Source organism: Cedecea sp. NFIX57 (genome assembly GCF_900177785.1).
Classification (GTDB): Bacteria; Pseudomonadota; Gammaproteobacteria; order Enterobacterales; family Enterobacteriaceae; genus Cedecea; species Cedecea neteri_C.
In genome coordinates, this window is the sequence record NZ_FXAS01000007.1 from 57,672 (window position 1) to 112,687 (window position 55,016).

At 54.5% G+C, this 55,016-nt stretch carries 56 protein-coding genes and 4 pseudogenes (2 of these 60 cut by a window edge); 33 read left to right on the forward strand and 27 right to left on the reverse strand.

What is annotated here, in order from left to right; genetic code table 11:
- The 6 genes from urtA to B9Y90_RS27540 all read left to right on the forward strand — a co-directional run.
- Positions 1-1,078, forward strand: the 3' portion of a protein-coding gene (gene urtA / locus B9Y90_RS07570) for an urea ABC transporter substrate-binding protein (protein WP_085540822.1). Its footprint begins 194 nt before the window's first position; only the last 1,078 of its 1,272 coding nucleotides appear in the window; its start codon lies off the left edge, out of view; it ends in the stop codon at positions 1,076-1,078.
- A 153-nt stretch (positions 1,079-1,231) separates the two neighbouring features.
- Positions 1,232-2,803 (forward strand): urea ABC transporter permease subunit UrtB, encoded by a 1,572-nt coding sequence (urtB, locus tag B9Y90_RS07575; protein WP_085540823.1) that lies wholly within the window; start codon positions 1,232-1,234, stop codon positions 2,801-2,803.
- The gene (gene urtC, locus B9Y90_RS07580) at positions 2,803-3,876 is read left to right on the forward strand and encodes an urea ABC transporter permease subunit UrtC (RefSeq protein WP_085540824.1); all 1,074 of its coding nucleotides are present in this window, start codon (positions 2,803-2,805) and stop codon (positions 3,874-3,876) included. The genes urtB and urtC overlap by 1 nt, the downstream gene beginning before the upstream one ends.
- Positions 3,876-4,673 carry an urea ABC transporter ATP-binding protein UrtD gene (urtD, locus tag B9Y90_RS07585; protein ID WP_085540825.1) on the forward strand — a complete coding sequence of 266 codons (798 nt, stop codon included), beginning with the start codon at positions 3,876-3,878 and terminating at the stop codon, positions 4,671-4,673. The genes urtC and urtD overlap by 1 nt, the downstream gene beginning before the upstream one ends.
- A 9-nt stretch (positions 4,674-4,682) precedes the next feature.
- On the forward strand, positions 4,683-5,381 hold the full coding sequence (gene urtE, locus B9Y90_RS07590) for an urea ABC transporter ATP-binding subunit UrtE (RefSeq protein WP_085540826.1): 699 nt from the start codon (positions 4,683-4,685) through the stop codon (positions 5,379-5,381).
- A gap of 94 nt (positions 5,382-5,475) precedes the next feature.
- On the forward strand, positions 5,476-6,654 hold the full coding sequence (locus B9Y90_RS27540; protein WP_085540827.1) for a GNAT family N-acetyltransferase: 1,179 nt from the start codon (positions 5,476-5,478) through the stop codon (positions 6,652-6,654).
- A gap of 14 nt (positions 6,655-6,668) precedes the next feature.
- Here B9Y90_RS27540 and B9Y90_RS07600 read toward each other — a convergent pair whose 3' ends face one another.
- Positions 6,669-7,880: an MFS transporter gene (locus B9Y90_RS07600; protein ID WP_085540934.1), complete on the reverse strand. Its 1,212-nt coding sequence runs from the start codon at positions 7,878-7,880 to the stop codon at positions 6,669-6,671.
- Between the two features lie 199 nt (positions 7,881-8,079).
- On the opposite strand from B9Y90_RS07600, the gene eamA reads away from it, so the two are divergent.
- Positions 8,080-8,982 carry an O-acetylserine/cysteine exporter gene (gene eamA, locus B9Y90_RS07605; RefSeq protein WP_085540828.1) on the forward strand — a complete coding sequence of 301 codons (903 nt, stop codon included), beginning with the start codon at positions 8,080-8,082 and terminating at the stop codon, positions 8,980-8,982.
- A 43-nt stretch (positions 8,983-9,025) separates the two neighbouring features.
- Here eamA and B9Y90_RS07610 read toward each other — a convergent pair whose 3' ends face one another.
- Genes B9Y90_RS07610 through marR form a run of 3 tightly spaced genes read right to left on the reverse strand, consistent with a single transcriptional unit; the run spans position 9,026 to position 10,121 of the window.
- Positions 9,026-9,238, reverse strand: coding sequence for a multiple antibiotic resistance regulatory protein MarB (locus B9Y90_RS07610; RefSeq protein WP_085540829.1), 213 nt, complete (start codon positions 9,236-9,238; stop codon positions 9,026-9,028).
- Between the two features lie 38 nt (positions 9,239-9,276).
- Positions 9,277-9,666 carry an MDR efflux pump AcrAB transcriptional activator MarA gene (gene marA / locus B9Y90_RS07615; protein ID WP_039293847.1) on the reverse strand — a complete coding sequence of 130 codons (390 nt, stop codon included), beginning with the start codon at positions 9,664-9,666 and terminating at the stop codon, positions 9,277-9,279.
- 20 nt (positions 9,667-9,686) lie between these two features.
- Entirely contained in the window at positions 9,687-10,121 is a 435-nt protein-coding gene (gene marR / locus B9Y90_RS07620) for a multiple antibiotic resistance transcriptional regulator MarR (RefSeq protein ID WP_008459031.1), read from the reverse strand.
- Positions 10,122-10,308: 187 nt separating this feature from the next.
- On the opposite strand from marR, the gene B9Y90_RS07625 reads away from it, so the two are divergent.
- Positions 10,309-10,977 (forward strand): MarC family NAAT transporter, encoded by a 669-nt coding sequence (locus B9Y90_RS07625; protein WP_039293843.1) that lies wholly within the window; start codon positions 10,309-10,311, stop codon positions 10,975-10,977.
- A 159-nt stretch (positions 10,978-11,136) separates the two neighbouring features.
- Here B9Y90_RS07625 and B9Y90_RS07630 read toward each other — a convergent pair whose 3' ends face one another.
- Positions 11,137-12,336 (reverse strand): sugar transporter, encoded by a 1,200-nt coding sequence (locus tag B9Y90_RS07630; protein ID WP_085540830.1) that lies wholly within the window; start codon positions 12,334-12,336, stop codon positions 11,137-11,139.
- 197 nt (positions 12,337-12,533) lie between these two features.
- Between B9Y90_RS07630 and B9Y90_RS07635 the strand changes: the two genes are divergently transcribed.
- Both B9Y90_RS07635 and B9Y90_RS07640 read left to right on the forward strand, forming a co-directional pair.
- Positions 12,534-13,325 (forward strand): PhzF family phenazine biosynthesis protein, encoded by a 792-nt coding sequence (locus B9Y90_RS07635; protein ID WP_085540831.1) that lies wholly within the window; start codon positions 12,534-12,536, stop codon positions 13,323-13,325.
- Positions 13,326-13,448: 123 nt separating this feature from the next.
- Complete coding sequence (locus B9Y90_RS07640; protein WP_085540832.1) at positions 13,449-14,285, forward strand: SDR family oxidoreductase; 837 nt, start codon at positions 13,449-13,451, stop codon at positions 14,283-14,285.
- Here the strand turns inward: B9Y90_RS07640 and ptrR are convergent, their stop codons facing one another.
- Complete coding sequence (gene ptrR, locus B9Y90_RS07645; protein WP_085540833.1) at positions 14,286-15,155, reverse strand: putrescine utilization regulator PtrR; 870 nt, start codon at positions 15,153-15,155, stop codon at positions 14,286-14,288. It lies immediately after the preceding gene.
- A 101-nt stretch (positions 15,156-15,256) separates the two neighbouring features.
- Between ptrR and sad the strand changes: the two genes are divergently transcribed.
- From sad to glsB, 3 genes are all read left to right on the forward strand, one after another.
- The gene (sad, locus tag B9Y90_RS07650) at positions 15,257-16,648 is read left to right on the forward strand and encodes a succinate-semialdehyde dehydrogenase (protein WP_085540834.1); all 1,392 of its coding nucleotides are present in this window, start codon (positions 15,257-15,259) and stop codon (positions 16,646-16,648) included.
- A gap of 203 nt (positions 16,649-16,851) precedes the next feature.
- On the forward strand, positions 16,852-18,453 hold the full coding sequence (locus B9Y90_RS07655) for a methyl-accepting chemotaxis protein (RefSeq protein WP_085540835.1): 1,602 nt from the start codon (positions 16,852-16,854) through the stop codon (positions 18,451-18,453).
- 51 nt (positions 18,454-18,504) lie between these two features.
- Positions 18,505-19,449, forward strand: a complete 945-nt coding sequence (gene glsB, locus B9Y90_RS07660) for a glutaminase B (protein ID WP_039293821.1) — start codon at positions 18,505-18,507, stop codon at positions 19,447-19,449.
- Between the two features lie 9 nt (positions 19,450-19,458).
- On the opposite strand, the gene B9Y90_RS27245 is transcribed toward glsB, so the two are convergent.
- Complete coding sequence (locus B9Y90_RS27245; RefSeq protein WP_254902675.1) at positions 19,459-19,581, reverse strand: hypothetical protein; 123 nt, start codon at positions 19,579-19,581, stop codon at positions 19,459-19,461.
- 316 nt (positions 19,582-19,897) lie between these two features.
- Here B9Y90_RS27245 and B9Y90_RS07665 point away from each other — a divergent pair, with 316 nt between their 5' ends.
- The 5 genes from B9Y90_RS07665 (at position 19,898) to B9Y90_RS07685 (ending at position 24,855) form a co-directional block, all read left to right on the forward strand.
- Positions 19,898-21,379 (forward strand): sensor domain-containing diguanylate cyclase, encoded by a 1,482-nt coding sequence (locus B9Y90_RS07665; RefSeq protein WP_085540836.1) that lies wholly within the window; start codon positions 19,898-19,900, stop codon positions 21,377-21,379.
- A gap of 84 nt (positions 21,380-21,463) precedes the next feature.
- Positions 21,464-22,516 carry a diguanylate cyclase gene (locus B9Y90_RS07670; protein ID WP_176227852.1) on the forward strand — a complete coding sequence of 351 codons (1,053 nt, stop codon included), beginning with the start codon at positions 21,464-21,466 and terminating at the stop codon, positions 22,514-22,516.
- Positions 22,517-22,573: 57 nt separating this feature from the next.
- Positions 22,574-23,074: a GGDEF domain-containing protein gene (locus B9Y90_RS07675; protein ID WP_085540837.1), complete on the forward strand. Its 501-nt coding sequence runs from the start codon at positions 22,574-22,576 to the stop codon at positions 23,072-23,074.
- Positions 23,075-23,302: 228 nt separating this feature from the next.
- Complete coding sequence (locus B9Y90_RS07680) at positions 23,303-23,827, forward strand: GNAT family N-acetyltransferase (protein WP_085540838.1); 525 nt, start codon at positions 23,303-23,305, stop codon at positions 23,825-23,827.
- Between the two features lie 92 nt (positions 23,828-23,919).
- On the forward strand, positions 23,920-24,855 hold the full coding sequence (locus B9Y90_RS07685) for a zinc-dependent alcohol dehydrogenase family protein (RefSeq protein WP_085540839.1): 936 nt from the start codon (positions 23,920-23,922) through the stop codon (positions 24,853-24,855).
- Between the two features lie 2 nt (positions 24,856-24,857).
- On the opposite strand, the gene dsbG is transcribed toward B9Y90_RS07685, so the two are convergent.
- Positions 24,858-25,604: a thiol:disulfide interchange protein DsbG gene (dsbG, locus tag B9Y90_RS07690; RefSeq protein ID WP_441302649.1), complete on the reverse strand. Its 747-nt coding sequence runs from the start codon at positions 25,602-25,604 to the stop codon at positions 24,858-24,860.
- A 116-nt stretch (positions 25,605-25,720) separates the two neighbouring features.
- Between dsbG and B9Y90_RS07695 the strand changes: the two genes are divergently transcribed.
- The 3 genes from B9Y90_RS07695 (at position 25,721) to B9Y90_RS07705 (ending at position 27,309) form a co-directional block, all read left to right on the forward strand.
- Positions 25,721-26,203: a GNAT family N-acetyltransferase gene (locus tag B9Y90_RS07695; protein WP_085540841.1), complete on the forward strand. Its 483-nt coding sequence runs from the start codon at positions 25,721-25,723 to the stop codon at positions 26,201-26,203.
- An 11-nt stretch (positions 26,204-26,214) separates the two neighbouring features.
- A complete protein-coding gene (locus tag B9Y90_RS07700; RefSeq protein WP_085540842.1) occupies positions 26,215-26,838 on the forward strand; it encodes an ECs1377 family protein in 624 nt (207 codons plus the stop codon).
- Positions 26,839-26,916: 78 nt separating this feature from the next.
- Positions 26,917-27,309 (forward strand): VOC family protein, encoded by a 393-nt coding sequence (locus B9Y90_RS07705; RefSeq protein ID WP_085540843.1) that lies wholly within the window; start codon positions 26,917-26,919, stop codon positions 27,307-27,309.
- Positions 27,310-27,318: 9 nt separating this feature from the next.
- Here the strand turns inward: B9Y90_RS07705 and B9Y90_RS07710 are convergent, their stop codons facing one another.
- Together B9Y90_RS07710 and B9Y90_RS07715 are read right to left on the reverse strand one after the other, a co-directional pair.
- A complete protein-coding gene (locus tag B9Y90_RS07710) occupies positions 27,319-27,789 on the reverse strand; it encodes an SRPBCC family protein (protein ID WP_085540844.1) in 471 nt (156 codons plus the stop codon).
- Positions 27,790-27,845: 56 nt separating this feature from the next.
- Positions 27,846-29,249 (reverse strand): MFS transporter, encoded by a 1,404-nt coding sequence (locus B9Y90_RS07715; RefSeq protein ID WP_085540845.1) that lies wholly within the window; start codon positions 29,247-29,249, stop codon positions 27,846-27,848.
- Positions 29,250-29,389: 140 nt separating this feature from the next.
- Between B9Y90_RS07715 and B9Y90_RS07720 the strand changes: the two genes are divergently transcribed.
- The 5 genes and pseudogenes from B9Y90_RS07720 (at position 29,390) to B9Y90_RS07735 (ending at position 33,363) form a co-directional block, all read left to right on the forward strand.
- Positions 29,390-30,319 carry a LysR family transcriptional regulator gene (locus B9Y90_RS07720; protein WP_085540846.1) on the forward strand — a complete coding sequence of 310 codons (930 nt, stop codon included), beginning with the start codon at positions 29,390-29,392 and terminating at the stop codon, positions 30,317-30,319.
- Between the two features lie 215 nt (positions 30,320-30,534).
- A pseudogene (locus B9Y90_RS27250) lies at positions 30,535-31,304 on the forward strand (GAPES1 domain-containing protein); the annotation flags it as partial.
- 192 nt (positions 31,305-31,496) lie between these two features.
- Complete coding sequence (locus B9Y90_RS27255; protein ID WP_254902685.1) at positions 31,497-31,955, forward strand: GGDEF domain-containing protein; 459 nt, start codon at positions 31,497-31,499, stop codon at positions 31,953-31,955.
- Positions 31,956-32,084: 129 nt separating this feature from the next.
- Positions 32,085-32,456 carry a VOC family protein gene (locus B9Y90_RS07730; RefSeq protein ID WP_085540847.1) on the forward strand — a complete coding sequence of 124 codons (372 nt, stop codon included), beginning with the start codon at positions 32,085-32,087 and terminating at the stop codon, positions 32,454-32,456.
- A gap of 457 nt (positions 32,457-32,913) precedes the next feature.
- Entirely contained in the window at positions 32,914-33,363 is a 450-nt protein-coding gene (locus B9Y90_RS07735) for a hypothetical protein (RefSeq protein WP_085540848.1), read from the forward strand.
- Between the two features lie 40 nt (positions 33,364-33,403).
- Here the strand turns inward: B9Y90_RS07735 and B9Y90_RS07740 are convergent, their stop codons facing one another.
- The 3 genes from B9Y90_RS07740 to B9Y90_RS07750 form a co-directional block, all read right to left on the reverse strand.
- The gene (locus tag B9Y90_RS07740; protein ID WP_085540849.1) at positions 33,404-34,414 is read right to left on the reverse strand and encodes a glycosyltransferase family 9 protein; all 1,011 of its coding nucleotides are present in this window, start codon (positions 34,412-34,414) and stop codon (positions 33,404-33,406) included.
- A gap of 277 nt (positions 34,415-34,691) precedes the next feature.
- Positions 34,692-35,351 carry a DUF1345 domain-containing protein gene (locus B9Y90_RS07745; RefSeq protein WP_085540850.1) on the reverse strand — a complete coding sequence of 220 codons (660 nt, stop codon included), beginning with the start codon at positions 35,349-35,351 and terminating at the stop codon, positions 34,692-34,694.
- 124 nt (positions 35,352-35,475) lie between these two features.
- Positions 35,476-35,739: a DUF2798 domain-containing protein gene (locus tag B9Y90_RS07750; RefSeq protein WP_085540851.1), complete on the reverse strand. Its 264-nt coding sequence runs from the start codon at positions 35,737-35,739 to the stop codon at positions 35,476-35,478.
- A gap of 127 nt (positions 35,740-35,866) precedes the next feature.
- Here B9Y90_RS07750 and B9Y90_RS07755 point away from each other — a divergent pair, with 127 nt between their 5' ends.
- Positions 35,867-36,784: a LysR family transcriptional regulator gene (locus B9Y90_RS07755; RefSeq protein WP_085540852.1), complete on the forward strand. Its 918-nt coding sequence runs from the start codon at positions 35,867-35,869 to the stop codon at positions 36,782-36,784.
- A 75-nt stretch (positions 36,785-36,859) separates the two neighbouring features.
- On the opposite strand, the gene B9Y90_RS07760 is transcribed toward B9Y90_RS07755, so the two are convergent.
- From B9Y90_RS07760 to B9Y90_RS07785, 6 genes are all read right to left on the reverse strand, one after another.
- Entirely contained in the window at positions 36,860-37,972 is a 1,113-nt protein-coding gene (locus B9Y90_RS07760; RefSeq protein ID WP_085540853.1) for a M20 family metallopeptidase, read from the reverse strand.
- Entirely contained in the window at positions 37,972-38,727 is a 756-nt protein-coding gene (locus B9Y90_RS07765; protein WP_085540854.1) for a glutamine amidotransferase, read from the reverse strand. Before B9Y90_RS07765 ends, B9Y90_RS07760 begins: the two co-directional genes overlap by 1 nt.
- A gap of 13 nt (positions 38,728-38,740) precedes the next feature.
- Entirely contained in the window at positions 38,741-39,820 is a 1,080-nt protein-coding gene (locus B9Y90_RS07770; protein WP_085540855.1) for a phosphotriesterase family protein, read from the reverse strand.
- 3 nt (positions 39,821-39,823) lie between these two features.
- Positions 39,824-40,825 carry an ABC transporter permease gene (locus tag B9Y90_RS07775; protein WP_176227853.1) on the reverse strand — a complete coding sequence of 334 codons (1,002 nt, stop codon included), beginning with the start codon at positions 40,823-40,825 and terminating at the stop codon, positions 39,824-39,826.
- A gap of 18 nt (positions 40,826-40,843) precedes the next feature.
- Positions 40,844-41,590: an ATP-binding cassette domain-containing protein gene (locus B9Y90_RS07780; RefSeq protein WP_172744463.1), complete on the reverse strand. Its 747-nt coding sequence runs from the start codon at positions 41,588-41,590 to the stop codon at positions 40,844-40,846.
- A 381-nt stretch (positions 41,591-41,971) separates the two neighbouring features.
- Positions 41,972-42,994, reverse strand: a complete 1,023-nt coding sequence (locus tag B9Y90_RS07785) for a LacI family DNA-binding transcriptional regulator (protein ID WP_085540857.1) — start codon at positions 42,992-42,994, stop codon at positions 41,972-41,974.
- Positions 42,995-43,337: 343 nt separating this feature from the next.
- Between B9Y90_RS07785 and B9Y90_RS07790 the strand changes: the two genes are divergently transcribed.
- The gene (locus tag B9Y90_RS07790) at positions 43,338-44,291 is read left to right on the forward strand and encodes an ABC transporter substrate-binding protein (RefSeq protein WP_085540936.1); all 954 of its coding nucleotides are present in this window, start codon (positions 43,338-43,340) and stop codon (positions 44,289-44,291) included.
- Between the two features lies 1 nt (position 44,292).
- On the opposite strand, the gene B9Y90_RS07795 is transcribed toward B9Y90_RS07790, so the two are convergent.
- Entirely contained in the window at positions 44,293-45,165 is an 873-nt protein-coding gene (locus B9Y90_RS07795; protein ID WP_085540858.1) for a ribokinase, read from the reverse strand.
- Between the two features lie 26 nt (positions 45,166-45,191).
- Between B9Y90_RS07795 and B9Y90_RS07800 the strand changes: the two are divergent.
- Positions 45,192-45,578: pseudogene (locus B9Y90_RS07800) on the forward strand (BtpA/SgcQ family protein); the annotation flags it as partial.
- Between the two features lie 2 nt (positions 45,579-45,580).
- Positions 45,581-45,694, forward strand: a pseudogene (locus tag B9Y90_RS27260) (hypothetical protein); the annotation flags it as partial.
- A gap of 331 nt (positions 45,695-46,025) precedes the next feature.
- Here the strand turns inward: B9Y90_RS27260 and B9Y90_RS07805 are convergent.
- Positions 46,026-46,417, reverse strand: a pseudogene (locus B9Y90_RS07805) (IS3 family transposase); the annotation flags it as partial.
- A gap of 335 nt (positions 46,418-46,752) precedes the next feature.
- The gene (locus tag B9Y90_RS07815) at positions 46,753-47,475 is read right to left on the reverse strand and encodes a CDP-diacylglycerol diphosphatase (RefSeq protein ID WP_085540937.1); all 723 of its coding nucleotides are present in this window, start codon (positions 47,473-47,475) and stop codon (positions 46,753-46,755) included.
- Between the two features lie 218 nt (positions 47,476-47,693).
- On the opposite strand from B9Y90_RS07815, the gene B9Y90_RS07820 reads away from it, so the two are divergent.
- Entirely contained in the window at positions 47,694-48,422 is a 729-nt protein-coding gene (locus B9Y90_RS07820; protein WP_085540859.1) for an SDR family NAD(P)-dependent oxidoreductase, read from the forward strand.
- Positions 48,423-48,432: 10 nt separating this feature from the next.
- On the opposite strand, the gene leuC is transcribed toward B9Y90_RS07820, so the two are convergent.
- Entirely contained in the window at positions 48,433-49,857 is a 1,425-nt protein-coding gene (leuC, locus tag B9Y90_RS07825) for a 3-isopropylmalate dehydratase large subunit (RefSeq protein ID WP_085540860.1), read from the reverse strand.
- Between the two features lie 301 nt (positions 49,858-50,158).
- Between leuC and B9Y90_RS07830 the strand changes: the two genes are divergently transcribed.
- Complete coding sequence (locus B9Y90_RS07830) at positions 50,159-51,484, forward strand: glycoside hydrolase family 10-like protein (protein WP_441302650.1); 1,326 nt, start codon at positions 50,159-50,161, stop codon at positions 51,482-51,484.
- Positions 51,485-51,533: 49 nt separating this feature from the next.
- Here the strand turns inward: B9Y90_RS07830 and B9Y90_RS07835 are convergent, their stop codons facing one another.
- From B9Y90_RS07835 to B9Y90_RS07845, 3 genes are read right to left on the reverse strand one after another with little or no spacing between them, the layout of a single operon-like run.
- Positions 51,534-52,094, reverse strand: coding sequence for an RNA polymerase sigma factor (locus B9Y90_RS07835; protein ID WP_039293664.1), 561 nt, complete (start codon positions 52,092-52,094; stop codon positions 51,534-51,536).
- Positions 52,095-52,099: 5 nt separating this feature from the next.
- Complete coding sequence (locus tag B9Y90_RS07840; RefSeq protein WP_176227854.1) at positions 52,100-52,546, reverse strand: hypothetical protein; 447 nt, start codon at positions 52,544-52,546, stop codon at positions 52,100-52,102.
- Positions 52,533-53,024 (reverse strand): NAD(P)H-dependent oxidoreductase, encoded by a 492-nt coding sequence (locus B9Y90_RS07845; RefSeq protein ID WP_254902679.1) that lies wholly within the window; start codon positions 53,022-53,024, stop codon positions 52,533-52,535. The genes B9Y90_RS07840 and B9Y90_RS07845 overlap by 14 nt, the downstream gene beginning before the upstream one ends.
- 88 nt (positions 53,025-53,112) lie before the next feature.
- On the opposite strand from B9Y90_RS07845, the gene B9Y90_RS07850 reads away from it, so the two are divergent.
- Entirely contained in the window at positions 53,113-54,000 is an 888-nt protein-coding gene (locus tag B9Y90_RS07850; RefSeq protein WP_085540863.1) for a LysR family transcriptional regulator, read from the forward strand.
- A gap of 7 nt (positions 54,001-54,007) precedes the next feature.
- Here the strand turns inward: B9Y90_RS07850 and B9Y90_RS07855 are convergent, their stop codons facing one another.
- Positions 54,008-55,016, reverse strand: partial view of an NAD(P)H-dependent flavin oxidoreductase gene (locus tag B9Y90_RS07855; RefSeq protein WP_085540864.1) — the 3' portion only. 47 nt of this gene lie beyond the right edge of the window; the window shows 1,009 of its 1,056 coding nt (coding positions 48-1,056); the start codon falls outside the window, past its right edge; it ends in the stop codon at positions 54,008-54,010.

Sequence of the window (55,016 nt, forward strand, 5' to 3'; positions counted from 1 at the left end):
CGGCGTGCTGGGGAAAAAGCTGGAACCGGTGGTGGTTGATCCGGCGTCAAACTGGCCGTTGTTCGCTGAAAAAGCCCGGCAGTTGCTGAGCCAGGACAAAGTCGCCGTGGTCTTTGGCTGCTGGACGTCCGTGTCGCGTAAATCCGTGCTGCCGGTCTTTGAAGAGCTGAACGGCCTGCTGTTCTACCCGGTGCAGTACGAGGGGGAAGAGATGTCGCCGAACGTGTTTTACACCGGGGCGGCGCCTAACCAGCAGGCGATTCCGGCGGTGGAATACCTGATGAGCGAAGACGGCGGAGCGGCGAAGCGCTTCTTCCTGCTGGGGACGGACTACGTTTACCCGCGCACCACCAACAAGATCCTGCGCGCCTTCCTGCACTCTAAAGGCGTTCAGGACAAAGACATCGAAGAGGTCTATACGCCGTTTGGCCACAGCGATTACCAGACCATTGTGGCCAATATCAAAAAATTCTCCGCTGGCGGTAAAACGGCGGTGATCTCCACCATCAATGGCGACTCCAACGTGCCGTTCTACAAAGAGCTGGCGAACCAGGGCCTGAAGGCGACCGACGTCCCGGTGGTGGCTTTCTCCGTAGGTGAGGAAGAGCTCCGCGGCATCGATACCAAACCGCTGGTGGGTAACCTCGCGGCCTGGAACTACTTCGAGTCCGTCGATAACCCGACCAACAAGCAGTTTGTCAGCGAGTGGAAGGCCTATGCCAAAGCCCACAACCTGCCGAACGCCAATACCGTGGTCACCAACGACCCAATGGAGGCCACTTACGTTGGCATTCATATGTGGGCGCAGGCCGTAGAGAAAGCGGGCACGACGGACGTGGATAAAGTCCGGGCGGCGATGGCCGGGCAGACCTTTAACGCGCCTTCCGGCTTTACCCTGACCATGGACGCCACCAACCACCATCTGCACAAACCGGTGATGATCGGCGAGATCGAAAGCAACGGCCAGTTCAACGTGGTGTGGCAGACCGATAAGCCTGTGCGCGCTCAGCCGTGGAGCCCGTTTATTCCCGGAAATGATAAGAAATCGGATCTGCCGGTGAAGACCGCCAGCAACTGATGTTCGTCCCTCAGCGCATTTACCCTCACCCCGGCCCTCTCCCTGGAAGGGAGAGGGGGAAAGCGTTGATAGCCTCTGCATTTTATTCCCTCTCCCCTGTGGGGAGAGGGTTAGGGTGAGGGGCAACAGGGTAAAACCATTCAGGAGAACGCCATGACATTAGCAACACTGGCCCGGCTGCTGCTGGTTGTGGCCGCTTTATTGCCGGGGCTTGCCGCCGCCGGAGATACAGAAACGTTTGCGGCGGCAAACCGCACGGCGCAGGCTGACCTGCTGCAAAGCTGGACGCTGGCACCCGCTCCCGCTCGTTTACCGCTGCTCAATGCGCTGCAGCAGGAAACCCTGGTCACCGACGGACATTCTGCTTTCAACCAGACCGGTGCCGTGCTGACGCCGTTGGGCGACGAAGCCCAGCCGCAGGGCGAGACAAAAAAACTCCGTTTGACCAACCGGCTGCGCGTTTTGGTCGCCGGGGCGCTGGCCAGCCATCAATTAATCAGTGACAACGTCACTACTCGCTTAAATGCCGCGAAAGCCTTGCAGAAAGAGGCTCCGCCGGAACTGCTGCCCGTTTTACAAAAGCGGATTAGTGCAGAAAAAGAGCAAAGCGTGCGTGATGCGCTGACGCTGGCCGCCGCCCGTCTTGAGCTGGCCAGCCCGCAGGCCGCCGTGCGCCTGGAGGCGGTTAAGTTGCTCGGCAAGTCCGCTGACCCGGACACAGAAGCGTTGCTCAAACCTTTAACCGATGCTGGCGCTGAGCCAGATACGAATGTGCGCCAGGCCGCCGCTGACGGGCTGCGTCAAATCGAACGCCGCCAGATGCTGGGCGATATCCTTGGGCAGGCATTTATGGGGCTTTCTCTGGGCTCGATTTTGCTGCTCGCCGCGCTGGGGCTGGCGATCACCTATGGTCTGCTGGGCGTAATCAATATGGCGCATGGCGAAATGCTGATGCTGGGCGCGTACTCGGCGTGGGGCGTTCAGGCCGCGTTTCAGCAGTTTGCCCCGGCGTGGCTGGCGCTATATCCGCTGGTTGCGCTGCCGGTGGCGTTCGCAATTACCGCCGGGATTGGCATGGCGCTTGAACGCACGATTATCCGCCATTTGTATGGCCGCCCGCTGGAGACGCTGCTGGCGACCTGGGGCATCAGCCTGATGCTGATTCAGATCGTGCGTATGCTGTTTGGTGCGCAAAACGTGGAAGTGGCTAACCCGGCGTGGCTGTCCGGCGGGCTTCAGGTGTTGCCGAACCTTATCCTGCCGTGGAACCGCCTGGTGGTTCTGGGTTTTGTGCTGCTGGTACTGCTCTTTACCTGGCTGTTGCTGAATAAAACGCGGCTGGGGATGAACGTGCGAGCCGTAACGCAAAACCGCGCGATGGCGGCTTGCTGCGGCGTTTCTACCGGACGTGTGGATATGCTCGCGTTTGGGCTTGGGTCCGGCATTGCCGGGTTGGGCGGCGTGGCGCTGTCTCAACTGGGTAACGTGGGGCCGGAGCTTGGGCAGGGCTATATCATCGACTCCTTCCTGGTGGTGGTGCTGGGCGGCGTTGGACAGCTTGCCGGGAGCGTGGCCGCGGCGTTCGGGCTTGGCATTTTCAATAAAATCCTCGAGCCGCAAATCGGCGCGGTGCTGGGCAAAATTTTAATTCTGGTGCTGATTGTGCTGTTCATTCAGAAGCGGCCACAGGGGCTGTTTGCGCTAAAAGGGAGGGTCATTGACTGATGAGTATGCCGCTGACTTTAACGCTCGGGCATAAAGCGCCGCGCCTGACTTTGGTGCTGGGTACCCTGCTGGTTGTCTTGCTGCTGGCGCTGCCGTTTCTGACGCTGTTGCCCGCGAGTAATCCGCTCAGCCTGTCGACCTACACCATGACGCTGATCGGCAAGATCCTCTGTTATGCCATCGTCGCGGTGGCACTGGATCTGGTCTGGGGTTATGCCGGTTTACTTTCCCTCGGGCACGGCCTGTTTTTCGCTCTCGGCGGGTACGCTATGGGCATGTACCTGATGCGCCAGGCCGCCGGTGACGGGCTGCCCGGGTTTATGTCGTTTCTCTCCTGGAGCGAGCTGCCGTGGTATTGGTTTGGCACACAGTACTTCGCCTGGGCGCTGCTGCTGGCGATGGCGGTCCCGGGGCTGCTGGCGTTTGTTTTCGGTTATTTCGCCTTTCGCTCAAAGATTAAGGGCGTGTACTTCTCGATCATGACGCAGGCGCTGACCTATGCGGGGATGCTGCTGTTTTTCCGCAATGAAACCGGTTTTGGCGGCAATAACGGGTTTACCGGCTTTACCACGCTGTTAGGGATGCCAGTTACAGCGGTCGGGACGCGTATCGGGCTGTTTATCGCGACCGTTCTACTTTTGGTGGCGAGCATAGTTCTCGGGTTCTGGCTGGCGCGCAGCAAGTTTGGCCGAGTTCTGACGGCGGTGCGTGATGCGGAAAACCGCCTGACGTACTGCGGGTACGATCCTCGGGGTTTCAAGCTGCTGGTGTGGACGCTTTCTGCAGTGCTGTGCGGCTTAGCCGGGGCGCTGTATGTGCCGCAGGTGGGCATTATTAACCCAGGCGAAATGTCGCCGACTAACTCCATCGAGGCCGCTATTTGGGTGGCGCTGGGCGGACGCGGCACGCTGATTGGCCCGGTGCTGGGCGCAGGGCTGGTGAACGGTGCGAAAAGCTACTTCACCATGGCCGTGCCGGAGTACTGGCAGCTGTTTCTTGGCCTGATTTTTATTCTGGTGACGCTGTTTTTACCGCGCGGGGTGATTGGCCTGCTGCGCAAAGGAGATAAATGATGCAGCCTGCCGAGTCTCTGTTTACTCGCCAGTACCCCACGGATCGCTTTCGCGAACAGACCGACCCGGTGCTGGCGCTGGAAAATATCAATGTTAACTTCGATGGGTTTCAGGCGTTAACCAACCTGTCGCTGAACATTGGCGTGGGGGAACTGCGCTGCGTGATTGGGCCAAACGGGGCGGGAAAAACCACGCTGATGGACGTGATCACCGGCAAAACCAAACCTCAAAGCGGCAAGGCTTTTTACGATCAGTCCATCGATCTGATGCGGCTGGAACCCATTGAAATTGCCCGGCGGGGAATCGGCCGAAAATTTCAAAAGCCCACGGTATTCGAGGCGCTGACGGTCTTCGAGAATCTGGAGATCGCGCAGAAAAACGAGAAGTCGGTGTGGGCGAGCCTGAGGGCGAAACTCAGCGGCGAACAGCGCGACCGCATTGATGACATGCTGGTAACGCTGCGGCTGACCGGGGAGCGCCATCGCCGGGCCGGGCTGCTGTCCCACGGGCAAAAGCAGTTCCTCGAAATCGGCATGTTACTGGTGCAGGAGCCGCATTTGCTGCTGCTGGATGAGCCTGCGGCGGGCATGACCGATGCAGAAACTGAATACACAGCGGAGCTGTTCCGCAGCCTCGCGGGCAAGCATTCGCTGATGGTGGTTGAGCACGACATGGGGTTTGTGGAAACCATTGCCGATCACGTCACCGTGCTGCATCAGGGGCAGGTGCTGGCGGAAGGATCGCTGCGCGAAGTGCAGGCGAATGAGCAGGTTATTGAGGTCTACCTTGGCCGTTAAGGAGCAAATATGCTGCAGGTGAATGAGCTAAACCAGTATTACGGCGGTAGCCATATTCTGCGCGGCGTCAGTTTTGAGGTGCGCGTGGGGGAAGTGACCTGTCTGCTCGGGCGTAACGGCGTAGGGAAAACCACGCTGCTGAAAAGCTTGATGGGGCTGGTGCCGGTGAAAGGCGGCAGTATTACCTGGCAGGGGAAAACCATCACCCAGCGTAAGCCGCACCAGCGTGTTCAGGCCGGTATTGCCTACGTGCCACAGGGACGGGAAATCTTTCCTCGGTTGACGGTGGAAGAAAACCTGCTGATGGGGCTGTCGCGATTTTCCGGGCGGGAAGCAAAGGCCGTCCCGGACGAAATTTACCAACTCTTTCCGGTGCTAAAAGAGATGAAGCTCAGGCGGGGCGGCGATCTCTCCGGCGGGCAGCAGCAGCAGCTGGCGATTGGCCGCGCCCTGGCGTGTAAGCCACAGTTGCTGATTCTGGATGAGCCAACGGAAGGGATCCAGCCGTCGATCATCAAAGAGATAGGCCAGGTGATTCGTCATCTCGCCGGGCGCGGAGATATGGCGATTTTGCTGGTGGAGCAGTTTTATGATTTTGCCGCAGAGCTTGCGGACCGGTATCTGGTCATGTCCCGTGGGGAGATAGTCCAGCGTGGGGACGGCGGCGCAATGGAACAAGAGGACGTTCGGGGGCTGGTGACGATATAAGTGGTCTGCCAAAATTTACCGATTGTGGTACTTTTGGCTGAACCTCTGTGCGCCTATAGTTTTCGACATTCACCATCGAATTCCAGAGGTTAGCATGTCTTTTACCGTCAACAGTTTCCAGCAGCCGATTGGCTTATCTCTTTCTGACTGGCAGCGCCGCCCGCTGCCGGATCGCGTCACGTTAAACGGGCAGTTTTGCCACCTTGAGCCGCTGAGTGCGGCGCAGCACGGGGCGCAGCTTTGGCAGGCGTGGTGCGAGGCTGAAGATGCTCGCGGCTGGACTTATCTCAGCGTTGGGCCATTCGACACCGAAGCTGATTTTATGCAGTACATTGCCGGGGCAGCACAAAGCCCGGATGCTTTTCATTTCGCCGTGGTGGACAACGCCAATGGTAAAGCTCTCGGGTCGCTGTCGCTGATGCGCATTGATCCGGCGAACGGCAGTATCGAAGTCGGCTTTGTGGTATTTTCGCCACGGCTGCAGCGCACCGCTCTGGCCACGGAAGCCCATTTTTTGCTGATGAAGTATGCGTTTGAAGCGCTGGGCTACCGTCGTTACGAGTGGAAGTGCGACAGCCTGAACGGGCCATCCCGCCGTGCGGCGCTGCGCCTGGGCTTCCGTTTTGAAGGCGTGTTACGTCAGTTGGTTATCTACAAAGGGCGTACCCGCGATACGGCCTGGTTCTCCATTACCGATGGCGAATGGCCGCTGGTGAAAAGCGCGTTTGAACGCTGGCTTGCCGCGGACAATATGGCTGACGGCGTACAGCGTGTTGGGCTTGCAGCTACTCGCGACGCACTTAGTCGGCAGAAAGGCGAACCTGCTCGCCAGGTGAATGTCCGCCTGTTAACGGCTAGCGACCGGGCGCAGTGGCAGGCGCTTTGGCAGGGCTATCTGACCTTTTACGATGCTCAAATCAGTGACAGTGTCACCGATTTGACGTGGGAACGTATGCTGGATGCGCAGGAGCCGCTGTGGGGATTCGGGGCTTTTGACGACCAGGGCACCATGCTCGGTTTCACTCACTTCCTTTATCATCGCAGTACTTGGGCAGCAACCAACTACTGCTATCTGGAAGATTTGTTTGCGGCGCCGCAGACCAGAGGCAAAGGCGTTGGCCGGGCGTTGATTGAAGCGGTACGTCAGCACGCTGAAGCCAACAACAGTTCGCGTCTGTACTGGCATACCCATGAAACCAACGCCACCGCGCAGACGCTGTATGACAAAGTGGCGAAGAAGTCTGGCTTTATCAAATACGAAAAAGACGTGTAATCACGAGCGCCTCGTCAGGCCGTTATGGGCTGACGGGGCGGCGTATTCATGCCGATCACGATGGCGTAGTAAGCCAGTAAAATTGTCCCCATCAGCACCACGAACAGCATGTAAGGCGGCAGCCAGCTCAATAACAGCCCGGTGACCAGCGGGTTGCAGGCTCCACCAAGCCAGCCGAGCTGCTGGGCGGCAAAGTAACTTGATTTCAGCCCCGACGGCGCGATGTTGTCGACAAGCATATATTCTCCCGGCGCGTAGATTAGCTCCCCAATGGTAAACACCAGCGAAGACAAGCCCCACAGCCACAGATTAGTCCCTGAAACCATAAAGCCGCCGAGGCCGCAGACGAAAAACAGCGTGCCGTAGAACATCATCTTTTTGATGTTATCGGGGCGAATGTTTTTACCCAGGAAGTACTGGAAAGCGACAACCACAATGGCGTTGACCGACAGCACGACGCTGACCACTTTTTCCGCCAGACCGGTATCGCCGATCACAATCGCGTATTGCGACAGGCAGCCGGCGAACGCGCCGTAAACCATCGAGCCTAAAAACGCCGAGGTAGTGAACCACATCAGCTGTTTATCACGCAGCATCATGCGGGGCGACGGCAGAACCTTGTCTTCCACATCCGCGGCGCTGGTGCTTACGGGCAGGCTTTTTACGTAACGGGCAATCATCAGAATCGGCAGCAGGGCGGTCATGGCGGAGAGCCAGAACGGCAGGTTGGTGCTGTACATCACCACAAAGGTGCCGATCGGCGGACCAACCGTCCAGCCAACGTTAACGAAGGTATAGTTGAGGGAGAAGATTTTGGGCTTCAGGCTGATGTCCAGCGTTTCGGAAAACCACGCCTTCACCACCACGGAGAACACGGTGTAAGAACAGTTGATAATGGAGTAAAACAGCACCACCAGCCCGGCGTTGTGCACCAGCGGGATCACCGCAAAGCCGCCGAAGAAAATGACGATAGCCAACAGCATCGCCTTTTTCTTATCAAATTTGTCCGCAAGAATGCCAAACCACAGGCTGAATAGCACCCCGGCGACCAGCGCGACGGTAATGGCCAGGCCGATATCCTTCAGCGCCATATGGTATTCGCGTGAAAGATAAATGGTCATAAACGGCAGCGTCAGACCTCGCCCGATCGTCAGCAACAGCGAAGAAATAAGTAATACAGTTGTTGCAAGTTGTTTACCTGCAAACAGATTTCTGAGGGCGGTCATCGTGGCCTGTTTTGTCATGGTGATATAAGAGAACGAGAAAGATTTATCACGAAAAATCAGCCTGGTATAGCAACCAGATCTGGCGAAAGCACGATACAACACATCTGTACTCCTGACAAAAAGTGGGATCTGTATCTGTTTGCTTAAGGGGATAATGTTTATTTTTTTACAAATCGATAATAAATACAGGGGTGGAATAATGACGCGTAAAGATGGACTGCTGGCGTTACTGGTGGTGGTGATTTGGGGTGTGAATTTTGTGGTCATTAAGCTAGGACTGCACAATATGCCGCCGCTGATGCTGGCGGGCTTGCGCTTTTTGCTGGTGGCCTTTCCTGCGCTGCTGTTTGTGGCCCGTCCCAAGCTTCCGTTCAGGCTGCTGGCCGCCTATGCGCTGACTATCAGCTTCGGGCAGTTTGCCTTCCTGTTTACTGCGATCAAGTTCGGCATGCCCGCCGGGCTGGCTTCACTGGTGCTGCAGTCTCAGGCGTTTTTCACCATCATTCTGGGAACGTTTTTCTTTGGCGAGCGCCTGCAGGCTAAGCAACTGGCCGGGATTACCCTGGCGGTCTTCGGCGTGCTGGTGCTGATTGAGGGCAGTTTCGAAGGCCAGCATGTCGCGCTGCTCGGCTTTATGCTGACCCTGGCGGCGGGTATGAGCTGGGCGTTTGGCAATATTTTCAACAAGATGATCATGCAGCATGAGCAGCGCCCGGCGATCATGTCGCTGATTGTCTGGAGTGCGCTGATCCCGGTGCTGCCGTTTTTTGCGGCAAGCTGGCTGCTGGATGGCCCGGCAACGATGCTGCAAAGCCTGGTGAACATCGATACGACGACTATTCTGTCGCTGATCTATCTGGCGTTTATCTCCACCATTGTGGGCTACGGGATCTGGGGCACGCTGTTAGGGCGCTATGAAACCTGGCGCGTGGCGCCGCTGTCGCTGCTGGTACCGGTCGTGGGTATGGCAAGCGCGGCGTTGCTGTTGGATGAAAAACTGACGGTCATGCAATTGCTGGGGGCGGTGCTGATTATGGGCGGGCTGTATATCAACGTCTTTGGCCTTCGTCTTGGCCGGTCGGTGAAGAGGGCATCGTCCTGATCGTTGCGGCACCCGCCCAGCATCGGGCGGGTCAGCCTTTATCTTACGAACGCGAGTGACCGTGGTAGTACGGGGAGCCCAGTTCTTCTGAACGTTCCGCCGCGGTTTGCTGCTGGCCTTTAGACAACTGACCGCCGGAGCAGGTTATCATGTTGCCGTAGTTGGCCTGGGTGGCGTTGAAGCTGCCGGATTGCTCCGCAAGAGCGTTAGTTGATGCCAGCGCCAGGATGAGCGCGGCTGCGGAGATGACTTTCATATTTCCTCGGTTACGTCTGCAAAACAGACGGTGATACATTAGTTTAAACTGCAATACTGGTTATACGGGTGAAGGTACTTACCTTCGCCGGCAAGACGGGTTACGCGGTATTTGTGCGGCGGCACCGAAAAGTAGTTCTTAAAGGTGCGGGTTAACGTCTGCTGCGATTCAAAACCGTAGCGCTCGGCCAGATAAAGGATCGGTTCGTTGCTCTCTTTGAGCTTCAGCGCGATTTCGGTCAGTTTACGGTTACGGATGTACTGGCCCAGCGAGTGGCCGGTTTCTTTTTTAAACATCCGCTGCAGATGCCACTTGGAGTAGCCAGAACGCTGAGAAACCTTCTCCAGCGAGAGTGGGGTTTCCAGGTTCTCTTCTATCCACCCCAAAATGCTTTGAATCGTGACCGCATCATTGTTGCGTCTGGACATCGTTTCACCTCTTTGCAGGTTTACGGCAATACCTTTTTCAACAGGCGATAAAGCGTATCGACTTCGTCGTCCGTCAGGTTTTTAGTAAGTTCTTTATGGAGGCTAAGCCCCACCAGGTTTCGGCACTCTTCACACAGCGCCACGCCTTCTGGCGTCAGCCTGATCAGAACGCCGCGCTTATCGTTGGGGTTCGGCAAACGCTCGACCCAGCCTTTGCACAGCAGGCGGTCCAGCATTCGGGTTAACGCACCGAGGTCAACGGAAAGCACTTTTTTCAGCTCGACTGGGGTAATACACACTTCATAGTGAATGGAGCACAGCACCTTAAACTGGGTCGCGGTGATATCCAGCGGGGAGAGTGAATCGTTTAACAGGCGATCTTTATGCTGATTCACCATGTGGATCAATCGCCCGAGGGGGATCATTTCGTTAAACAGATCACAGGTGCTTTTCACTATGTTTGCCCAGGCAAGTAGATTAGTCACGGCAGATACTATTGCCGAGGCAAGTATAAGTCAACGTGATGATTCAGCCGATGCCACGAAAAGCTAAAACGCTTCAACAGCGGTCAGTAAACTGCGGGCTGCTATAGTCTAACCTGCGCTATAGCTGCTCAATAAAGGACAAAAAAAGGATAAAAATATGATGGATTTACTCAGGGCCATCGGCCTTGGCCTTGTGGTACTGCTGCCGCTGGCGAACCCGCTCACCACCGTGGCGCTGTTCCTTGGGCTTTCCGGGGACATGAACAGCCGGCAGCGCAACCGCACAGCTCTCATGGCTTCGGTGAATGTGTTTGCCATCATGATGGTGGCGTATTACGCCGGACAGGTGGTGATGAACACCTTCGGGATTTCGATTCCTGGGCTGCGTATCGCCGGGGGATTGATCGTCGCCTTTATCGGCTTCCGTATGCTGTTCCCGCAGCAGAAAGCGCATGAATCTCCGGAGGCGAGAACCAAGTCGGAAGAGTTAAGCGAAGAGCCGGAAGCCAATATTGCTTTCGTGCCGCTGGCGATGCCGAGCACGGCAGGGCCAGGCACCATCGCGATGATCATCAGCTCCGCGTCTACGGTGCGAGCCGGCTCTGACTTCCCTGGCTGGGTCATTACCGTTGCGCCGCCGCTGATTTTCCTGGCGGTGGGGGTGATTCTTTGGGCCAGCCTGCGAAGCTCCGGCGCGATTATGCGTATGGTGGGTAAAAGCGGCATTGAGGCGATTTCCCGCCTGATGGGCTTCCTGTTGGTGTGTATGGGCGTGCAGTTTATTATTAACGGCGTGCTGGAAATTATTAAAACTTATCCCGCATGATTTCAGACTGCTGACAAACTTCTGGCAATAGAGTAAATATTTAAACAAACATGAAAATCAATTCATTGATTTTCGGCTGATAACCATAAAGAGGGAAAAACCACGCTTTTTCCCTCTTTGTCAGCAACTTCAAATGCCCTCGTCATGAGGGCATTTTTGTTAATGCGTAGGCTGGGGCTGTTCTTCCAGCGCCACCGGCCAGCGGCGGAACACCAGAATGGACCAGACCAGCGCAATAACGGCTGGAACAGCGCCGATAAAGCCGATATCTGACATGGAAATATGCAGGCTGACCTGGTTCCCCACCAATGCGCCTGCGCCAATGCCGATATTAAAGATCCCGGAGAACAGCGACATCGCCACGTCGGTTGCGTCCGGTGCCAGGGCCAGGACTTTAACCTGCATTCCCAGAGCCACGATCATGATCGAAATTCCCCAAAACAGGCTGAGTCCGGCAAGGGTGAGTTCGCTATGCGCGGCAGGAAGCAGGAGAAGCAGGCAAGCGGCCATCAGCGCAATCGCGCCGGACACCAGTCCCGAAGCGTATTTATTCCCCCATTTGCCAAACAGCACGCTGCCGATGATACCCGCGCCGCCAAACAGCAGTAAAAGCAGGGTGGCAAAGTTAGCGCTCAACCCCGCAATCTGCTGGACGAAAGGTTCGATGTAGCTGTAGGCGGTGTAATGCGCGGTGACCACCACCGCAATTAAGGCATAGATATTGACCAGCGCCGGGCGGCGGAACAGTTTGGGTACGCTGGACAGGGAGCCAGAATGCTCGCTCGGCAGTTTAGGCAGCAGTTTTATCAGGCAGAACAGCGTCATGGCTGCCACTACGCCAATGACGAAGAAAGTGGTGCGCCAGCCGAAATACTGCCCGACGATACGCCCGATCGGTAAACCCAGCACCATCGCCAGCGCCGTGCCGGTGGCGAGCAAACTTAACGCCTGCGCTTTTTTACCCGCGGGTGCCATGCGAATCGCCAGGGAGGCGGTAATGGACCAGAAAATGGCGTGGGCGAATGCAATCCCAATGCGGCTGATGACCAGCACGGTAAAGTTCCAGGCGAGGAACGACAGCACATGGCTGGCAATAAACAGCAGGAAGATACTAATCAGCAGGCGACGGCGCTCAACCTGGCTGGTCATCAGCATAAAGGGCAGCGACATCAGGGCGACCACCCAGGCGTAGATAGTCAGCATGATCCCGACCTGCGCGGTTTCCATGCCAAAGCTTTGTGCGATGTCAGACAGCAGGCCGACGGGCACAAATTCGGTGGTGTTAAAAATAAAGGCGGCGACGGCGAGAGTGACGACCCGCAGCCATGCCGTTTTGCGCGAAACGGTAGCAATTGTCATAAGGGAATATGCAGGTAAATAAGGGGTAGGAATGGGGGCGATCATAAAACCATCAGATCGACGACACAACCCATTTTGTGATTTATGTCTCATTTGCAGCCTGCGCCAGGGGGCGGCTGAAAAAAAGCAGCGCCGCGTGGGCGAGTATGTCATGGTAGAGGTGAAGAAAATAACAATGAAAAGCAGGAGTAACGCCAATGCAAGCAATTGACTTTTATATGGTAGACGCCTTTGCAGACACAACGTTTGGCGGCAACGCGGCGGCGGTTTGCCCGCTCAGCGAATGGCTGCCGGACGAAACGCTGCTCAAAATGTCACAGCAGCATAACCAGTCGGAAACGGCTTTTTTTGTCACCACGGATGAGGGCTTTGAGCTGCGCTGGTTCACGACCCAGGGGGAGATAAACCTTTGCGGCCACGCCACGCTTGCGGCTTCCCACGTTATTTTCGAGCATCTGGATTACCCGGAGGCGACGATCCGTTTCAGCACGCGTTTTGTTGGCCCGCTGACCGTGACGCGTAACGGCGAGTGGCTAACGCTGGATTTCCCGGCCTGGGAAACGCAGCCGATTACGCCACTGCCCGAGCTGCTGGCCACGCTGGGCATCAGCGAGTGTAAAGAGATGCGAATCGGGCGTGATTATATGGTGGTGTTGGAAAGTCAGGCGCAGGTTGAGGCGATTCAGCCCGATATCAACGCCATGATCCCGCTTGAAAAAATGGTCTGTATCACCGGGCCGGGCGAAGGCGAGTACGATTTTGTCAGCCGCTTCTTTTGCCCTGGCGAATCGGTGCCGGAAGATCCCGTCACTGGCTCAACGCACAGCATGCTGATCCCTTATTGGGCTGATAAGCTGAATAAAACTCATCTGCAGGCGCGGCAGGTCTCTTATCGCGGCGGCGATCTGCGCTGCCAGTACAAGGGCGACCGGGTGTTGATTGGCGGCAAAGCCGTGACCTATCTGGTGGGTAAAGTGCTGCTGCGCTAACTTTCCGGGCAAAATTCGCCGGAATTAATGAATGCAGTTCATAAAGGCTAGCGCCTCGGAGGCGGTTATTAAGCAATCCGGCCGTGCTAGCCTTATTGCATTCCACTATTCAGGAGAGAAAACATGCCTTCTTCCCAGGACGTTATTGTCGTTATCGGTAGCGGGTCGATAGCTCAGGCGATTGCCCGCCGAGTGGGCACCGGCAAACATATTTTGCTGGCTGATATCACGCCGGAAAATAGCGAGGCCGCACAGCAAACATTGCAGCAGGCGGGCTTTCGGGTCAGCACCACCGTGGTTGATGTTCGCTCGCGGGAATCCATTCAAAAGCTCGTGGATCTGGCTTGTGGCCACGGAGAAGTGAAGGGCGTGATTCATACCGCCGGGCTTTCACCTTCCCAGGCGAGCGCTCAGGATATTCTCCGCGTTGATCTCTACGGTACGGCGGTGGTGTTTGAGGCGTTCGGGAAGATTATTGGCGCGGGAGGTTCCGGGGTAGTGATTGGCTCGCAGTCCAGCCACCGGCTGGATGTGGACGCGCTGACGCAGGCCGAAGCCGACGAGCTGGCAACGTTGCCGCCGGAACAGCTGCTGGCATTACCGCGAGTCAAAGCCATTGATGACAGTCTGTATGCCTATCAGCTGTCAAAGCGAGGCAATGCGCTGCGGGTCATGGCCGAGGCGGTGAAATGGGGGCGGCGAGGCGCGAGAATCAACTGCATCAGTGCCGGGATCGTGTATACCCCTTTGGCTTATGACGAGTTGAACAGCGCCGAGCGTGGAGAATTCTACCGAAACATGCTGGCAAAATCTCCGGCGGGAAGAGGCGGCACGCCGGACGAAATTGGCGCCCTGGCCGAGTTTCTCTTTAGCCCAAATGGCACCTATATCAGCGGGAGCGATATCCTCATCGACGGCGGGGTCACCGCCGCTTATAAGTATGGCGATCTTCTCGCTTAATTAAGGCACCTGCGTAGGCGTTTCCAGCAGGGAAATAAAAGCGTCCAGCTGGCGGGTTTTAGCGTCTCTGCGCCACAGCAGCCAGGTATCCAGATAGCGTTTATCGTCCGGCAGCGGCCAGGTGCTCACCTGATGGCTGCCCGGCATACTCTCCAGCATACTTCTTGGCATCAGCGCCAGGCCTGCGCCGGCAATCACGCAGGCCAGCATCCCGTGGTAAGACTCCATTTCATGAATTTTGCCCGGCATCGCCCGGCTGTCGTGAAACCAGCTCTCAAAATGGCGGCGGTAGGAACAGTTGGCGCGGAAAGCATAAATACTCTCGCCATTAACGTCCGCGCCGCTGAGAATAGGGGCATGATCCGCAGGTGCGACGATAGTCATTTCTTCACGATAGACTGCCACGCCTTCGAGGGAAGGATGCAGCACCGGGCCGTCAACAAAGGCGGCGGCGAGGCGGCCTTCGAGTACGCCGTCAATCTGGTCGCCGGAAGGTCCGGTGGTGAGGGAAAGATGGATTTTCGGGTAACGCTGATTAAAGTTTGCCAGCACGCCGGGAATGCGTACCGCCGCGGTACTTTCTAACGATCCCAGCGCCAGCGGCCCCTGTGGTTCATCACCGGATACCACCATGCGCGCTTCATCCACCAGCGCCAGGATGCGCTTGCTGTAGGCCAGGAAGCTGTGGCCGGACGGGGAGAGCTTCAGGCGCTGGTTCTCGCGGATGAACAACGCCACGCCTAAGTCGGCTTCCAGCTGTTTGATGCGGGTCGTGAGATTCGACGGGACGCGGTGTACCTGCTGCGCGGCGGCGCTGATGCTGCCTGTTTCGGCGACGGCGTTAAACATTTCCAGCTGAGTGAGATCCATAGCTTTCTCAAATCGTGAAGGGTTTGCTTAGTATTATTCATTTTTAAACTTTGCACCTCAAGGCTACTGTTAACATCTCATTCACCTGTCGAGGCACCACCATGCAATCAGTAACCGGGCAAACTCACGCCATTTCACGCAATCCCGCTACCGGTGAGCGCATTGCAGTTTATCCTTTCGAAAACGCCGCTCAGATTGATGCCGCGCTGGCCCGTAACCAGCAGGCGTTTAATGCCTGGCGCGTTACGCCGCTTAACGAACGTGCGCAGAAGCTGCGTGATTTGGGCGCGGCGGTACGTAAACACGGCGAAGCGATGGCGCAAATGATCACCGCCGAAATGGGCAAGCCTATTTTGCAGGCGCGCGCTGAAGTGGTGAAGTCCGCTAACCTTTGCGACTGGTATGCCGAGCACGGCCCGGCCATGCTGGGAGCGGAAGCGACTCAGGTTGAAAACAATAAGGCCGTGATTGAATACCGTCCGCTGGGGCCGATCCTGGCGGTAATGCCGTGGAACTTCCCGCTGTGGCAGGTGCTGCGCGGGGCGGTGCCAATTCTGCTGGCCGGGAACAGCTACATTCTGAAACATGCGCCAAACGTGATGGGCTGTGCTGAACTCATTCGCCAGATGTTTGTTGACGCGGGCTTTGTGCCGTCTTTGTTCGAACTGCTCAATGTGACGCCAGAGGGAGTCAGCCAGGCGATTAACGACCCACGCGTGGCCGCTGTCACCGTGACTGGCAGCGGCAGAGCTGGCGCAGCGATTGGCGCTCAGGCAGGCGCCGCGTTGAAAAAATGCGTGCTGGAGCTGGGCGGGTCCGATCCGTTTATCGTGCTGAATGATGCCGATCTCGATGAAGCCGTGAAGGCCGCCGTGGCCGGGCGCTTCCAGAACACCGGGCAGGTATGTGCCGCCGCGAAACGCTTTATCGTTGAAGAGGGAATTGCCGCAGCCTTTACCGACCGCTTTATTGCCGAGCTGAAAAACTACGAGGTTGGCTCGCCGGTGGAAGAAGCTAACCGCATTGGGCCGATGGCGCGCTACGATCTGCGTGATGAACTGCATGAGCAAGTGACAACGTCACTTAAGCAGGGCGCAAAACTGCTGATCGGCGGGGATAAATTGCCTGGCGAGGGCAACTACTATGCGCCGACAGTGCTTACGGATGTTACGCCAGAGATGACCGCGTTCCGCCAGGAGCTGTTTGGCCCGGTGGCGGCGATCACCGTCGCCCGCGACAGCGAGCATGCCCTTGAACTGGCAAATGACAGCGATTATGGCCTGTCCGCGACGGTTTATACGGCGAATGAACAGCTGGCCCTGGAGATGGCGGCACGCCTCGAATGCGGCGGCGTGTTTATCAACGGCTATAGCGCCAGCGATCCACGCGTGGCGTTTGGCGGGGTGAAAAAGAGCGGGTTTGGCCGTGAACTTTCGCACTTCGGGCTGCATGAGTTCTGTAATATTCAGACCGTGTGGAAAGACAGACGCTAGTTTCGCCCGCCTGACATCCGTTAGCCAGGGAGGAAAAATGCTTCTTTATCCCCGGTAAGAGCAGACGTTATGCTGGTTTATGCCCGCGCTATCAGTAAAAAGTAAGGCCGCCGTGAAGGTGGCCTTGTTTGTCATGAGAATGAAATAATTCTGTCATTTTCGCTCAGTACACTCGCGGCATCGTTGTGTTACTGAAGAAAATCATGAACATAAGTCAAATTTTTCGCCGTTTAAATCCCCTCAGACTGGTTGCGCGCCGCCCCCGCGAGTTCGGCCTGTTGAGCGGGGTGGTTGGCGTTATCGCACTCTTTTCCGTGCTGCAAATTCTCTCCACCGTGTCACTCTCCAACATCCTGCATGAAACCCGCCAGAGCGTGCTCGAAAGCAACCAGCTTCATCAGCAGCAGGTGGTGATGGAGAAGGCAAGAACCTCGCTGCTGATGACCAGTGACCTGCTGAACCGGGCGGGCGTTTACTTTATGCAGGACAAAGAAACCGGCTCGGTCGGCAGCTGGAACAGCCTGGTGGATGAAGCCGACGCCGCCCTGAAAGTCTCGCAGCAGAACTTTGCCGCCTGGCAACAGCTTCACCCGGCAGGCAGCGAGAGTCTGGCTAACAGCTATCAGCTGTTCTACGGCGGATTGAAAGAACAGCTGGAAGGGATGCAAAAAAAGGCCTCCATCGATGCTTTCTTTGAAGTGCCGATCCAGGCGTTTCAGTCTGATTTCAACGAGCAGTACGCGCGCTATCAGACCGAAGGCGAAAAGCAAACTGTTCAGGGTAGCCATACGTTGTTGCATAGCCTGAGCCAGGCGCAAACGCTGTTTATTATCGCGCTGGGTATTTTGCTGGTGGTGGCGATAGCCGTGTGGCTGGGCGTGGCCCGCTGGGTGATCCGTCCTCTGCGGAGTCTTATTGAGCATTTGCATATTCTGGCCGCCGGTGATTTGTCACGGCTTCCCGCTGAGCGAAAACTGGTTAACCGTGAGGTGAAACAGCTGCACGGCAGCGTGCTGGAAATGCAGCAAGGCATCCAGCAGCTGGTGCTGGAGGTGCGGGAATCCTCGGCCATCTTGTTAAGCAATATTGGCCAGCTTGCGGAAGGGAATAACGAGCTGTCTAACCACTCCTCTCAGCAGGAACAGGAGCTGGAGAAAGTCACGCTGCATATAACCGAGCTGGAATCCCGCGTGCAGGAAAACAGTCAGTACGCTATTCAGGCGAATCAACGCGCGGACGAAGCGCGTGAGATGGTGGCCGGGGGCGACCAAATGATGCACACGGTGAATATGTCGATGCAGGATATTGTGACCCGTTCCTCTGAGATGCGCGGCATTGTGGCGATGATTGATAACGTCGCTTTCCAGACCAATATTCTGGCGCTAAACGCCGCTATTGAAGCCGCTCATGCGGGCAACCAGGGGCGCGGGTTCGCCGTGGTGGCTCGCGAAGTTGGCCTGCTGGCGAAGCAGAGCAGCCAGTCGACCAGAAACATTCAGTCGCTGATCAATAACTCACTGCAGGGCATTGAGCAGGGCAGCGAAGCCGTCTCAGAGCTGGAGACGCAGTTGAAAAATGTGATTGCCCTGGTGACCCGTTTAAGCGGATTGCTGAATGAAATTTCCAGCGCCTCCGTTGACCAGGGGGCCAGCGTGCATCACGTTACTACGCGGATCACCACGCTCAACCAGGCGGTGAGTCAGACCGGGTTGCTGATTAAGGCCTCGGCTAACACCTCTAAACGTTTGCTGGATGAGTCCCAACGTCTTGAAAAAGCAGTGGCTCGCTTTCAAATGACCGCCTGAGTTCGTTTTATTATCAGCCCGTGGCTCTGGTATACTTTTGCCGCTTAACTTATGCCTCAGGAGCGCACGGTGCCGGTTCAATTAAACAATCAGTTACTGGAAGAGATCCTCGACCAGGTTCGCCCTTTGCTGGGCCAAGGGAAAGTCGCGAATTATATCCCGGCTCTGGAAGAGATTTCCGGCAATAAACTCGGCATCGCAATTTGTACCGTGGACGGAGAATTCTTTAGCGCCGGGGATGCGGCAGAGCGTTTTTCTATTCAGTCGATCTCTAAAGTGCTGAGCCTGACGCTGGCGATGGGTCGCTACGATGAGGATGAAATCTGGCAGCGTGTTGGCAAAGAGCCGTCCGGCCAGCCGTTTAACTCCCTTTTGCAGCTTGAGCTTGAGCAGGGCAAACCCCGCAATCCGTTTATTAATGCCGGGGCGCTGGTGGTGTGCGACATGCTGCAAACCCGCCTTAGCGCGCCAAAACAGCGCATGCTGGAAGTCGTCCGTGCGCTCTCAGGCGCCGATGATTTAGTGTACAACACGCGCGTGGCGAGGTCTGAATTTGAACATTCGGCACGTAATGCCGCGATTGCCTGGCTGATGAAGTCATTTGGTAATTTTGAAAACGATGTGATTACGGTGCTGCAAACCTATTTCCATTACTGCTCGCTGGAAATGAGTTGCCTGGAATTAGCCAAAACGTTTTTATTTCTGGCCAATCAGGGGCGGGCTCTGCACATTGATGAGCCGGTGATCTCCGCTCAGCACGCGCGGCAGATTAATGCGTTGATGATCACCAGCGGCATGTATGACGGCGCGGGGGAATTTGCCTATCGCGTGGGGTTACCGGGGAAATCGGGGGTGGGCGGCGGAATTATCGCCAACGTACCAAATGAGATGTCTATTGCCGTGTGGTGCCCGGAGCTGGATGCGTCCGGTAACTCACTGGCCGGGACGGCCGCGCTGGAAATTCTCTCTCAGCGCATCGGGCGTTCTATTTTTTAACCGACGCGGTTATTGCAGTAATAATAATCCCGGTATGCGCAACCATAGCACGCCAACAAGGCTAACGGTGGCCAGCACGGCCAGCATTATGGCGGTGATGATGAGTCGTTCCGCCCAGGGTGTTTTACGCATTTCAGCTCCGGGAAATCCTACGTCTATGGACTATAAGGCAGTCACGTTAAACATCGGTTAAACCTGAGGCTGCTAATTATTCCCCGGCAATAAGTCTGAATTTTTAGCTACAAAGCCTGCCGCTGACAAAAGACGGCGGAGAAGGTGGCAAAAATTTAACTTATGGCTAATAGTTCATGCGGAACGCTGGCGAGTTGAGTGAATTTTCTTCTTTCTCTCAATGCCCTGGGTTGTTAGCGGGGCAAACATGCTAAGCTAATGCTTATTTTCGCAATCACCTGATGGCGCTATTTATTTTCAGCGGTGATGAATAGATATGAACCAGGATAGCATGGTTAATCGACCTAAGTTTTCATTCTTCTCCCCCGATAAAATGCTGTTAAATGCGATCAGTGTTTTTGCGCTTACCACGCTGTTTTACTTCTTTGGTGCTTCGCTACGCCTGGTTAACGATCTTTCGCTATTTTGGCCGCTGAATGCGGTGCTGGCCGCTATTTTCGTGCGTAACCCGTGGCTGAATAAAGCCGTTTATTATTTTATTTGCTACGCGGCAATGTTGATTTATGACGCCTTTACCACCCAGTGGGGCTGGCAGTCGACGATTATCAACTTCTCAAACATGGTCTTTATTGTCACCGCCGCCCGTTTATTGTTGCGTTATTCGCGTAATATGGATGAGAGTAACTGGGCGCTAAATGCCTTTAATATTTTCAACTTTTCGCTGATTGCCGCCATATTATCGTCATTATTTGGCGCCGTGGGATCGCTGGGTATCAGCGGCGATTACCATGAAAAATTTATGCCGCTCTACGCTGACTGGGTGAGCGAGCAGTTTTCAACCGGTGTGCTGATGCTGCCCTGTTTACTGACCGCAAGCTGGCCCTCCTGGCGTAAATTGTCCGGTATCGTGCCGTCAGACATGTATCCGTTTTTTTCCGTGGTGATTGCCGTTTGCACGGCGATGATTATCGGCGGAGCGGGCAGCCTGGCGTTTCCGCTCCCGGCGTTGATCTGGTGCGCCATTCGTTATCCTCTGCCAGTTACCGCGCTGCTAACGCTGATTACCGGCGGGGTGGAAATTGTGCTGGTGGCCCATGCGGCAATTAATCTCCATTCCGAACAGCCGCTGCTGTTGGTCGATCAAATGTTCTCCGCGCGCCTGGGCATTGCCACCATTGCTATTTGCCCGCTGATTGTTTCCATCAGCGTGGATGCCATTAACCAGCTGATTAAGCAGACTTCGCTGCGGGCGGATTATGATTACCTGACGGGCGTTTATTCCCGTTCCGGTCTGTTTGAAGCGCTCAAGCGCAGCGGGCGATATCAGCCAGTCCCGCAAGAACCGCTGCTTTGCGTCATGCTGCTGGATATCGATTTTTTCAAACGGATCAATGACAGTTGGGGCCACGAATGCGGGGATACCGTGCTGGCCTCTTTCGCCAGCAGAGTATTGAATACCGTCGGTGATCGCGGAATGGTGGCACGTATTGGTGGCGAAGAGTTTGTAGTGGTTTGCCGGGTTCGGGATAACAAGCAGGGTGTTGAGATTGCCGAGCAGATCCGCAAAACGATTGAAGTCAGTACTTTTCATTACGAAGAACAATCGCTGTTTATCACCGTCAGTATTGGCCTGGCTGAGGCGGCGCTGGGTAACAACACGCTGGAAGCAACCTTTAATCAGCTGATTCCCGAGGCGGATAAGTATTTGTATTTATCGAAGCGACAGGGGCGCAATAAGACCAGCGCGAGTAGCGTTCAGGCTGAAATGTTTCCGGCATCGCAGATGGACGATTCTTAATAGCCATGTTCACTTTGAATCCTTTATTATCGCGTAATACGCCGGTGCAGTTTGTCGTGGCAGGTTCGCCTGTCTGAGATATTTATGAGTCCATCAGAACCGAAAAAAAATGCCAGAACGCACGGCTCTCGCTTCGTTAATCGCATGTATATCATGCGTATGTTGGGAACGTTTCTGTGCTTCTTACCGCTCTTGTCGGTGCTGAATGAGCAACAGTCCTCCGTGCCGGTTGTAGCACTGTTAATCGTTAACGCCTTTGTCTGGCCGCACGTTGCGCTGTTAAAAGCGCGCTTTTCCAAATCACCCGTCAACAGTGAAAAACAGAACCTCGTCATCGATGCGGCAGCCGGGGGCTTCTGGATTGCGATGATATCGCTCAGCGCGCTGCCGTCGGTGGTGATTATCACTATTCTGGTTTCCGATCGGCTGGCTGCTGGAGGAAAACCGCTGATGAAGCGGGCGATGCTGGCAATCGTACTTGCGTTTGGGCTGACCTGGATAAGCCACGGAATGCCTTTTAGCCCGGCAGTTTCTGCCCGGACAATGTACGCCACGCTGCCGCTGATTGCGGTTTACACCATCGCGCTAAGTATGCTGACGGCTTCGATTGCGCTGAAACTGCGGGAAAAGAGCCGGGAACTGGAAAATATTGCCATGATGGATCCTCTGCTGGGGATCGCCAATCGCCGCCTGCTGGAGCGAAAAATCAGCAATGAGCTGGCGCGGTTGTGCATTGCCTGCGGCAGTTCGGCGCTGATGTTTATCGACATAGATAATTTCAAAGAGGTGAATGACCGTTTCGGGCATAAAGTCGGGGATGCCATTTTGATGGCCGTATCCGACGTGCTGCGGGTGGTGACGCGCTCAAGCGACACGCCGGCGCGCCTTGGCGGGGATGAGTTTGTGGTCCTGATGCCAAACACCTCCCTGGAGGAAGCTGAAGCTATTGCCCAGCGGATCCTGCTGGAGTCCATTAATGTTCGTGTCCTGCCTGAAAAGAATGCTTTCTGCACCTTAAGCATTGGGATTGCCTGCGCCACAAAACAAATGCCGGATGCCGCCGAGTGGTTAAAAGCGGCAGATGATGCGCTGTACAACGCTAAACGAGCCGGGAAAAACCGTATTTACGCCGCCTGAGCAATGATCATCTAAACTGTAAGCAGACCCTATGATGAGTCTGCACCGGAGGATGAGATGCTCGATCACACCATGACCGACGAGCTGACGGGGCTACTGAACCGTCAAGGCCTTATGTTTCTGGGGCAATACGCCATAAGCGGCGCTAACCGCCGGGCTGAGCCGCTTTCAATGGTGTTTATCCACCTTGACGGGGTGGCGCAAATTAACGACAGCTTTGGGCGTGAGCAGGGCGATCGCGCATTGGTCATTTTCTCAGAAATGATGCGCACTTCATTCCGTGAAACCGATCTGGTCGCCAGGCAGGGCGAGGATGAATTTGTGCTGCTTTTTAACGGCACAAATGAAGAAGGGACATTTATTGCCATGCAGCATCTGCAGGGCAAAGTGACCGACTTTAACCAGCGAGCAGAAAATCCCTGGACGCTCTCTTTAAACTGGGGAAGCGTGGAGTACGATCCTCGACGGCATCTCAGCCTTGAAGATGTGTTAGCTGAAGCTGAACGGGCGAAATCCTCAAAACCAGAGTGGCCAGGAACAGGTTATGAGAAGCTATAGACAACCTGAGCAATCATAATTCCTTATGGCGAGGTTCTGGACTTAATACGCGCCTCTGCGTGAGTTTCCATTCGCTGCGCCAGGTTCCAGGACATAGAAAGAAACTACTGCCAGTGGACCATCCATATATTTCCTGAATAGCTGGATCCGGCGTGACCGGGTAAGCTGGTCTATTCTCATATCCGGTAATATTTCAACATAGTTTTTAACCACTATTCAGGAGTCGCTGTGCCCGAGTATCGTATTCGTTCCCTGAAGGCCTGTGAATTTGCGGACGCCACCGCATCATTAACGGACGTGCTGATTGACTGTGTGGCTGGCGGGGCTTCGGTCAGCTTTTTGCATCCCTTAGCGCCGGAAAAAGCAGAGGCTTTTTGGCATGAGGTTGGGCAAAGTGTGGCACGAGGCGAACGCACAATGATTGTGGCGGAAGATGGCCTGGGGCGTATTGTCGGCACCGTGCAGTTGATCACCAGCCAGCCAGAGAATCAGCCTCACCGGGCAGATGTGGCTAAACTTCTGGTTCATCGTGTGGCGCGGCGGAAAGGTATTGCGCAGCGCCTGATGGCCTATCTGGAAGCCGTTGCCACCACGCAGGGAAAATCAGTTCTTGTTCTGGATACGGCCACCGGCAGCGATGCGGAAATATTCTACCAGGGTATGGGCTGGCAGCGGGTGGGGGATCTCCCGCATTATGCGTTAATGCCAGATGGCAGCCCGTGTTCCACAACGTTCTACTACCGAAATTTATGACGAAACAAGTGACGCTGTCACTTTATTGACGCGTTTTATGCTGATTCAGGCGTGATATAGTGCCTGCAATATGGCAGTTGCAGGCATTGAGTATGGAAAACGCAGCCCTCTGGTTCCGGCAGTTTGGTGAACCTGAACACGTCTTAACCCTCGAACAAACACCGCTCGTGCCGTTTATTCCCGGCACGCTCCGGGTGCGAATGCACTACGCGCCTCTTAATCCTTCAGATCTTATTCCGATAACCGGGGCTTACCGCCATCGGGTCTTTCCGCCTCGCATTGCCGGGTATGAGGGTGTAGGCGTTGTTGAACAGACGGATGCTCCGGAATGGATTGGCAAACGAGTGCTGCCTTTGCGTGGCGAAGGCACCTGGCAGCGATGGGTTGATTGCCCGATTCAGTGGGCTGTGCCTGTGCCGGACAACGTACCTGATGAGCTTGCGGCTCGCGGTTATATCAATCCTTTGGCGGCCTGGTTAATGCTTAAAAGGTGGCCCGTGGCGGGCAGACGTGTGCTGGTGACAGCGGCGGGGTCAACTTGTGCTGGTTTACTGGCTCAGTGGGCAAAAAGGCAAGGCGCTACGGAGGTTTATGGCGTTTACCGCTCGGCACAGCATCTTCCGGCACTACTAAAGTCGGGCGTTATCCCATTGAGCGGGGATGACGAGCATGGCATCGCCGAGGCCACTGGAAAAGTTGATGTTGTGTATGACGCCGTGGGCGGTGAGTTAGCCACATTGATGCTCGATCATCTCAATCCGCATGGAGCGTTGATTTCTTACGGTTTGCTGAGCGGGAAAGCCTTTTCTCCACGCGGAAAAAACGTCACCGCGCAGCGATTTCATCTGCGCGATACGCTGGCGGTGACGCCGGTTGAAGAGTGGCAGGACTGGTTTAGCTCACTCTGGGAACTGCTGCTACAAGCGCAGCAGCCCGATGTGGCAGTGTTCGCTCTGGAGGAATGGCGCCAGGCGCTGGCGCTGTTCCGTGAACCGGGTCGCCAGCGCAAACCGCTGCTGAGGCTATAACGTTATTGATCGCCGAGGATGGTCTTCAGCGTTTCGGCATCCGGCATGCCCTGATGCTGCTGCAGGCGGCCTTCGGCGTTAAGATAATAAATTGACGGCGTGGCGTTGCCGCCGAGGTCGTCCATCAGCGTCAGGTTATCTTTTAGGGCTTCACCGATAACCGGATCTATTTTCTCCGGTTTTTGCAGCGCCAGCTTGCCTTTACTGTTTTCATAGTCGGCGAGGGTTTTGGCCGGATCTTTCGACATCATAATTGCGGCCGCTTTTTGCCCGCTGTCCGGGCGCAGCATCCCGACGAGCAGTACGCGGAGCTGAACTTTACCCGACTTCAGCCAGGGCTGAGCCTGTTCCCAGAACTGGGTGCAATACGGGCAGTACGGATCGGCAAATACGTAGACAATGCGCGGGGCTTTTTCGCTCCCGGCAGCAATCCAACGGTGTTTCTCAAGATTTTGCCACATGGCTTTGGCCATCGGCGCATAGACAAATTTCTCGACTTCCGCATCGCTCAGATTTTTCCCCTCGGCATCGACCAGGTTACCCATAATGGCGTGCTGTTTATCCGGCGTCAGGTAAACGGTTGTACCTTGTCCCTGATATTGCATGGCGTAACCCTGCAGATCGCCCGGGGCTTTAAATTCCCCTTTCAGTTCGAAGCCTTGTTTTTCCAGGGCTGCTATTGGGGCGGGCAGTTTAACCTCAGCGGCAAAGGCCGGGGCATTAAAAAGCAGGGCCAACGAAACGGCCAGGGCAGATGTTTTTTTCATCGAGTGCTCCTTAATTAAATGTTATTTTTGTCAAAGGGTAACATTCCTTTTTGCGTTAAGTCATCAGGCATACTTTCCTTAAAGTAACGGAGCATTTCATGATGGTCAGACGAGCAACGCTTAATGAAGCTCAGGCGCTGTGGGCAATAAGAAACGAGGCCATTCGTTTTGGCTGTCGGGACACTTATCCGGAGGATGTGCTGGCCGCATGGACGCCAGATGAGATGCCCGAGGGTTACCGAAATGAAATTATCAATAATCCCTTTTTTGTCGCGGATAATGAAAATGGCGAGCCGGTAGCCACGGGGTTTTTGGATCTGAAAAATGGTTCAGTTGAAGCCATTTTTACCCTGCCGGCATGGACTGGCCGGGGGCTGGCCAAACAGATTCTTCAGGCCATCAAGCAAGAAGCCAGATCAAGGGGAATGAGCCGACTGACGCTTTCTTCCACGCCAAACGCCCGCGACTTTTACCTGACGCAGGGATTTCGCGTGGTGAAAGAGGGGCTTTATCCCATGTCGCGAAGCGGCACACTGCTGCGCTGCTATGAGATGGTTTGCGAACTGGATCCTGAAATGTGAAAGGTGCCTGCATGAACGACCGCATCGATTACCAGATTGAAAAGTACAGTTTCACCGAAACAGAAGCGTCTCCGCGCATAAGCCGCCAGTGGGAGGAAGTCCAGGAAGAGTTTCAGCGGGAGCCTCAGGATGCGGAACAGCGCCTGCGCCTGGCATTGCTGAACGTGGACTACGTGACTAGCTTCGAACTGCCTTTTCGGCTGCTGCTTCTGCGGGCGCCTCAGCTGATTGACAAACTGCGCGCTGAGCTTCAACTCAGCCAGAAGAGCGTGACGATCAATGATAATAAACGTGGGGAAGTTTACAGCATCAAAGACGATCTCAGCGCCGTGCCTGACGCCTTCCGCTATCGTTTTTCGAACCGTATACGCAGAATTGAGCCGGGCGGTACGCCAGCGACGGCCTACCAACAGATCGCGCTGCAGGTCAGAAACCCGAGAGAGCGGCTGAAAATCGCCCTCGAAGGCGGGCTTCAGGTCAATGCCCTGGATGGCCTGTTTTGGTTTGGGCTGCAGCGCATCGCCGCTGATATCTCCGTGCTGAGGCAAGCCGGGATGGCAATTATCACGGCAGAACGCATGGTCTTCGACAGCCTGACGGGGACGCTCCGCCCAATACCTGTCTACAGTTTGTAACCTGCAACCGCACGCTGAGGAAAATGACGAGAAAAGAATACCCTTAAGGTTGAGTGAACATCAGCACAGGAAAAAATGATGAACTTCAGCCATATGCGTATTGCCCGTCCGGTGAGCAGTCTTGAAAGAAGCCGGGATCTGTACTGCGCGGGACTCGGTCTTCAGCAAATAGCGCAATTTAGCGATCATGACGGTTTCAGCGGCGTGATGCTGGGGCGTCCGTCGCTGGGCTGGCATCTGGAATTTACGGTCTGCCAGCATCATCTTATTACCCCACGACCTACCGAAGATGACTTACTGGTGCTTTATGTGCCCGAGCGTATCGAATGGGAAGCTTCCTGCGCCAGAATGGCAGCAGCCGGTTTTACCCGGCTGTCTGCATTCAACCCTTATTGGGACGTGAAGGGCGCTACTTTTATCGATCCCGATGGTTATCGGGTTGTTTTGCAAAATAGCGACTGGTCACTCTAGCCTGCAACGTTAACGCCTCAGGCCTCTTGCATACTCAACCAGCTGATCGACAACGATATTCCAGCCCGTGAAGAAACCCATATCTTCATGGGCTTGCCGGGCCTCTGGCGTGCGGTGGCGGGCGATGGCCGTGTAGCGAGTTTTCCCGTTATCTACGTCTTCAAGCAGCAGGATAGCGGTCATAAACGGATTTTCTGCGGGCTTCCAGCCCTCGCTGTAAGCGTCGGTAAAGACCAGCTTGTGCCCGTCCACGATATCCAGCCAGACGCCATTGTTGCGCATCTCGTTCCCGTCAATGTTAAATACGGTATTAAACCGCCCTCCAACCCGAAGATCTATCTCACAGGCCGAAACGCTATGGGGGCGGGGAACAAAAAACTGTTTTAGATGCTGTGGTTGGGTCCAGCACTCCCAGACAAGCTGTCGGGGCGTGTCGATCACTCTTTCCAGAGTTAAGTCAGTTTTCGCATCCAGATTCATGGTGTTTCCTCGAGGGATATTGACCTCTATAGCCTGGCTGAAGATCATTTTCTCAGCTAAATATTTTGCTGTTTGGGTTGCCTGGTACGCAGGCCACTTAAGCTTATGGCTAGCAGCGTTGCACCTGCAGCAACCCAAAGACTGAGTCGAATCGCCTGCGGCTCCTGCCATATGGCGTTGCCGTAAATGGCCAGAATAATACCTACGATCGCCGCGCCCAGGCATTGGCCGAAAGTCCGCATAATGGCCAGTATGCCTGAGGCATAACCGCTGTTTTCCCGCGTGGCGTTTGCCATCATTTCCCGGTTGTTGGGGCTCTGGAAAATACCGAAGCCAATGCCGCACACCAGACTACGTAAACCGATATCCCATGCCTGTGCGTGGGCCGGCAGCAGGGCTAAAAGCACCAGTCCAACCGTAAACACGCCTAAGCCTGTGGTGGCGATAAGCGCAGGCGAATGCTTGTCGGCAAGCCGACCGGCACGCGGTGCTGCGAGCATGATCCCCACGGGCCAGAGCGTAAAGAGCAGGGCGGAGGCGAATGCGCTGTAGCCATAAACGTTCTGGAATAAAAACGGCAGAGCGACAAACGTTATCCCTTGCCCGATGAACGAGGCCAGCGACGTTATGGCCGCCAGCGAAAACCGTGAGGAAGCGAACAAGGTCAGCGGTAGCACGGGCTGTGCGGCGCGACGTTCACGCCAGACAAAGGCAGCGCCGGAAAGCAATGAAATGACGCTGTAAATCAATGCCGACATCATGCCTTCACTTTTGGTAAAACTGTCGGCGGCCATGATCAGCGAGCCCAACAGCAAAGCAGACAGAAGCGATCCTGCATAATCAAAGGGTTTAGGGTTGGCGGCTGCAACACCTGGCAGCACGCGCAGGCTCAGTACAAGCGCCACAATGCCTAACGGTATATTAACGGCAAACAGCCATTCCCAACCCAGCGTGGAGAGCAGCGTCCCGCCAAGCAGCGGAGCAATGGCCGTGCTGGTGGCGATGAGAAAGGCATTTAGCCCCAGGATCCTGCCGAGCAGGCGGTTGGGGAATACCGAACGAAGGATTGCCGGAGAGATACTTAGCACTGCCGCGCCACCGATTCCCTGTAAGATCCGCATTATCACTAGCATATTCAGTGACGAGGATAGCGCGCAGCCCGCAGAGGCCAGGGTAAACAGGCCCAGCCCGAAAACAAATATTTGCCTGAAGCCCAGTCGGGTCGCCAGCGCGGCGAAAATCGCCAACGTCATGGCGGCGGCCAGCAGGTAGCCATTTGCCACCCAAACGGCATCGCTCGCAGGCACGCCAAGCGCTTTGGCGATAGTCGGCAGCGCGATGTTCACCATCGAACCATCGAATACGGCCATCGTCACGGTCGTCATTACGGCAAGCATTGCCATCAGGCGCTGGCGACCGGGTAAACCTTCATCGCCTGGCTGGGTTGAAAATAATTCCATCATGGTTCCTTACCGCGGCGCGGCACTCAGTATCAGGTTGTCAGTGCAGCAAATATAGTGATACTTAAAGACAGGCGGAAGACGCACGATATGCAGTGTACAGTTGCATCCGACGCCATATCTCTTTACAGGATGCCAGAATGAACGAACCCGATCTGAATCTGCTGCTTGCGCTGGATACCTTTCTTGCTGAAGGGAGCGTGGCCGGCGCCGCCCGGCGTCTGGGGCTTAGCGCGTCGGCGATGAGCCGTACGCTGAGTCGTTTGCGGGCAGCAACCGGCGATCCTCTGCTGGTCAGGGCGGGAAGACATATGGTGCTCACACCCTATGCCGAAGCGATTCGTGAACGTGCGAGAAACGCTGCGCTTGAGGCTCGAGCCTTACTGAGCCCCTCCACAGCAGAGTTATCCCTTTCCACGCTGACATGCGAATTTATTATCAGAGCCAATGACGGCTTTATTGAGGCATTTGCGCCGTCGCTTATCGCCGCCGCAGCGGCAGAAGCGCCGGGTGTTCAGTTGTGCTTTACTTCGAAACCTGAAAAAGGTCCGCGTCATCTGCGCGAAGGCCTGGTCGACCTTGAAATTGGCGTAATGGGCGAAATGGGCCCGGAAATACGGCTTCAGGCGCTGTTTCGCGATCGCTTTGTCGGTGTCGTTCGGGCCGGACATCCATTGGCCGGGTTCTCTGAGATAACCGTAGAGCAGTATCTCGCCTATGGGCACGTGGTGGCCTCTCGTCGTATCCGCTCCACGCACGGCTCCGTCGATGAGGCGCTGGAAAAAAGGGGGCTATCACGAAAAATTGCCGCAGTCGTGCCGGGATTTCCGGCGTCATTAAAGGTGGCGCAGGGGTCCGATCTGATTGCCCTGGTTCCGTCTTCTTTCCTGCTTAATCAACCGGTTCGTGAGGGGGAGGGCGATACCGCCAGGCTGGCAATGTTTGAGCTGCCGGTGAATACAAGCCCGATCGTCGTTTCTCAGATGTGGCATCCACGCTCAGAGGCTGATCTCGCGCACCGCTGGTTACGCAAGCTCGTATTGAGCGTCTGTCGTACCCTGGTCCCTTAATTGACACGCTGCAACCAGGAATTTTCTACCTGCCAGGTCATCGCCGTCTTATCGCTATGCTATACTCGGGCCTACCTTACAAGTGGGATTTCTCAAGGGATTACACCGTCTTGTCGCCGCTAAAATATATCAACACCATTATACTTATCGTTATTTTGACGACGGTTGTTTTTGCCGGGTTTGTACTGCGGGAGTACAGAAATCTGGAAAGCTATATGGGGTATATTGCGGAAAACGGGAAATCTGCACTGTTCCACGAAGAGTATATCAACCAAAATATTGCCTTCCGTCTATCTCGTGCATTTTCTTCTGCACCCTCAGGGGTTAATTCGGCAGGAGATAAAATTATTGCAGTATGTCAATATGCTGAGTCGCTCAATGGTGTATATGGTTTAAACCTTGCCAGCCAGAAACTCCCCGAGCTGAGCGGCACCTTGCAAACGCGCAATCCTTCCTGTGACAGTTGGGCCGGTGATGTGGCCTCTCTGACGATGGTGCAGAGTGGCGCATCCGGTGCCGTGTCTAAATACAGTTTTTCTAACTACAGTGGTTATGTTTTCAATAATATTCGTTATTACATTGACCTGAAAAAAACTATATCTACATTAATAAAATTGTCGACACTAATCATTATACTTTTAATAATTGGCTGGTCAGTGAAAATGGTCGCATAGATATCGATCGAAGCGCAAGGTCCATTAACATTGATGAGGCTGCGCTTGCTGACCTGCGTATGGGAGAAAATATTGTTTCTCACATCTATAAAGATGGTTATACGCGGAAGAATATTATTAGTATGATTACGCCGGTCTTTCAGCGTCAAGATATAAAAGGGCTGTTTATCACCGATATTAATATTGATGATTTGGCCACCTCATTTTATACGTCGGAAAGACCTTTGCTTTGGCGTTTTTTGTCACTGTACGTCACTGATAATGCGACAGGCGATAAGATTACTTTCCATCGTCCGGCGCTGAAGTCGTTCACGCCCATTACCTATGAAGAGAGAATCACCCGTTACTATACGCTGCATATTAAGCTGGACGGCATTTACTTCCTGCTCGCTATTTTCTGGCTTATTGCCCTCTATGTCGGCGGAACCTGGCTGCTTTGTCGCTACGCCAGAAAGCAGCTCAATCGCCACCGGTCGCTGTCTCACGACAATATGACCGACGCGATGACGGGGCTATATAATCGCAAGGTGCTGACGTCCTCTCTGGAACGGAAGATCCAGGGACTGTTAAATAACAATATCGCGGTTACGGTTATTTCTATTGATAGCGACGGTTTGAAGAGAATTAACGATACGCTTGGTCACGCGATGGGAGACCGGGCTATTCAGTATTTGGGCAGGGCGCTGGCGCAATCTATTCGTAAGAGCGATTACGGTATTCGCCTTGGTGGCGATGAGTTTAGCCTGATCCTGATTGATTACAGCCTGATCAAATCTAACGAAGTGATTGCACGTATTCAGGATTACCTGCTGACGATTGACGAACAGAAAATGGTCGCTTTTTCCTACGGGAGCTACCAGATGGCGGCCGGTGATACCTTAGCAATTGCGCTATTGAAAGCAGATGAATTGCTGTATCAGCATAAGCGTAATAAATATGGGGCAAACGGCTCCAGCCGATAAGCTTTGTGCGAGGCTGACCGCCCGGATATGATGAGTTCACTCTGGCACCGTCCGGCATCAAAATGAAATGCATCAGTTGCGGCACCGTCTGCATTGATGGCCACATTTCAGTCAATCACGAGGTTGAGAATGGATTTCACTGTGGGATTTGGCCGCATAGCGGCCGTGTTGCCGGTAAAAGATATGCAACAGGCAATCGCTTTTTACGTAGAGGGCTTAGGCTTCAGCCTGACGTTTAAAAATGGTGATCCGGTTGGCTTTGTTATCGTCAAGCAGGGGGGAAGTGAGCTCCATTTGACGTTACAGCCCCGGCACAAAGCGGCGAATTTTCCGGTGGCACATCTTTTGGTGGATGACGCCAGTGCGCTGTTTGCACTTTGCCAGCAGGCAGGCGCCAGGATCATTAAGGGGCTTCAGGATAAAGATTATGGTCTGCGGGCATTTGTGTTTGCCGACCCTCACGGGAACCGGATAGACGTTGGGCAAAGAATAGAACGTTAAGATCGGATAGCCTGAATCAACAACAAAAAGCCGCTGGTGGATTCCGTCAGCGGCTTTTTAGTGGAGGGGAATTATCGCCATATGGATTGTCAGGTGAATAAAAACGCTACCATTCATTAATGATCATCACCGTATCTGCTGAAAGTTTAATTTTAGTCACTTTCGGCGGCAGAGGCTTTGGCAGAATAGTCATTCTCACATCAAAGTTCCCGCTGACAGAAGCCATGGACATTTTGAAGGGGATGAAAAAGCAGAACGCCAGAAAAAGTTGTTTCATATTAATACTATTTGTTTACTTTTATTTAAAATCAATGGATTGGTCAAAATTATATCATATATGATGCCGCCGGGGGAATGCCTGTTGGCTTCCCGGCACATCAAAGGGTGTGTCAGACAGGGAATGTAAAACGATATAAATAAGATAATTCAATGATATTTAAGGCAAGGGGTATATTTTATGAAGTTTACATCGCGACTCGTCAGGCTGTTACTGGTGTTGACATTTTTCTTGTCCGGTTCGTCGTTTGCGGCCACCGAGCAGGAGATGGATGCGAATCTGGATCAGTTGTTCAGCTCTCATCAGAACTATCATGCATTTTTCGATAACTTCAAAACGCAGGTCGTTGCGCAGAATAAAACTGAAGTGGCAAAGCTGGTTTCATACCCGATAAAGGTCACGCTGGCGGGTAAAAAAGTGCAGATCAAAACGCCACAGCAGTTCATTAAAAATTATGATGCTATTTTTACACCCGATTTGGTGGCGGCAGTAAAATCTCAGCTATATCAGGATCTTTTTGCAAATTATCAGGGGCTGGCCATCGGCAAAGGGCAGATCTGGTTCTCCGGTATTTGCCAGGATAATCAATGTAAGAAATCAACCGTACTTGTTATCGGCATCAACAAATAATCCTGGGCTGGCCGTACTATTACGGCCAGCTTTTCTGGCGCTATACAGCGGAAAGATAGCGCCGGTAGTTATTCTCAATCTCTTTTAGCAACTCGCTATCTTCACTTTGGTGCAACAGCACAGAGCGCTCAGTGCCCAGATCAACGCTTTTACACTGCGGGTAATAAGCCGCCCGCAGCGCCGGTTTGATGGCGTTAAAATAAGCTGTTGTAGGCACCTCAAAGGCTGCGGCAATATGCAAAGCCGACGAATCACAGGTATAGACTTTACTGGCGTGGCGGATAATGGCGATAAAGTCTGCGGTATTTCTCGAGCGTGAAGAAAGATCGATAAACTGCGGGTGATCTATTTTGCCAAATCCTGCAACAGGCGCGCCGTGCTGCTGGTAAATGTGTTCTACAAATTCAACGAGCACCGCCGCCGGGATGTCGCGAAGCGGAGTGCTGGCACGGTGATTGAACAGTACGTAACGACCTTCCAGCGGAGAAACTTGCTCTGGCATGCCGTCACGAAGCCAGCGGTTTGTTTTTATCTCTTCGGAGACAGACTCAGGGGCAATGCCAAGGTGGCGCAGGAAAAAATCATGCATTTCCAGAGTGGCGAAATCCTCCCTGAAGAGCTGGTTCCCGGCGTCAATCAGCGCATCATATCCCGCCAGTGAAGTCAGTTCCTGAGGCATAAAATGCAGCTCATCGATCACGTTACCCGCGAGTTGATAAATTTCTTCTACATAAGCCTGGCAGGTATGAGGGCGCAGCACCGTCAAGTGAAGTTTAGGATTAATGGTTTTGATTGCGTGCAGCGCCGAAATACCCATCAGTGAATCGCCCAGCGTGACGCCCATCCCGTTGATAACACAGAGTCGCTGAACGCTGCGATAATCGAGTGAAAAGGGGGATAAGGCATAGTTATAAATGCCAGGCTGGCGCAAAGTCTGTAGCTGAAGAGTATTTTTCAGGTCGGGCGACAAGGACTCAAGATCGTAAGAGGCGACGAGCGTTTTATTATCCTGAAGCAAACTACCGACAAAAGTTTGAAGCGTAGGTGTCATGGGGTTCCTGAGACGCAACAGAAGTAGGACGCTGCTCCGGTAAACGCAGCGCTATGTACGTCTCTCACCTTAATGAGATTTATCCTGCTGTCAATTTCCAGACATCACACTACCAGGGAATCAATCCCATTTCATGTAATGCGCCTAAGATCAGGGCGATAGACATGCAAGCATCAAAGGGATTAGGCATCTTGTTTCACCTTTACGTGCGGCGACATTGGTTAAATTATAGACTGTTTTGTGCGGCGTTCATGAAATGTCTGCTTGCTCAAAAAAGTTAACTCAACAGCCCGGCTCCCACGTTAACGGACAGCCCCAAAATCGCCAGATTGAAGATAAACGAGATGACCGATTGCAGCAGGGTTATTTTGCGCATACCCGTTGTCCCGGTTGCCACATCCGCCGTTTGTGCGGCGACGGCTATGGTGAAAGAGTAATAAAGGAAATCCCAGTAATCTGGATCGCTTGGTTTATCCGGAAAGATCATCGGGGTGCTCTCTTTGCTGCGGTGCAAATAATGCTGATGTGCGTAGTGCATCGCGAAAGCACTGGGCAACAACGTCCAGGAGACGATCAGCGTCATTGCAGTAAGAACAATATGCAACACCAGCGGAGTTCCTGACAGAGAGCGCAACGATGGCAGTTCGCTCATGATAGCCACAAGGCTGGCCATGCAGGCAAAGATAAGCAGGCTTAACACGAGCGCGGCACTTTGGTCCTGAACTCTGGCTATTCGCGGGATGTCACAGACTGCCGTTCGCAGCATGCGAAACCAGATAAAGATCAGGTAAAGCCAGGCCAAAACGTTCCAGCCGATCAGCAGCCTTTGTAGGGTACCTAGCTGGGCGGGAAGGGCGAAATAACAAACGACGCCGGCAGCCACTGAAATCAATAACCGCAAGCGGGCAAATATATGGGTTTTTAGCGCAAAAGCCATGAGATGTTTATTCTGCGGGACTTAGGTCAGTTAACTGTAGACGAAGGAAGAGATCAGGGTGTGCGCCGTTAAATATCTCTATCTAACGGCGCAAAAAAACTGTTTGCCCGGCAACATGAATCTATCAGTGAGCGTGCACCGTCAATCCCACCAGGCGGATAACAATCGGGCGAACAACGAGGATACAGACAAAGGCCGCCGGCATCGCAACTTGATACGCATTCATCACATTTTCCATATAATGAGGCCCGATGCCGAATTCAGCCACTGTGATGACCAGGCTCATCAGAAACGCCATGATGGTCGCCATATACAGCGAAAAGACATAGGGTGACGTGCGCGGGGGAAAACGAAATCGGGTATTTTTTCTGATGACAGCCTTCGACATTGAGTTATCCTGTTTAACAAAGGTGAAAAACCAGCGGCTAACCTAACAAGCTAGTGACAAGAGCGGTAGAGCGGTTGTGATTTAATCATTATTAATTAAAATCAACGAATCAGTCGAAGGGGATCGTATGGACATGTTAGGGCTGATCGATAATTTTATCCGCGTCGTAGAGAACGGCAGTATCGCCTCAGCAGCGCGGGTTAAAGGTATGAGCCCGGCAGCGGTTAGCCAAAGTTTGTCCCGACTTGAAACACATTTGGGGGTGCGGCTGCTGTCGCGAACCACCCGGAGCATGACATTAACTGAGCAGGGTAGATGCTATTTCGAGCGGGTTCGGCATATTCCCTACGATATTGACCTTGCTTCGCAGGCAGTGTCGAATGGCAATAAACCTCAAGGCCCGCTTTGCATCGCGACAACGGCGGCGTTTGGCCGCTACGTGATAGCCCCCCTTATGCCAGCCTTTAAAAAGGCTTTCCCTGATATTGATGTCGAACTGATTAGCACTGACCGCAACGTTGACCATCGGCTGGAAGGCGTGGACTTGAGTATCCGCATCGAGGAGCAGCTCAACGATCAGCTGATCGCCAGAAAAATTGCTTCGTTACCCTTTATATTTTGTGCGTCTCCTGATTATCTGGCTAGCGCAGGCATCCCGCAGACCCCTGAAGCGCTCAGTCAGCATGCCTGCCTTGTTTTCCGCTACCCAACGGATGGCCGTTTTCTGCCCTGGACCTTTAGGCTTAATGGCCAAACAATTAACGTGAAACTCAATCCGGCTTTCGTTAGTGATGATATTGATATTATTGCAAAAATAGCAGAGAAGGGCGGCGGCATCGCCCGTCTTGCAAGCTTTATCGCTCAGCCGCTGATAGATAATGGGCAACTGCTTCCCCTGTTTTGCTCAGAACGAAGTGACGAGCGCTACGCAGAGCCTTCCCCGATGAATATTTATGCCTGCGTCAATGAACGCTCCGCACTTACTTCAAAAGTAAGAGCCTTTATTGAATTTCTGGAAGTGGCTGTGCGTGACAGGATGATTTAATAACATTGGACTCGTCGCACAGCATCGGTTTTAAGTGACGTTGTCACTTATGTTTTGCCTCTACCACTAACTGTTTTACGCCATCCAGTCGCTAATAATCTCTCCGTACAGCTGCTCCGCCTCCTCCAGCCGACTGAGCAGACAATACTCGTCGGTTTGATGAGCCATCGACGGCTCGCCGGGGCCTAGAATAATACAAGGTGGATTCCCCAACGCAGGCAGCAACAGAGAAGCGTCGGTAAAGTATGGCACTACGCGAGGCTCAAGCGGCCTGGTGTGCAGTGGCTGGCAGCGCTGATAAACCTGTTTTATCCACGCGTGTTCTTGCTCGCTGAGTACTGCGGGCAGATCGACTAACGTCGACACTGTGACGCTCTCACCAAGCAGCGTAGTCAACCGCTGGCGGATGGTGGCGTGCTGTAAATTGGGCGCGCTACGGATATCAACATCGAAATGCGTGTGGTCCGGCACGGAATTTATATTTAGCCCGCCGTGAATACATCCGACATTCACCGTGGGCTGCTTCATTAGTGGATGCGGCGCGCCCGGCGAAAAATGTTGGATTTTACCCAGCGCATCCGCCGCCAGATAGATAGCATTAATGCCCAGCTCCGGCATCGCGCCGTGGGCTGTTTTCCCCCGAGTTTCACAGCGTAGCCAGAGGGCGCCTTTATGGCCGATAACCGGATAGTTAGCGGTGGGCTCACCGACAATAAGCGCGCCCACGTCTGGCAACTGCGTGGAGTCAATCAGTGCCCGTGCACCGTCGCAGCCGGTTTCTTCTCCGCCGGTAATTAGCAATAACGCGCCGCGTCCGGCGAGGATCGTTTCCCGCAGCTTAACGCAGGCCACGGCAAACGCGGCTATTGCCGCTTTCATATCGCTGGATCCGCGGCCATAAAGACGCCCGTCTTCAATCTGCGAGCCGAAAGGATCGTACTGCCACCGGGTATTGCCCAGTGGGACGGTATCCAGATGTCCGGTGAAGGCCAGCGGTTTACCCAGATTCGCTCCGGGCAGCCGGGCGATAAGATTGCAGCGCCCCTCGCCGAATGATGACAGCGAAACGTCAAAACCGTTATCGCCAAGCCAGCTGGCAAAGAATCGCATGCAATCTGCTTCGCTGCCTGGCGGGTTAATGGTGTTGAAGCCCAGCAGTTGCCGGGCCAGGTGCAGGGTGGTGACCATCAGCGATGTTCCGTCAACCAGTCAAGGCAGTTAATCCATAGCTGGCGATAGCCGGGCCATCGAGCAAACTCTTCCGGCAGCCAGTGTGCCGACATATCGCTGGTCCACACCAGCGAGCGGCCCTGAAGATATTCGCGAATAGCCAGCAGCGGATGACCGGTACCCGCAACGGTTGCCAGCAGTTTACCTTCCGGATGCATTTCAACTTCGTTATAGCCCAGCAGCCACGGCCATTCGCCTGGAATATCGTTAAACACGCTGTGGGGTTCCGTCACTTCAGGATAGCAACCCTCCGGGGTTTCAATACGGTCGTCCCATGCCAGACAGCGGACTGGCAAAACAGTCTCTACTGCAGTATGGCGATAGCGCGCACCGCCGTTAATGCCCTGGAAGCTGTAATATCCGCCAATCATCATCAGCGAGCCGCCGCCGGCCACGTAGTCATGCAGAAGCGTCAGACGGTTGGCGGTTCGACGGCTTTTCAGCCAGGTATCCGGGTGCAGCAGCAGCGTATTGGCGCCAATGTCCGAGAGAATAATCGCATCCCACTGCTGCAGCGCTTCCAGCGTCAGCGGGAAGTCTGTCGCTGCCGCGTGGGCGGACATATAGGTCACGGCGTAGGGACTGTCCGCCAGCGCTGCCAAAAAATCCGTTGCTCCGGTGTGCCAGGTGGCGGTGGCAAACTGGTCGAAACCTTTAACGTGCGTTGACGTGCTGGTCCAGGATTCACCGACCAGTAAGATTTTTTTCTTCATTATGATTTTCCTTTTATCCGCCAAAGACGCGTTGGGGATTTCCAATCAATAAGGTTTCAAGCTGCTCGCTGCTGATGCCGTGGCGTCGCAGACGCGGAACAAAATGTTTGAGTATGTAGCCGTAACCGTGACCGCCGTAGCGGGTGAGCATGGTTTTCAGGAAGACGTCCTGCGACAGCAGAATGTGCTGGATATAGCCGTCGTCAATCAGCTCACGAATCGCGCGGGCGTTCTCCTCGTCTGAGGGGGACTGTGCCGACTCGTCAGCGTAGTAATAGCTCATGCCGATCATGTCGTATTCGAGAAACGCCCCGCGCTGGGCCAGTTCGCGCTGGTAGCGCTTATCGGCAAAGCTGGGATTCATATGGCAAAGCACGGTATGGCGTAAATCGGCGCCTTCCTGTTCGAGAATATCCAGCACCCGATGCCCCAGTCGCTCCCAGCCGGGCAGATGAACTTCGATCGGCACACCTGTTGAGGCACTGGCCCGACCCGCAGCGCGCAGGGATTTCTCCTCATCTGGCGTAAATCGGCTTGAGACACCGATTTCGCCGATGAACCCGGCGAGCACCTCCGGTTTATTTTCCGCGCCGCCAAGATCGTACATCAGCCGCTCGGTCAGCTGTTCGACGCTGCTTTTTTTTACCCACTCAGGGTGCGAAGGTTCGAGATAGAGGCCAGTCCCCATAATAATGTTCAGACCGGTCAGACGCGCGATGCGCGCCAGCGCTTTGGGATCGCGGCCAATACCGATATTAGTCGGGTCAACCACCGTTTTTCCGCCAAGGGCTCGATATTTCATCAGCTCGTCAATAGCAACATCGACATCAAACAGCTGGCAGTTATCGCGGCTCATCAGCGGATTCAGCGACAGTTCGCCGAGGTTCTCCATTTTCACAGGCATTTCGGCAAGATGACGATCGCTACAGCAGCAGGGGGGCACCCATTTGCCGGAGGCATCCAGCAGAATATGCTCATGCATCAGGGTCACGCCCATTTCGTTCACCGGCAGCGGGCCAAGCACCGTCATAACGTAACCGCTCCTGACGCCAAGCGGCAGCGGGGAAGGGTGACGAAAAATTGATCCTTTCATCAACTATCCTTTCGCCGTGGAGCGGGTCGGGTTGAGAATGCGGGTGTTCAGCCAGATAGCCAGCAGGATAATGGTGCCGGTGGCTATCTGGGTGTAAAACGGCGAAATATGCGACAGGATCAGCCCGTTCTGAATGACCGCAATCGACAGCGCACCCAGCAGCGTGCCAATAATGGTGCCGAAGCCGCCAAACAGGCTGGTACTGCCAAGCACAACGGCCGCTATGACCTGCAGCTCAAAGCCTTCGCCCTGGTTGGAAGAGCCGCTGCCGAGGCGTGCGGTAATGATCATCCCCGCCAGTGCGGCAGCAATTCCGCTGATGATATAGACCTTCATGGTGACCGCTCGGGTGTTAATGCCGCTGCGTCGTGCCCCTTCGGCATTAGCGCCGATAGCGGTCACGTAGCGGCCAAAGCGCATATGATTGAGTACGATATGTCCGCTAACCAGGCATAAAATGCCGATCAGTGCAGGCATGGGAATACCGACTACCCACGCGCGTCCTATAAAGGTAAACAGGCTGTCAGCCGGGATCGGAATCGAATAGCCCTGGGTGACCAGGAGCGCGATGCCGCGAACCACGGCGAGGGTAGCGAGCGTGACAATAAACGCCGGAATGCCTTCATAGGCAATAAAAAAGCCGTTGATTGCGCCCACGAACCCGCCAAGCAAAAGGCCACCGAGCATGACCACCGGCCACGGCAGCCCCCAGTTATTAAGGGCGATTGCCGAAAGCGCGCCGACCAGCGCAAGGGTAGAGCCCACCGACAGATCGATACCGCCTGTGGTAATGACCAGGGTCATTGCCGTTGCGACTATTAGCAGCGGGGCGCTCTGACGGATAATATTCAGCCAGTTGGTGCCAGTGAGAAAGTTGCTGGTGATCAGCGAAAACACCACGCAGCAGAAGACGAAAAAGAGCGCAATGCTGACTACGCCTGAGTGGTTATGCAGCAGGCGGCGCGGCAGCGAATGTTGGATCATGCGGGAGCTGCTTAAGTTCATGATACTCATCCTGTTACCTCAATGTGCAGCCGCAGAGTGGGCGGTGAATTTTTCGCCCACAATCAGGTTAACAATATCGCTCAGGCTGGTGTCGGCCACCCGTCTGTCGGCGACGTTGGTACCTTCATACATCACCATGATCCGGTCACAGACCAGGAACAGGTCCTGCAGGCGGTGGGTAATAAGAATCACGCTCACCCCGCGGGCGGAAACACGGCGGATGAGCTCGAGAACCGCTTCGACTTCCGCGACGGCCAGCGCGGCGGTGGGTTCATCCATGATCAGCACTTTCGGGTCAAAGGCCGCCGCGCGCGCGATGGCAATAGCCTGGCGCTGGCCGCCGGAGAGATTTCGTACCAGCAGTCGGGTGTCAGGAATGGAGATCCCAAGTCCTTTAAGCATCTCCCTGGCGTCGGCGTGCATTTTGCCTTCATCGAGGAAGGGGATACCCAGGACCGATTTCATCGGCTCGCGGCCCATAAACAGATTGCCCGCGACGTCGACCGTGTCGCACAGCGACAGATCCTGATACACCATCTCGATATGGCAGCGGCGTGAATCGGCTGGATCGGTAAACTGCTGCTGTTCACCATCGATACGGATCGTGCCGCTGGAGGGGATAACCGCGCCAGAGAGCACTTTGGTCAGGGTGGATTTTCCCGCCCCGTTATCACCGACTAAGCCCAGCACCTCGCCTGGGGCGAGCGCAAGGTTGACTCCGCGCAGTGAGCGTATCGACCCGTAGGTCTTGGTGATATTGATCATCTCCACCCTTGCCGGGGTAGTGTGTGGCTGCTGCATCTGATAACTCCCATCGCTGTGGCAGGGAAATGCTCGCCCTCCTGTGGGAGAGGCTCTATCCGACACGGTTTACATTCTAGTAAACCGGTTTACCTGTGGAAAAGAGCACTCGCCAGTACAGTCAGGACAAACGCTATGTATGATATTTGTTCGCCAGGAGGAACATTGCAGCATCCGTGCCAGGGCAGGAACAACACGGCATCAACTTCACTTAGCAATATGTATTAACTAGAATTTATTCTTCACAGTATCGGTAAACCGGTTTACCGTTCGTGGTGACAGAATCGTGAGTTGAACGTTTTTTGCGCCAAAACTGGGCGCTATTTGCGCCATTTTGGAACGTGCTTAACGCTTCTTGATCGAGTCGCGACCAATCCATTCCACCGGCAGGCGGGTTTCCGCCGGGATGTCACGATCGTTGTTCAGCAGGCGCATCATGATGTTCACCGCGGTGCGGCCCAGCTCCCGGGCGGGCTGTCGGATAGTCGAAATCCTCGGCTGGGTAAAATCGGCGTAGTTGGCGTCATCGAAGCCGACCAACGATAGCGCCTCTGGCGCCTGAAGTCCGAGAGTGCGCAGGCCGTCCAGCAGACCGAGCACCAGATAGTCGCTGGCGGCAAAGACGGCGGTCGGGGGAGCCGGCTGGCTGAACAGGTACTGCAACGCCTGTTGGCCAAACTCGCGGTGGTAATCTCCGTAAATAACCCATTCGGGCGGCCAGCTCAGGCCAGCCTGCTCCATTGCGGTGCAGAATCCCTGATAACGCTCGCGGACGCTCATCAACTGATCCGGGCCACCGACGAAAGCGATGTGGCGATGCCCGGCGGCGATCAGTTGTTCGGTGGCGATCCGCCCGCCCTGGACGTTATCGGCAAACACTTTCGGTACCTTACTGCCGGGAATATCCTCATCCAGCAAGACAATGCGTTCGTGGCGCTGGAGCTCTTTGCGCAGCAGGCCGTTGTCGGGGCGGTTGGTGGTGAACAGCAGGCCGTCGACCTGACAGGTATCCAGCCAGCGGATGAACTGGCACTCTTTTTCAGGATTGTTACGGGTGATACACAGCACCAGGCTGAAACCGCTGGCAGAAGCGGCTTCTTCGGCGGCGTCGGCCAGTTCGGCAAAGAAGGGGTTGGTAATATCGGGCAGCACCAGGCCAAGCGTTTCGCTGCCACCTTTGCTAAGGCGACGGGCCAGGCTATTGCCACGATAGTCCAGCTCGCGAATGGCGGTTTCGATACGGTCAATGGTGTCCTGCGGCAGCACAATACTGTTGTTCATATAACGCGATAGTGTCGACTTCGACAGCCCCGCCAGCTTTGCCACATCGGATAACAATACGCGTTTTATGCTCATTGCCTGCGCCATTACTCCCAGAATCGGTTATCTGTAACATAGTTAATCGGGTTGGATACAGCGATTTCTCTGCTCACCACAAGCGGAAATAAATTCTTGACAAAATTTAATCTGCGGAGAATTGTATAGGCAGTTTACCGCATTATCCGGGAAATCATTCCCAAACCCGTTTAAGTCATTCCAGTCGAGCACCGATACGGACCGGTTGCCGGAATGAAATTAAGCAGGTCTCCGCCGAACGTCGATGACTGTTCTGGCCATATCGTCGATATTTGCCCGCCAAAAAATAACCCTTCTGCGTTCACATACGGCGCGGAACACTGCTGGCTATAAACTATTCCAGAAGAGGATAATGATGATGTTATTTAACACCGGAAAACTGCGTTCTATTGCTGTAGCAACGACGATGCTGGCATCAATCGGTTTTATTTCTGCCGCCAGCGCCGCCGCTCCAACCTATGCTCTGGTACAAATTAACCAACAGGCTCTGTTCTTTAACCTGATGAATAAAGGTGCGCAGGATGCGGCCAAATCCAGTGGCAAGGATTTAGTGATTTTTAACTCTAATGATAATCCTGTGACGCAGAACTATGCGATAGAAAATTATATTCAACAAGGTGTTAAAGGCATTCTGGTAGATGCTATCGACGTTAACGGCATTATGCCTGCGATAAAAGAAGCTGCCGCCGCCAAAATTCCTGTCATTGCGATTGATGCCGTATTACCGGCCGGGCCGCAGGCGGCTCAGGTCGGCGTTGATAATATCGAGGGTGGTAAAATCATTGGTAAATACTTCGTGGACTATGTGCAGAAAGAAATGGGCGGCAAGGCACGGTTGGGTATTGTTGGTGCGCTGAATTCGGCGATTCAGAACCAGCGACAGAAAGGATTTGAAGAGACGCTGAAAAGCAATCCGAAAATCACCATCGCCGACGTTGTCGACGGCCAAAACGTGCAGGATAAAGCCATGATCGCGGCCGAAAACCTGATTACCGGTAACCCCGATCTGACGGTGATTTATGCCACTGGCGAACCCGCTTTGCTGGGCGCCATTGCCGCCGTGGAAAACCAGGGGCGCCAGAAGGATATTAAAGTCTTTGGCTGGGATCTGACCGCGAAGGCCATTTCAGGTATCGACGGTGGGTACGTCACCGCCGTTTTGCAGCAGGATCCGGAAAAGATGGGGGCTGAAGCTCTGAAGGCACTGAACACGATCACCTCGGGTAAAACCGTACCGAAAACCATTCTGGTTCCGGCCACGGTTGTCACCAAAGCGAACGTAGATACCTATCGTTCGCTGTTCAAGTAGATCAGTGTTCGTCGTTCACGGCTAACAGGGCGGTAAGTTCATGGCCGTCGGGAAACGCACTGAGCGTTCCACGGCGGCTGACGGTGATGGCAGCGGCTTTGCTGGCGTGAGTCAGCGCCAGCGCATCCGGCGTAACACCGCGCAGGATCGTCGATGCCAGCATAACCGCGAGGAAGGTGTCACCTGCACCGGTGGTATCCAGCGCCTCGGCAGGGAAGGCGGGGCAAAACTGGCGCTGGCCAGCCTGGATAAGCCAGGCGCCTGCTGCGCCCTGGGTCACCACTAAGCTTCTCACGGTATAGGGTTGCAGCTGCTCGGCCTCGGATTCATTGACCACCGCAATGTCGATCAGCGGCCAAAGATGGCAAAAGTCAGGGTTGACGGGGGAGGGATTGAATACCGTTGTCATACCGCGGGTTTTAGCGTACTGGAACAGTGCCCGCGTTTTATCCAGGGAGAAATTGCCTTGTTGGAGCAGAATATCGCCCGCAGTGGCTTCCGCCATATGCGGAATAATATCATCGAGGCTGAACGTATCAGCCGCAGCTGTGGTGGTAATAATGGCATTGTCGCCGTCAGCACTATTTAAAATAATCGAGGTGTCGCTATGTTGATTAAAATAGCCGTCGGGTAGTAGCGTCAGTGGTTCATTTTTTACCTGCTGACGAATCCACTCGCCATTGCTGTCATTTCCCGTGGCAGCAATTAAACGTGTGTCGATTCCGCAGCGGGATAATATAATCGCTTGATTCGCACCTTTGCCGCCGACATCCTGCGAAACTTTAACTCCGTGAATTGAAGCGCCTTTTTTTGGCATGTCCGAAATGGACCAAGTTTCATCTACGACAATATTACCGACAACGTAAACACGCATAGTGTTTCCTTAATAGGATGGATAAGATGGTTGCTATCTCAGCAGAAAAAACGAACGCAATACAAGCTATTTTTTCACGTAGCAAAGCTGTCATTGGCGTTATTCATTGCGACCCATTTCCTGGTTCACCAAAATATAGAGTAAAATCAGTTTCTGATATTGTTGAACGTGCGCTTCGTGATGCTGAAAATTATATTTCCGGAGGGGTTCATGGCCTTATTATCGAAAACCACGGGGATATTCCTTTTTCCAAACCTGAAGATATCGGGCATGAAACCTCCGCGCTGATGGCGGTGATTACCGAGAAAGTACGAGAGCGCTTTGCCGTGCCGCTGGGTATTAATGTCCTGGCTAACGCGGCGATCCCGGCTATGGCTGTCGCCCTGGCGGGCGGGGCAGATTTCGTCCGCGTACCATGGCGCTGAGTGAAAAAGAAAAGCAGGCGCTGTCGGCGCTTTATGGGGATGTCCTGCAGTGGGAAATTGATTTTCATCACTCAGCGTACGAGGAGTCGGCACGAAGCGAATAACAAACAGCGGGTGCCTGTAGCGGATCGTCTGACATGGTAGCGATCAAATACAGTTTTTAAATGAGTGACAGGAGTGGTCATCATATTGCTGAGCGGCGGCAGTATGATGACCCCGATGTTGGATAGAGCCGGCATCCAATCAGTATCTAACGGGACACCGAACGTAAGAAAAGGGAGGTAACTCAACATTCACAACATGCTGATATCTATAGCTGCGCGAAAGGACCATGAAGTGCAAATTCAATTTAACATAATATACATTATGCGCACCAATGTTGTAGTAGCTAAATTGAGATGTCCGTCTCGGGTATGCGGACGTTTTCCTGGACTGTTATGTGGTGATCCCCAGATGCTGCCGGTACTTCACCGGACTCATTGCACCTAATGATAGCTTGATACGTTTTTCGTTATACCAGCGTATATAGCTGTCCAGGAAGCAGATAAATTTTTCCTGCGTGATACCCGCCCAGTTTCTGCCATAGAACATTTCGTTTTTGACACGCCCGAAGAAGCCTTCACACGCAGCATTATCCGGCGAGCATCCTTTGCGCGACATGGACCTTACACCAGCGTCGCGTCCGGGCGGGTTCCTATCGACCAGCTCACAACCTGGCCATCAAAGCAGTCGATCACCGGCGACAGATAGACTTTTCCTGCCGGAAGCTGGAACTCCGTAATATCGGTCAGCCACTTCTCATTTGGCCTGCAGGAACTAAAATCCCGGGCGTGACGGTATCCCAAAGCGGCTGATCGATGCCTGCGCTGATACCCACTTTAATATGATTCGCGTCCTGTTTAGGACCACAGCCGGTAAGCAGCATAGTGCCAGCCAGTGAAGCAGCCAGCAGAGAAATTTTCACAGTATGTTTTATCGCCGAATGCATAAATAACGTCTTCCTTAAACCAATAAAAACAGCAAATTTGAAATTACCCACCGTTCAGGTGCGGCAGGAAGAGTTTTTCAAACTGCACTGATACTGGCAAATAAGAAAAAGACATAACCTATGTGTAAAAAAATCTGATGCTGCGTATCTCATCAACTTCAGCTGAAGTTCTCTTCAAAGAAGCGCTTCAGGTGACAATATCGCACACTCTTTATCCAGTAACGCTTCCACCGAGGCCCTATTATTGCGGTCCCAACCACGTTTAGTGGCTAACAAAATAAACCCTTTTTGAGCGCCGTAGGTGGTTGGAATGACAGCCACGCCCCACTCTGCCAGCTGTTCTGGTGATAAATGAAAATAGCTGGCGACGCTGTGAATGGGGTCAATGCCCATCACCGTCGGCTGCATTACCCGGCGAGCATACCAGGTGTAACGCAGGAGTTTATCGGGCAAGGGGCGCCATTCTTCCGTTATAAAGGGACGTTCTGCCAGCATCTGACGCCTGACGTCTTCCCGCAGGCAAGTCAGGTGAATATGCAGTTGGTTTTGGCTGCGGCCATAAGCCGAGTTAAGCGCCAGCCCAAGTTTATCGTCGGGTACCGGGGCACCATATTGCCAGGCTAAAAGGCGACGCATGAGCCAGGCATAGCCGAAATAATCCGTTCGCCCTTCGACTGCGAGTTCCGGGCTTTCGATGCCGGTTATTTTCGCCGTAGGAACCAGAATAAAATGGTAGGGGTAACGCGGGTTCTGGATAACGCTAAAGCCGTGGGCCTTCCCTTCAGGCATATAGATCTGCTGGCAGGGTGCCGGATTGCTCGTTTGCTGATAGTGAGTCATGCAAACCTTATCGACCACGCCCCACAGCGCATCGGAGCGGGCGCAGCCCACCAGCATGAAGAGCGCGGCAAGGATCATACCTCGTTTTAAGCTGGTAAAAACCAGGGGCGCAATTCCGTTTCTTTTCATTATTTCTTCATCCTTACCTGGCAGCAACGAAGGGCAACGTTTATCTGATAAAGCATAATCGGACACACGCCCCAGTGAATATGTTTTATTTTACAAAAACGTATACCGTCAGCAGGTACTTCATCTTTCATTCGAGGAGGTTATAAATGGCAAGGATTTTTATTACTGGCTCAGCCGATGGCCTTGGCTTAATGGCCGCCCAGCGTTTGGTCGCAGAGGGGCACAAGGTTGTGCTCCATGCCCGCAATAAAACCCGTGCCGCCCAGGCACTCAGGCAGATTCCTGACGCAGAAACTGTTTTTTCGGCCGATCTTTCAAGCATTGCCGAGACAAAACACCTGGCTGAGACGGTAAATGCAGCTGGCCGGTTTGATGCGATTATTCATAATGCCGCCGTCGGATATCAGGAGAGCAAACGCCTGATGACCATAGATGGGTTACCGCAAGTATTTGCCGTGAATACTCTTGCCCCTTACATTCTGACGGCGTTAATTCAACCCCCTAAACGTTTGGTCTATTTGAGTTCGTCGTTGCACTCGGAGGGTGATGTCACGCTACAGGATCTGGTGTGGGAGAAACGAGCCTGGAATAGCGAACAGGCTTATTCGGATTCAAAGCTGCACATCACGCTACTGACTTTCGCTATTGCCCGACTTTGGCCTGAGGTGATGGCCAACTGTGTCGATCCCGGTTGGGTACCGACAAAAATGGGGGGCGCGGAGGCGCCGGATGCGCTTGACCTTGGCCCGGCCACTCAGGTGTGGCTGGCGACCGATCCTTCGCTTTCTGCAGCACCAACCGGCGGTTATTTCTATCATCAAAAGCCGGGAGATATCTTGAAGGCCGCTTTAGAGCCTGTCCTCCAACACGGTTAAAGGGTTCCATTTATGCATCCCCTTGTTGTAAATAAGGACGGACATCCGTCAAATGGCCTGCCACTGCCGCCGCAGCGACCATGGCGGGACTCATTAAATGCGTTCTGGCCCCGGCACCCTGGCGGCCAGCGAAATTACGGTTGGTGCTGGAGGCGCAGCGGTCGCCCGGCTGCAGCACATCTTCATTCATTGCCAGGCACATTGAGCAGCCTGACTGCCGCCATTCAAACCCGGCGTCGATAAATATTTGGGCTAAACCTTCTTGTTCGGCGCGGGCGCGAACCTGCGTTGAGCCCGGCACGATAATACCTCTTACACCTGGCGCGATTTTCCTGTCTCGCAGCACCTGGGCAACCGCCCTGAGATCTTCAATGCGGCCGTTGGTGCAGGAGCCAATAAACGCATGGGTAATAGGAATCTGGCTCAGCGGCGTGCCGGGCTTAAGGCCCATATAACTCAGCGCATTTTCGATGTCACGGCGTTTGGCCGTATTAGACTCATTGGCAGGATCTGGCACCTGGTCAGTGATGCTGCCACCCTGATCCGGGCTGGTGCCCCAGGTTACGCGAGGCGTTAAGTTGGCGCAGTCGAGCACAACTTCTTTATCAAAGACCGCATCGGCATCGCTGCGGAGCGTGTGCCAGTATTTCAGCGCCAGCTCCCACATCTCGCCTTTCGGGACGCGTGGTGCCGGTTTGATATAGGCATAAACTTTTTCATCAGGTGCCATAAAAGCGCCGCGGGCCCCGGCTTCGACCGCCATATTACAAATGGTCATACGCCCTTCCACGCTAAGTGCATCAATGGCGCTGCCGCAGAATTCAATGGCAAAGCCGGTCGCGCCGTCGGCACCAATTTCGGCGATTAGCAGCATGACGATATCTTTTGCCGTCGCGGCAAACGGCAGCTCACCGTTCACCGTCACGCGCAGCGTTTTTAGCTTTTTATAGGCTAACGTCTGCGTCGCCAGCATATGTTCAATTTCAGAGGTGCCTATACCGAAACCAAACGCACCAAACGCGCCGTAAGTGGTGGTATGGCTATCCCCTGCGGCAATCACCATGCCCGGCAGCACGATCCCCTGTTCATGGGCAACGACGTGCTCAATGCCCTGGCGCGGGTCCATCACGTCGAACAACTCAAGGCCAAAATCACGGCTGTTGGACTCAAAGTAACGAACTTGCAGTTCGCCGCCCGGGTCGGTCATTTCTGGCGTGCGCTCTGGCCGCGTCGGGTTAACGTGGTCCACGTTGAGCAGGATGCTTTTGGGCTGCCAGACTTGGCGGTTGGCGTCACGCAGGCCGCTAAAAGCCTGCGGGCTGGTGTATTCGTTGAGGATGGAACGGTCGATATACAGCAGGACATTGCCCTGATCGTCCAGAGGGCGGATGACATGGGTATCGATGATTTTATCGTACAGCGTTTTAGGCTTCATGACGGGTCACCTTGCTTCTCTCACAGCATAAAATAACGGCGTGCTGGCACGCAGATAAAAAATGAACAATTTCTAAAGGGATAGTAGCAACCGGGTGATTAGGCTGTCAGTAAAGGCATGGTGCACAAGCGTAATAGGATGAAACACGAAATGTGTTCTTTTTATTGTTATGATAAATAAGGATTTTGATCGTAAGCAAGGTTAGCCGGCATCTGCTTTACTTAACGGCGTTAGAGATTGACTTGATGTCGAATAGTATGAAAATGCTTGTTGTTCACCGACTGGCAAAAATTTGGAGCATATCATCGCCACTTCACGCCGCTTCTACTCTGCCGCCAGGGTTAAAAAATCTGGTGCGATACTTGCCGCCGCGCTGTTTCTGGCGAGCTGTGCCTCTAAACCGCCGGTTTCTCTCGTTACGCCCTTGCCGGGCACTAAGCCGGATGTGAAGACCCCTTCACAGCACAACCAGCCGATGCGTGGCGTCTGGCTGGCAACGGTTTCCCGCCTTGACTGGCCGCCGGTTTCTTCCGTTAATGGCAGCAGCGCAGCCGTGCGTATTAGCCAGCAGCAAGCCTTAAAAGACAAACTGGATAAGCTGAAGTCATTAGGGATCAACACGGTGTTTTTCCAGGTGAAGCCCGACGCCACCGCGCTGTGGCCTTCGAAGATTTTGCCGTGGTCAGATATGCTGACGGGCAAAATTGGCGAAGATCCGGGCTACGACCCGCTGCAGTTTATGCTTGATGAGGCGCATAAACGCGGCATGAAGGTACACGCCTGGTTTAACCCCTATCGGGTTTCTACCAACATCACGCCGGGCACAGTTGCCGCCCTGAACCGCACGCTTTCTCTGCAGCCGGCCAGCGTTTTTGTGTTACATCGGGACTGGATTAGAACCTCCGGTGACCGCTTCGTGCTTGACCCCGGCATCCCGGAAGTGCGCGACTGGATAACCAGCATCGTCGCCGAAGTTGTCTCTCACTACGCCATCGACGGCGTGCAGTTTGATGATTACTTCTATACCGAATCACCGGGCTCTACCCTTAACGACAGCCAGACTTTCAGAACCTACGGCCAGGGCTACGCGTCCAAAGCCGACTGGCGGCGGCACAATACTGAGCAACTTATCGAGCAAGTCTCACGCACTATCAAACAGCTTAAGCCCGGCGTTGAGTTTGGCGTGAGTCCGGCAGGCGTCTGGCGCAATATCTCCCACGATCCGGCCGGGTCAGAAACGCGTGGGGCTGCCGCTTATGATGAGTCCTATGCCGACACGCGTCTCTGGGTGCAAAAAGGCCTGCTGGACTATATTGCCCCGCAGATTTACTGGCCTTTCTCCCGCAGTGCAGCCCGCTACGACGTGCTGGCCAAATGGTGGGCTAACGTAGTGAAGCCGACTAACACGCGCCTTTATATTGGGATTGCGCTGTATAAAGTCGGGGAGCCTTCGAAGAATGAGCCTGACTGGACGGTGAGCGGCGGCGTACCGGAGCTGAAAAAACAGATCGATTTAAACGAGGCCTTGCCGCAAATTAACGGCACTATTTTGTTCCGGGAAAATTATCTTAACCAACCCCAGACTCAGCAGGCGGTGAATTACATCAGGGAACGTTGGGGTCAATGATGGGCAAAAAAACCGGATCGCCCTTCCCTGGGCAGATCCGGGGGCTGTCTTACTGACCAGCCAGGTCGTCATACACATTGCGCAGCCGGGTGCGCAGATACAGAACGGCTTTGTGTTTGCGGGAGAGCAGCGCCTGCACGGTGTCGCCGCTCTCGCCAGCAAGGTCTTTTACGCTGTAGTCTTGCAGCTCGGTTTTGATAAACACCTCACGCTGAGGCGCAGGCAGTTCCGACAGGGCCGTCTCCAGCTCCTCCCACAGCAGCTGCTTCAGGTACTCGTCCTCCGGCGTTTGCGGCGTACCGAACAGCGTTTCGGCTAGCTCATCTTCCGGGTAATCGTCCTCTTCATCCCCGCCAAACCAGCTTGCTAAAGGCAGCTCGCGTTTTTTCCTCGCCCGGTCGGTCATTTCGTTCCGGGCGGCTCGGAACAGCCAGGCGGCGACGTTCTCCACCGGCTGTTCAACCTTCATTAGCTGATAGCTAACCTCTTGCAGGATATCGTCGGCATCTTCATGCCCGGCGGTTCTCCCCCGAATAAACGCTTTCAGTCGGGCACGGCAGCCGTTCAGCGCTACCATCAGCAGAGATTCCCCCACTATTCCGGCTTTCATCGTTGTCACTCAGCGTCCGGTTTTTTAGCGCTGTTTTCATCTGGCTGCACCGGCGGCTGAGGCTGAGGACGCGGATCCATTTTCTCATCCCAACGGGAATGCCAGCCGCAGCGGTCGCGGTGACCAAAGCCAAATTTTTCGCGGCGATGCTGCATAAACTCTTCGCGCTGCTCCGGCGTCATTTGCATCCAGCGTTCGTGCATCCGGCGGCGGGCTTTGCCAAACATGCCCGGGCGAAAGCCCAGGCCACCGAACAGAATGCGGCACAGTGCCAGCAGGCCTAAAGACTGCCAGAAGCCAATATCTTTCACCCCCAGCAGACCAGGCAGCACTGCGTTCCACAGCGTCATAACGATCAGGCCGAGTGCAACAAACAGCGCCACACAGAGCAAAATCGGTTTCCCCATGCGGTGGCCACAGAATCCACGGCGGCGGTGTTCATGTCGGTGCATATTTATCGGCAGTGTAGACCACAAACGGGGCATGCCAGGTAAGACCGCAGCGGTTTGCCGTGGCCCTGAGGGGCGCTAACAGAGATTCGATGGTAAAAAGATTACGGCCACTGGGCTGATAAGACTCTTCCACGTTACCGGCGGTGACCGCCACGAACAGCGGCGTTCCCTCCAGCTTTTGCCCTTCCTCCTCGTAATTCAGGTAGAACATCCGGGTCAGCACTGCATCCTGCCACTGGCGCATAATGGCCGGCATGGAATACCAGTGAATCGGGAACTGCAGCACAATGCGGTCGGCGGCAAGTAACCGGGCGGCTTCACGCTCGCCGTCGCGGTAAATATCGATCCCGTCAGGGTAAAGTGCCTGGATATCGACCAGCTCAACGTGTTCAAGTTTTGCGGCTTCTTGCCCCAGCGCGGCATTGGCGCTGGAACGGGACAGATCCGGGTGGAAAAGTAAAATCAGGGTTTTGTTCATGGGGCGTCTCCTTGTGTTGGTGAGACGATAATGGCGAGGCTCCAAAAATTACTCCAACAGATAATCAAGATAATCTATTATCGATGACATGAATTTAAGAACGCTGGATCTTAACCTGCTGGTGATGCTGGACGCCCTGCTCGACGAGGCGCACGTCACCCGTGCCGCAGACAGACTTTGCCTGTCGCAATCTGCTACGTCTGCAGCTCTTGCCCGCTGCCGCGATCTTTTTCACGATGAATTGCTGGAGCGTGGCAGAGGCACCATGCGGCTGACGCCCTTTGCTCAGTCTCTTCGTGCCCCTCTGAAATCCGTCCTCGGCGACATTGCTGAACTTATCGACCCGCCGGTGATCCCGCTGTATCAAATTAAGCAAAAACTGCGGATCACCATGGCGGATTTCCCGGCGCTGTTCGTGCTGGTGCCGCTGATGCAGAACCTTCAGCAGTCGGCCCCGGAGATTGACCTCATCGTCCAGGGTTGGACTGGCGCGGAAGAGGCCGAAATCGCATTACTTAACGGCACCACGGATATAGCGATCTCGGTCTTTCCTCAGCCTGCCGCAGGTATCCACAGCGAGCTGTTGATGGATGAGCACTATGTCGTGGCGATGCGCGAAGGCCATCCGGCCGCCGTCGGGTTCAGTCTTGAACGCTGGCTTGCCTCACCGCACATCATCACCTCCGGTAAAGGTGAAAGCGTTACCCCGGTGGATGCAGAGCTTTCAAGGTTGGGATTACGCCGCCGCGTTGGGCTGGTATTGCCGAATTTCCAGATGGTGCCGCAGCTACTGCTGGCGTCGGATATGTTGGCCCTGCTGCCTTCCCGGGTCATATCTTTTACTGAAGGACTGGTCGCCGTCCCCGCGCCCGTCACGTTACCGGGGTTCTCTCTCCACCTGGCCTGGCACAAACGCCGAAGCCAGGATGTCGCCCTGCAGCACGTCGCCGCTATTTTGATGGCACTGTTGAAGTAACACCGTTTTAAAGCCCGGCTTCGCGCACCAGCGTTTGCAGGAATTCAGCGGCGGGCATTTCGCGTATCAGGTTCACACCCTGCCCGGCCCAGTGTGCGCTATAGCCTTGAAGTCCCTGTTTTTTGGCGAGGTTTGCAAGGGCTTTACCAATATCGTAGGCCACCGGGTAAGCCGGGACGGCATGCTGGCCGGCGATTCGTCCATGGCGGCAGTAATCGTTCTCCAGGCTTCTCGCCGCTCTGCCAGAGATAGCATGAGTCATCTCCGTTCGATGTGAGCGACTTGATTTAAGCCGCTGCCGGTAGCCATCGTCGGCGGCGGACTCAGGGCAAAGCAGAAATGCGGTGCCCAGCTGTACCGCATCCGCCCCCACGCTTAGCATGGCGTGAATACCTGCCCCGTCCATAATCCCCCCGGCGGCAATAATCGGCAGATTCACCTGCTTTTTCAGAAGCTGCACCAGCGCAAAGGTGCTGAGCTGGGTATCGTGCGCTTTATCGTCGAACATCCCGCGATGCCCACCCGCTTCAAAGCCCTGCGCCACAATCACATCCACGCCGCATGCCTGAATCAGCGAAGCCTCTTCAGGCCTTGTGGCGGTGGCAAGCGTTACAATACCTTTGCTACGGAAGGCCTCAACAACGTCACGCTCAGGTACGCCAAAGTGGAAGCTTACTGCGGCCGGAGCGGTTTCCAGCAGCATCTCCAGCATTGCTTCCTGCCCGATAAAACTTTGGTAAATTTCGCTTAGCACTTCTGGCGGTGTGCCGCCAAACTCAGTAAAGATCGGGCGCAGACTGTCAATCCATGCACGTTCCAGCGCCTCATCCCGTTTGGCAGGCTGATGGCAAAACAGATTCACGCTAAACGAGCGCGAGGTTAAGGCCTGCGTTTTCAGGATCGCGGCCCTGGCCTGCCCGACGCTGCTTGCGCCCACGCCAAGCGAACCAAGGCCGCCGGCATTGCTGACCGCCGCCGCCAGTTCCGGGGTGGAGACGCCCGCCATAGGCGCCTGT

What these genes read in the sequence shown, in the direction of transcription:
- glsB (WP_039293821.1), top strand. Translation starts at nt 18,505, where the DNA reads ATGCCTCAGGAGCGCACGGTGCCGGTTCAATTAAACAATCAGTTACTG.
- B9Y90_RS27245 (WP_254902675.1), bottom strand. Translation starts at nt 19,581, where the DNA reads ATGCGTAAAACACCCTGGGCGGAACGACTCATCATCACCGCCATAATG.
- B9Y90_RS07600 (WP_085540934.1), bottom strand. Translation starts at nt 7,880, where the DNA reads ATGACCGCCCTCAGAAATCTGTTTGCAGGTAAACAACTTGCAACAACT.
- B9Y90_RS07695 (WP_085540841.1), top strand. Translation starts at nt 25,721, where the DNA reads ATGATGGTCAGACGAGCAACGCTTAATGAAGCTCAGGCGCTGTGGGCA.
- B9Y90_RS07750 (WP_085540851.1), bottom strand. Translation starts at nt 35,739, where the DNA reads ATGTCGAAGGCTGTCATCAGAAAAAATACCCGATTTCGTTTTCCCCCG.
- B9Y90_RS07845 (WP_254902679.1), bottom strand. Translation starts at nt 53,024, where the DNA reads ATGAACAAAACCCTGATTTTACTTTTCCACCCGGATCTGTCCCGTTCC.
- B9Y90_RS07790 (WP_085540936.1), top strand. Translation starts at nt 43,338, where the DNA reads ATGATGTTATTTAACACCGGAAAACTGCGTTCTATTGCTGTAGCAACG.
- B9Y90_RS07715 (WP_085540845.1), bottom strand. Translation starts at nt 29,249, where the DNA reads ATGGAATTATTTTCAACCCAGCCAGGCGATGAAGGTTTACCCGGTCGC.
- B9Y90_RS07635 (WP_085540831.1), top strand. Translation starts at nt 12,534, where the DNA reads ATGCAAGCAATTGACTTTTATATGGTAGACGCCTTTGCAGACACAACG.
- B9Y90_RS07705 (WP_085540843.1), top strand. Translation starts at nt 26,917, where the DNA reads ATGAACTTCAGCCATATGCGTATTGCCCGTCCGGTGAGCAGTCTTGAA.
- urtE (WP_085540826.1), top strand. Translation starts at nt 4,683, where the DNA reads ATGCTGCAGGTGAATGAGCTAAACCAGTATTACGGCGGTAGCCATATT.
- B9Y90_RS07815 (WP_085540937.1), bottom strand. Translation starts at nt 47,475, where the DNA reads ATGCTGGTGGGCTGCGCCCGCTCCGATGCGCTGTGGGGCGTGGTCGAT.
- B9Y90_RS07835 (WP_039293664.1), bottom strand. Translation starts at nt 52,094, where the DNA reads ATGAAAGCCGGAATAGTGGGGGAATCTCTGCTGATGGTAGCGCTGAAC.
- urtD (WP_085540825.1), top strand. Translation starts at nt 3,876, where the DNA reads ATGCAGCCTGCCGAGTCTCTGTTTACTCGCCAGTACCCCACGGATCGC.
- B9Y90_RS07770 (WP_085540855.1), bottom strand. Translation starts at nt 39,820, where the DNA reads ATGAAAGGATCAATTTTTCGTCACCCTTCCCCGCTGCCGCTTGGCGTC.
- urtC (WP_085540824.1), top strand. Translation starts at nt 2,803, where the DNA reads ATGAGTATGCCGCTGACTTTAACGCTCGGGCATAAAGCGCCGCGCCTG.
- B9Y90_RS07795 (WP_085540858.1), bottom strand. Translation starts at nt 45,165, where the DNA reads ATGCGTGTTTACGTTGTCGGTAATATTGTCGTAGATGAAACTTGGTCC.
- B9Y90_RS07730 (WP_085540847.1), top strand. Translation starts at nt 32,085, where the DNA reads ATGGATTTCACTGTGGGATTTGGCCGCATAGCGGCCGTGTTGCCGGTA.
- B9Y90_RS07850 (WP_085540863.1), top strand. Translation starts at nt 53,113, where the DNA reads ATGAATTTAAGAACGCTGGATCTTAACCTGCTGGTGATGCTGGACGCC.
- B9Y90_RS07640 (WP_085540832.1), top strand. Translation starts at nt 13,449, where the DNA reads ATGCCTTCTTCCCAGGACGTTATTGTCGTTATCGGTAGCGGGTCGATA.
- sad (WP_085540834.1), top strand. Translation starts at nt 15,257, where the DNA reads ATGCAATCAGTAACCGGGCAAACTCACGCCATTTCACGCAATCCCGCT.
- B9Y90_RS27540 (WP_085540827.1), top strand. Translation starts at nt 5,476, where the DNA reads ATGTCTTTTACCGTCAACAGTTTCCAGCAGCCGATTGGCTTATCTCTT.
- B9Y90_RS07655 (WP_085540835.1), top strand. Translation starts at nt 16,852, where the DNA reads ATGAACATAAGTCAAATTTTTCGCCGTTTAAATCCCCTCAGACTGGTT.
- B9Y90_RS07775 (WP_176227853.1), bottom strand. Translation starts at nt 40,825, where the DNA reads ATGAACTTAAGCAGCTCCCGCATGATCCAACATTCGCTGCCGCGCCGC.
- B9Y90_RS07840 (WP_176227854.1), bottom strand. Translation starts at nt 52,546, where the DNA reads ATGCACCGACATGAACACCGCCGCCGTGGATTCTGTGGCCACCGCATG.
- B9Y90_RS07755 (WP_085540852.1), top strand. Translation starts at nt 35,867, where the DNA reads ATGGACATGTTAGGGCTGATCGATAATTTTATCCGCGTCGTAGAGAAC.
- B9Y90_RS07735 (WP_085540848.1), top strand. Translation starts at nt 32,914, where the DNA reads ATGAAGTTTACATCGCGACTCGTCAGGCTGTTACTGGTGTTGACATTT.
- eamA (WP_085540828.1), top strand. Translation starts at nt 8,080, where the DNA reads ATGACGCGTAAAGATGGACTGCTGGCGTTACTGGTGGTGGTGATTTGG.
- B9Y90_RS07685 (WP_085540839.1), top strand. Translation starts at nt 23,920, where the DNA reads ATGGAAAACGCAGCCCTCTGGTTCCGGCAGTTTGGTGAACCTGAACAC.
- B9Y90_RS07760 (WP_085540853.1), bottom strand. Translation starts at nt 37,972, where the DNA reads ATGGTCACCACCCTGCACCTGGCCCGGCAACTGCTGGGCTTCAACACC.
- urtB (WP_085540823.1), top strand. Translation starts at nt 1,232, where the DNA reads ATGACATTAGCAACACTGGCCCGGCTGCTGCTGGTTGTGGCCGCTTTA.
- B9Y90_RS07820 (WP_085540859.1), top strand. Translation starts at nt 47,694, where the DNA reads ATGGCAAGGATTTTTATTACTGGCTCAGCCGATGGCCTTGGCTTAATG.
- B9Y90_RS07740 (WP_085540849.1), bottom strand. Translation starts at nt 34,414, where the DNA reads ATGACACCTACGCTTCAAACTTTTGTCGGTAGTTTGCTTCAGGATAAT.
- B9Y90_RS07710 (WP_085540844.1), bottom strand. Translation starts at nt 27,789, where the DNA reads ATGAATCTGGATGCGAAAACTGACTTAACTCTGGAAAGAGTGATCGAC.
- marA (WP_039293847.1), bottom strand. Translation starts at nt 9,666, where the DNA reads ATGTCCAGACGCAACAATGATGCGGTCACGATTCAAAGCATTTTGGGG.
- leuC (WP_085540860.1), bottom strand. Translation starts at nt 49,857, where the DNA reads ATGAAGCCTAAAACGCTGTACGATAAAATCATCGATACCCATGTCATC.
- B9Y90_RS07765 (WP_085540854.1), bottom strand. Translation starts at nt 38,727, where the DNA reads ATGAAGAAAAAAATCTTACTGGTCGGTGAATCCTGGACCAGCACGTCA.
- B9Y90_RS07665 (WP_085540836.1), top strand. Translation starts at nt 19,898, where the DNA reads ATGAACCAGGATAGCATGGTTAATCGACCTAAGTTTTCATTCTTCTCC.
- B9Y90_RS07670 (WP_176227852.1), top strand. Translation starts at nt 21,464, where the DNA reads ATGAGTCCATCAGAACCGAAAAAAAATGCCAGAACGCACGGCTCTCGC.
- ptrR (WP_085540833.1), bottom strand. Translation starts at nt 15,155, where the DNA reads ATGGATCTCACTCAGCTGGAAATGTTTAACGCCGTCGCCGAAACAGGC.
- B9Y90_RS07610 (WP_085540829.1), bottom strand. Translation starts at nt 9,238, where the DNA reads ATGAAAGTCATCTCCGCAGCCGCGCTCATCCTGGCGCTGGCATCAACT.
- B9Y90_RS07675 (WP_085540837.1), top strand. Translation starts at nt 22,574, where the DNA reads ATGCTCGATCACACCATGACCGACGAGCTGACGGGGCTACTGAACCGT.
- B9Y90_RS27255 (WP_254902685.1), top strand. Translation starts at nt 31,497, where the DNA reads ATGACGGGGCTATATAATCGCAAGGTGCTGACGTCCTCTCTGGAACGG.
- B9Y90_RS07700 (WP_085540842.1), top strand. Translation starts at nt 26,215, where the DNA reads ATGAACGACCGCATCGATTACCAGATTGAAAAGTACAGTTTCACCGAA.
- B9Y90_RS07625 (WP_039293843.1), top strand. Translation starts at nt 10,309, where the DNA reads ATGATGGATTTACTCAGGGCCATCGGCCTTGGCCTTGTGGTACTGCTG.
- B9Y90_RS07630 (WP_085540830.1), bottom strand. Translation starts at nt 12,336, where the DNA reads ATGACAATTGCTACCGTTTCGCGCAAAACGGCATGGCTGCGGGTCGTC.
- B9Y90_RS07720 (WP_085540846.1), top strand. Translation starts at nt 29,390, where the DNA reads ATGAACGAACCCGATCTGAATCTGCTGCTTGCGCTGGATACCTTTCTT.
- B9Y90_RS07745 (WP_085540850.1), bottom strand. Translation starts at nt 35,351, where the DNA reads ATGGCTTTTGCGCTAAAAACCCATATATTTGCCCGCTTGCGGTTATTG.
- B9Y90_RS07780 (WP_172744463.1), bottom strand. Translation starts at nt 41,590, where the DNA reads ATGATCAATATCACCAAGACCTACGGGTCGATACGCTCACTGCGCGGA.
- B9Y90_RS07785 (WP_085540857.1), bottom strand. Translation starts at nt 42,994, where the DNA reads ATGGCGCAGGCAATGAGCATAAAACGCGTATTGTTATCCGATGTGGCA.